This is a genomic window from Halanaerobacter jeridensis (assembly GCF_016908315.1).
In the GTDB taxonomy this organism is placed as follows: domain Bacteria; phylum Bacillota; class Halanaerobiia; order Halobacteroidales; family Halobacteroidaceae; genus Halanaerobacter; species Halanaerobacter jeridensis.
Genome location: NZ_JAFBDQ010000014.1, coordinates 1 through 57,671, shown reverse-complemented (window position 1 = coordinate 57,671; position 57,671 = coordinate 1). Strand labels below are relative to the sequence as shown.

The 57,671-nt window shown below is 32.8% G+C and carries 50 protein-coding genes and 2 pseudogenes; 34 read left to right on the top strand and 18 right to left on the bottom strand.

The annotated features are described in order from the left end of the window. Positions 1 to 263: 263 nt before the first annotated feature. The 5 genes from purC (at position 264) to purH (ending at position 5,925) form a co-directional block, all read left to right on the top strand. Positions 264 to 971 carry a phosphoribosylaminoimidazolesuccinocarboxamide synthase gene (gene purC, locus JOC47_RS12090; RefSeq protein WP_204702338.1) on the top strand — a complete coding sequence of 236 codons (708 nt, stop codon included), beginning with the start codon at positions 264 to 266 and terminating at the stop codon, positions 969 to 971. A 20-nt stretch (positions 972 to 991) separates the two neighbouring features. After that, positions 992 to 2,413, top strand: coding sequence for an amidophosphoribosyltransferase (gene purF / locus JOC47_RS12085; protein WP_204702337.1), 1,422 nt, complete (start codon positions 992 to 994; stop codon positions 2,411 to 2,413). Between the two features lie 248 nt (positions 2,414 to 2,661). After that, positions 2,662 to 3,693, top strand: coding sequence for a phosphoribosylformylglycinamidine cyclo-ligase (purM, locus tag JOC47_RS12080; RefSeq protein WP_204702336.1), 1,032 nt, complete (start codon positions 2,662 to 2,664; stop codon positions 3,691 to 3,693). Between the two features lie 18 nt (positions 3,694 to 3,711). Further along, positions 3,712 to 4,317, top strand: a complete 606-nt coding sequence (gene purN / locus JOC47_RS12075) for a phosphoribosylglycinamide formyltransferase (protein ID WP_204702335.1) — start codon at positions 3,712 to 3,714, stop codon at positions 4,315 to 4,317. A gap of 39 nt (positions 4,318 to 4,356) precedes the next feature. Then, the gene (gene purH, locus JOC47_RS12070) at positions 4,357 to 5,925 is read left to right on the top strand and encodes a bifunctional phosphoribosylaminoimidazolecarboxamide formyltransferase/IMP cyclohydrolase (protein ID WP_204702334.1); all 1,569 of its coding nucleotides are present in this window, start codon (positions 4,357 to 4,359) and stop codon (positions 5,923 to 5,925) included. Between the two features lie 47 nt (positions 5,926 to 5,972). Here purH and JOC47_RS12065 read toward each other — a convergent pair whose 3' ends face one another. Continuing rightward, on the bottom strand, positions 5,973 to 6,794 hold the full coding sequence (locus tag JOC47_RS12065; protein WP_204702333.1) for a helix-turn-helix transcriptional regulator: 822 nt from the start codon (positions 6,792 to 6,794) through the stop codon (positions 5,973 to 5,975). A 169-nt stretch (positions 6,795 to 6,963) separates the two neighbouring features. Between JOC47_RS12065 and JOC47_RS12060 the strand changes: the two genes are divergently transcribed. From JOC47_RS12060 to JOC47_RS12050, 3 genes are all read left to right on the top strand, one after another. Further along, complete coding sequence (locus JOC47_RS12060) at positions 6,964 to 12,486, top strand: tandem-95 repeat protein (protein ID WP_204702332.1); 5,523 nt, start codon at positions 6,964 to 6,966, stop codon at positions 12,484 to 12,486. Between the two features lie 154 nt (positions 12,487 to 12,640). Further along, positions 12,641 to 12,910 (top strand): stage V sporulation protein S, encoded by a 270-nt coding sequence (locus JOC47_RS12055; protein WP_204702331.1) that lies wholly within the window; start codon positions 12,641 to 12,643, stop codon positions 12,908 to 12,910. Positions 12,911 to 13,105: 195 nt separating this feature from the next. Then, positions 13,106 to 13,300, top strand: a complete 195-nt coding sequence (locus tag JOC47_RS12050) for a YgaP family membrane protein (protein WP_204702330.1) — start codon at positions 13,106 to 13,108, stop codon at positions 13,298 to 13,300. 55 nt (positions 13,301 to 13,355) lie between these two features. Here the strand turns inward: JOC47_RS12050 and JOC47_RS12045 are convergent, their stop codons facing one another. Further along, positions 13,356 to 14,237 (bottom strand): LysR family transcriptional regulator, encoded by an 882-nt coding sequence (locus JOC47_RS12045; RefSeq protein WP_204702329.1) that lies wholly within the window; start codon positions 14,235 to 14,237, stop codon positions 13,356 to 13,358. A 350-nt stretch (positions 14,238 to 14,587) separates the two neighbouring features. Here JOC47_RS12045 and JOC47_RS12040 point away from each other — a divergent pair, with 350 nt between their 5' ends. The 5 genes from JOC47_RS12040 (at position 14,588) to JOC47_RS12020 (ending at position 23,314) form a co-directional block, all read left to right on the top strand. Beyond that, a complete protein-coding gene (locus tag JOC47_RS12040; RefSeq protein ID WP_204702328.1) occupies positions 14,588 to 18,364 on the top strand; it encodes a phosphoribosylformylglycinamidine synthase in 3,777 nt (1,258 codons plus the stop codon). Between the two features lie 427 nt (positions 18,365 to 18,791). Further along, positions 18,792 to 20,024, top strand: coding sequence for an extracellular solute-binding protein (locus JOC47_RS12035; protein WP_204702327.1), 1,233 nt, complete (start codon positions 18,792 to 18,794; stop codon positions 20,022 to 20,024). A 76-nt stretch (positions 20,025 to 20,100) separates the two neighbouring features. After that, a complete protein-coding gene (locus JOC47_RS12030) occupies positions 20,101 to 21,483 on the top strand; it encodes an ABC transporter permease subunit (protein ID WP_204702326.1) in 1,383 nt (460 codons plus the stop codon). A 30-nt stretch (positions 21,484 to 21,513) separates the two neighbouring features. Further along, on the top strand, positions 21,514 to 22,356 hold the full coding sequence (locus JOC47_RS12025) for a sugar ABC transporter permease (RefSeq protein ID WP_204702377.1): 843 nt from the start codon (positions 21,514 to 21,516) through the stop codon (positions 22,354 to 22,356). 358 nt (positions 22,357 to 22,714) lie between these two features. Then, complete coding sequence (locus JOC47_RS12020) at positions 22,715 to 23,314, top strand: thymidine kinase (RefSeq protein ID WP_204702325.1); 600 nt, start codon at positions 22,715 to 22,717, stop codon at positions 23,312 to 23,314. Between the two features lie 9 nt (positions 23,315 to 23,323). Here the strand turns inward: JOC47_RS12020 and JOC47_RS12015 are convergent, their stop codons facing one another. Continuing rightward, the gene (locus tag JOC47_RS12015) at positions 23,324 to 24,232 is read right to left on the bottom strand and encodes a P1 family peptidase (RefSeq protein WP_204702324.1); all 909 of its coding nucleotides are present in this window, start codon (positions 24,230 to 24,232) and stop codon (positions 23,324 to 23,326) included. Continuing rightward, entirely contained in the window at positions 24,229 to 25,020 is a 792-nt protein-coding gene (gene lgt, locus JOC47_RS12010; RefSeq protein ID WP_204702323.1) for a prolipoprotein diacylglyceryl transferase, read from the bottom strand. Before lgt ends, JOC47_RS12015 begins: the two co-directional genes overlap by 4 nt. A gap of 253 nt (positions 25,021 to 25,273) precedes the next feature. Here lgt and JOC47_RS12005 point away from each other — a divergent pair, with 253 nt between their 5' ends. The 3 genes from JOC47_RS12005 to JOC47_RS11995 all read left to right on the top strand — a co-directional run bounded on the left by JOC47_RS12005 (position 25,274) and on the right by JOC47_RS11995 (position 29,678). Then, positions 25,274 to 25,903, top strand: a complete 630-nt coding sequence (locus tag JOC47_RS12005; protein WP_204702322.1) for a redox-sensing transcriptional repressor Rex — start codon at positions 25,274 to 25,276, stop codon at positions 25,901 to 25,903. Positions 25,904 to 26,070: 167 nt separating this feature from the next. Further along, positions 26,071 to 27,744, top strand: a complete 1,674-nt coding sequence (hflX, locus tag JOC47_RS12000) for a GTPase HflX (protein WP_239551187.1) — start codon at positions 26,071 to 26,073, stop codon at positions 27,742 to 27,744. 314 nt (positions 27,745 to 28,058) lie between these two features. After that, positions 28,059 to 29,678 (top strand): methyl-accepting chemotaxis protein, encoded by a 1,620-nt coding sequence (locus JOC47_RS11995; RefSeq protein WP_204702321.1) that lies wholly within the window; start codon positions 28,059 to 28,061, stop codon positions 29,676 to 29,678. Positions 29,679 to 29,786: 108 nt separating this feature from the next. Here JOC47_RS11995 and JOC47_RS11990 read toward each other — a convergent pair whose 3' ends face one another. Beyond that, complete coding sequence (locus tag JOC47_RS11990; protein WP_239551185.1) at positions 29,787 to 30,566, bottom strand: CheR family methyltransferase; 780 nt, start codon at positions 30,564 to 30,566, stop codon at positions 29,787 to 29,789. A gap of 339 nt (positions 30,567 to 30,905) precedes the next feature. Here JOC47_RS11990 and JOC47_RS11985 point away from each other — a divergent pair, with 339 nt between their 5' ends. From JOC47_RS11985 to JOC47_RS11960, 6 genes are all read left to right on the top strand, one after another. Further along, positions 30,906 to 31,733, top strand: a complete 828-nt coding sequence (locus tag JOC47_RS11985) for an MBL fold metallo-hydrolase (protein WP_338035351.1) — start codon at positions 30,906 to 30,908, stop codon at positions 31,731 to 31,733. Positions 31,734 to 31,749: 16 nt separating this feature from the next. Further along, positions 31,750 to 32,916 carry a S1C family serine protease gene (locus JOC47_RS11980; protein WP_204702320.1) on the top strand — a complete coding sequence of 389 codons (1,167 nt, stop codon included), beginning with the start codon at positions 31,750 to 31,752 and terminating at the stop codon, positions 32,914 to 32,916. Positions 32,917 to 32,947: 31 nt separating this feature from the next. After that, on the top strand, positions 32,948 to 33,427 hold the full coding sequence (gene rlmH / locus JOC47_RS11975; RefSeq protein WP_204702319.1) for a 23S rRNA (pseudouridine(1915)-N(3))-methyltransferase RlmH: 480 nt from the start codon (positions 32,948 to 32,950) through the stop codon (positions 33,425 to 33,427). 95 nt (positions 33,428 to 33,522) lie between these two features. Then, on the top strand, positions 33,523 to 34,041 hold the full coding sequence (locus tag JOC47_RS11970; RefSeq protein WP_204702318.1) for a ferritin: 519 nt from the start codon (positions 33,523 to 33,525) through the stop codon (positions 34,039 to 34,041). A 303-nt stretch (positions 34,042 to 34,344) separates the two neighbouring features. After that, positions 34,345 to 34,854, top strand: a complete 510-nt coding sequence (locus JOC47_RS11965) for a flavin reductase family protein (protein WP_204702317.1) — start codon at positions 34,345 to 34,347, stop codon at positions 34,852 to 34,854. Between the two features lie 302 nt (positions 34,855 to 35,156). Further along, the gene (locus JOC47_RS11960; RefSeq protein WP_204702316.1) at positions 35,157 to 36,095 is read left to right on the top strand and encodes a nitronate monooxygenase; all 939 of its coding nucleotides are present in this window, start codon (positions 35,157 to 35,159) and stop codon (positions 36,093 to 36,095) included. A 30-nt stretch (positions 36,096 to 36,125) separates the two neighbouring features. Here the strand turns inward: JOC47_RS11960 and JOC47_RS15985 are convergent. Both JOC47_RS15985 and JOC47_RS11950 read right to left on the bottom strand, forming a co-directional pair. Further along, positions 36,126 to 36,233 (bottom strand): annotated as a pseudogene (locus JOC47_RS15985) (aldehyde dehydrogenase family protein); the annotation flags it as partial. Further along, positions 36,220 to 36,546 (bottom strand): YbjQ family protein, encoded by a 327-nt coding sequence (locus JOC47_RS11950; RefSeq protein ID WP_204702315.1) that lies wholly within the window; start codon positions 36,544 to 36,546, stop codon positions 36,220 to 36,222. The pseudogene JOC47_RS15985 and the gene JOC47_RS11950, both read right to left, overlap by 14 nt. Positions 36,547 to 36,895: 349 nt before the next feature. Here JOC47_RS11950 and JOC47_RS15795 point away from each other — a divergent pair, with 349 nt between their 5' ends. From JOC47_RS15795 to JOC47_RS11930, 4 genes are all read left to right on the top strand, one after another. Next, complete coding sequence (locus tag JOC47_RS15795; RefSeq protein WP_204702314.1) at positions 36,896 to 37,819, top strand: ATP-binding cassette domain-containing protein; 924 nt, start codon at positions 36,896 to 36,898, stop codon at positions 37,817 to 37,819. Further along, the gene (locus JOC47_RS11940) at positions 37,812 to 38,576 is read left to right on the top strand and encodes an ABC transporter permease (protein ID WP_204702313.1); all 765 of its coding nucleotides are present in this window, start codon (positions 37,812 to 37,814) and stop codon (positions 38,574 to 38,576) included. The genes JOC47_RS15795 and JOC47_RS11940 overlap by 8 nt, the downstream gene beginning before the upstream one ends. Before the next feature lie 187 nt (positions 38,577 to 38,763). Then, entirely contained in the window at positions 38,764 to 39,003 is a 240-nt protein-coding gene (locus JOC47_RS15555) for a cold-shock protein (protein WP_338035352.1), read from the top strand. A 193-nt stretch (positions 39,004 to 39,196) separates the two neighbouring features. Continuing rightward, the gene (locus JOC47_RS11930; RefSeq protein ID WP_204702311.1) at positions 39,197 to 39,745 is read left to right on the top strand and encodes a Spy/CpxP family protein refolding chaperone; all 549 of its coding nucleotides are present in this window, start codon (positions 39,197 to 39,199) and stop codon (positions 39,743 to 39,745) included. Between the two features lie 59 nt (positions 39,746 to 39,804). Here JOC47_RS11930 and JOC47_RS11925 read toward each other — a convergent pair whose 3' ends face one another. Then, positions 39,805 to 40,290 carry a ferritin-like domain-containing protein gene (locus tag JOC47_RS11925; RefSeq protein ID WP_204702310.1) on the bottom strand — a complete coding sequence of 162 codons (486 nt, stop codon included), beginning with the start codon at positions 40,288 to 40,290 and terminating at the stop codon, positions 39,805 to 39,807. A gap of 178 nt (positions 40,291 to 40,468) precedes the next feature. Between JOC47_RS11925 and JOC47_RS11920 the strand changes: the two genes are divergently transcribed. The 4 genes and pseudogenes from JOC47_RS11920 (at position 40,469) to JOC47_RS15930 (ending at position 44,849) form a co-directional block, all read left to right on the top strand. Further along, entirely contained in the window at positions 40,469 to 40,876 is a 408-nt protein-coding gene (locus JOC47_RS11920) for an RrF2 family transcriptional regulator (RefSeq protein WP_204702309.1), read from the top strand. Positions 40,877 to 41,119: 243 nt separating this feature from the next. Continuing rightward, positions 41,120 to 43,021 (top strand): annotated as a pseudogene (cooS, locus tag JOC47_RS15980) (anaerobic carbon-monoxide dehydrogenase catalytic subunit). Between the two features lie 122 nt (positions 43,022 to 43,143). Further along, positions 43,144 to 43,602 (top strand): 4Fe-4S dicluster domain-containing protein, encoded by a 459-nt coding sequence (locus JOC47_RS11905; protein ID WP_204702306.1) that lies wholly within the window; start codon positions 43,144 to 43,146, stop codon positions 43,600 to 43,602. Further along, the gene (locus JOC47_RS15930; RefSeq protein ID WP_204702305.1) at positions 43,599 to 44,849 is read left to right on the top strand and encodes an FAD-dependent oxidoreductase; all 1,251 of its coding nucleotides are present in this window, start codon (positions 43,599 to 43,601) and stop codon (positions 44,847 to 44,849) included. The genes JOC47_RS11905 and JOC47_RS15930 overlap by 4 nt, the downstream gene beginning before the upstream one ends. A 55-nt stretch (positions 44,850 to 44,904) precedes the next feature. Here JOC47_RS15930 and JOC47_RS11895 read toward each other — a convergent pair whose 3' ends face one another. Next, positions 44,905 to 45,381, bottom strand: a complete 477-nt coding sequence (locus tag JOC47_RS11895; protein ID WP_204702304.1) for a hypothetical protein — start codon at positions 45,379 to 45,381, stop codon at positions 44,905 to 44,907. Between the two features lie 276 nt (positions 45,382 to 45,657). Between JOC47_RS11895 and JOC47_RS11890 the strand changes: the two genes are divergently transcribed. Together JOC47_RS11890 and spoIIR are read left to right on the top strand one after the other, a co-directional pair. Next, positions 45,658 to 46,467: a SigB/SigF/SigG family RNA polymerase sigma factor gene (locus JOC47_RS11890; RefSeq protein WP_204702372.1), complete on the top strand. Its 810-nt coding sequence runs from the start codon at positions 45,658 to 45,660 to the stop codon at positions 46,465 to 46,467. Then, positions 46,454 to 47,095, top strand: coding sequence for a stage II sporulation protein R (spoIIR, locus tag JOC47_RS11885; RefSeq protein ID WP_204702303.1), 642 nt, complete (start codon positions 46,454 to 46,456; stop codon positions 47,093 to 47,095). Before JOC47_RS11890 ends, spoIIR begins: the two co-directional genes overlap by 14 nt. A 98-nt stretch (positions 47,096 to 47,193) precedes the next feature. Here the strand turns inward: spoIIR and JOC47_RS11880 are convergent, their stop codons facing one another. The 3 genes from JOC47_RS11880 to JOC47_RS11870 all read right to left on the bottom strand — a co-directional run bounded on the left by JOC47_RS11880 (position 47,194) and on the right by JOC47_RS11870 (position 48,444). Beyond that, positions 47,194 to 47,754 carry a manganese catalase family protein gene (locus tag JOC47_RS11880; protein ID WP_204702302.1) on the bottom strand — a complete coding sequence of 187 codons (561 nt, stop codon included), beginning with the start codon at positions 47,752 to 47,754 and terminating at the stop codon, positions 47,194 to 47,196. 42 nt (positions 47,755 to 47,796) lie between these two features. Next, positions 47,797 to 48,051: a spore coat protein CotJB gene (locus JOC47_RS11875; RefSeq protein WP_204702301.1), complete on the bottom strand. Its 255-nt coding sequence runs from the start codon at positions 48,049 to 48,051 to the stop codon at positions 47,797 to 47,799. Between the two features lie 240 nt (positions 48,052 to 48,291). Next, on the bottom strand, positions 48,292 to 48,444 hold the full coding sequence (locus JOC47_RS11870) for a spore coat associated protein CotJA (protein WP_204702300.1): 153 nt from the start codon (positions 48,442 to 48,444) through the stop codon (positions 48,292 to 48,294). Positions 48,445 to 48,635: 191 nt separating this feature from the next. On the opposite strand from JOC47_RS11870, the gene JOC47_RS11865 reads away from it, so the two are divergent. Further along, positions 48,636 to 49,079 carry a PTS sugar transporter subunit IIA gene (locus tag JOC47_RS11865; protein ID WP_204702299.1) on the top strand — a complete coding sequence of 148 codons (444 nt, stop codon included), beginning with the start codon at positions 48,636 to 48,638 and terminating at the stop codon, positions 49,077 to 49,079. Here JOC47_RS11865 and JOC47_RS11860 read toward each other — a convergent pair. Genes JOC47_RS11860 through JOC47_RS11845 form a run of 4 tightly spaced genes read right to left on the bottom strand, consistent with a single transcriptional unit; the run spans position 49,076 to position 53,228 of the window. Then, positions 49,076 to 50,167, bottom strand: a complete 1,092-nt coding sequence (locus JOC47_RS11860; RefSeq protein ID WP_204702298.1) for a Ger(x)C family spore germination protein — start codon at positions 50,165 to 50,167, stop codon at positions 49,076 to 49,078. The two genes, JOC47_RS11865 and JOC47_RS11860, sit on opposite strands and share 4 nt — an antisense overlap. Next, a complete protein-coding gene (locus JOC47_RS11855; RefSeq protein ID WP_204702297.1) occupies positions 50,142 to 51,251 on the bottom strand; it encodes a GerAB/ArcD/ProY family transporter in 1,110 nt (369 codons plus the stop codon). Before JOC47_RS11855 ends, JOC47_RS11860 begins: the two co-directional genes overlap by 26 nt. Beyond that, entirely contained in the window at positions 51,241 to 52,824 is a 1,584-nt protein-coding gene (locus JOC47_RS11850) for a spore germination protein (protein WP_204702296.1), read from the bottom strand. Before JOC47_RS11850 ends, JOC47_RS11855 begins: the two co-directional genes overlap by 11 nt. A gap of 59 nt (positions 52,825 to 52,883) precedes the next feature. Then, positions 52,884 to 53,228 carry a hypothetical protein gene (locus tag JOC47_RS11845; protein WP_204702295.1) on the bottom strand — a complete coding sequence of 115 codons (345 nt, stop codon included), beginning with the start codon at positions 53,226 to 53,228 and terminating at the stop codon, positions 52,884 to 52,886. Positions 53,229 to 53,399: 171 nt separating this feature from the next. On the opposite strand from JOC47_RS11845, the gene JOC47_RS11840 reads away from it, so the two are divergent. Further along, entirely contained in the window at positions 53,400 to 54,134 is a 735-nt protein-coding gene (locus JOC47_RS11840; RefSeq protein ID WP_204702294.1) for an NAD+ synthase, read from the top strand. Positions 54,135 to 54,214: 80 nt separating this feature from the next. Here the strand turns inward: JOC47_RS11840 and JOC47_RS11835 are convergent, their stop codons facing one another. Both JOC47_RS11835 and JOC47_RS11830 read right to left on the bottom strand, forming a co-directional pair. Next, positions 54,215 to 55,540 carry a histone deacetylase family protein gene (locus JOC47_RS11835; protein ID WP_204702293.1) on the bottom strand — a complete coding sequence of 442 codons (1,326 nt, stop codon included), beginning with the start codon at positions 55,538 to 55,540 and terminating at the stop codon, positions 54,215 to 54,217. 181 nt (positions 55,541 to 55,721) lie between these two features. Further along, the gene (locus JOC47_RS11830) at positions 55,722 to 57,374 is read right to left on the bottom strand and encodes an ROK family protein (RefSeq protein ID WP_204702292.1); all 1,653 of its coding nucleotides are present in this window, start codon (positions 57,372 to 57,374) and stop codon (positions 55,722 to 55,724) included. Positions 57,375 to 57,671 lie beyond the last annotated feature (297 nt).

Genomic DNA, 57,671 nt, shown 5'->3' with positions numbered 1-57,671 from the left:
TAATTAAATAGGAAATTAAACTATCAAAATTAAAATTATTTGCTCTTCGTTAAGACTCATTAATAACCTAAATTTAATATCACTCAGAAAAACTTGCTGGGTAATCTTAATGATAGTCTTACTTTAAGAGTGGGGGCAAGAACTGTACCATTTTGGGATTGCTTATTTTTTGATTGTGAGTCTTGGGTTTGTTTTAAATTTTTATTTTTTAGTTTTTAATTTATAAAATCTATTTATGATATAATACATAGGAGGCGAAAAAAATGGAAAAGAAAGAAATGATTTATGAAGGTAAAGCTAAAAAGGTATATAGTACTGATGAAGATGATAAATTGGTGGTTGAATATAAAGATGATGCTACAGCTTTTGACGGGCAGAAGAAAGGTCAGATTACTGATAAAGGTGAAATGAATGCTCAAATATCAACTATTTTCTTTGAGTTATTAGAAGAAAAAGGGATTCCCACACATTTCATTGAAAAATTAAATGAGACGGATATTTTGGTTAAGAAATTGGATATTATTTTAGTAGAGGTAGTAATGAGAAATATCGCTGCTGGTAGTTTAGCGGAAAGAATAGGTTTAGAGGAAGGTACTGCATTGCCACAGCCTGTATTGGAATTTTATTATAAAGATGATGAATTAGGCGACCCAATGATTAATCGTTATCATATCTATGCAGAAGAATTAGCTACTGCAGAAGAATTAGATGAAATCAGCGAATTAGCTTTTGAGATTAATGATATTTTAGTTGAATTTTTAGCAGAGAAAAATATTGATTTAGTTGACTTTAAACTTGAATTTGGAGTAGGAACGGATGGAAAGATATATCTAGGAGATGAAATTTCCCCAGATACTTGCCGCTTTTGGGATAGTGAATCAGGTAAGAAGCTTGATAAAGACAGATTCAGAAGAGATTTAGGAGAAGTAGAAGGAGCTTATCAAGAAATCATTAAGCGCTTAACAGAGTAATTAAAGGAGATGACAAGAGTATGACATGTAAGTGTTCTCAACAAATTGAAGTTTCTCAAGATAAAATGGAAGAAGAGTGCGGTGTATTTGGTATTTATGCTCCTAATAATGGCACTGATGTGGCTAATTTAACTTATTTAGGCTTACATGCTTTACAGCACCGGGGCCAAGAAAGTGCCGGGATTTGTGTTAATAATCACGGTGAGTTTAATCTGCATAAAGATATGGGACTAGTGACTAATATTTTTGATGAAGATAAATTAGAAGCTCTTAAGGGTCATGCTGCAGTAGGTCATGTACGTTATTCTACTACTGGTTCGAGCATGATGGCTAATGCACAGCCGTTATTAACTAATTCTATTAAAGGGGATTTAGCAATCGCTCATAATGGTAATTTAGTTGATGGAGCAGAAATGAGAAAAAACCTTGAATCGCAGGGTTCTATTTTCCATTCTACTCTTGATACAGAAGTGATTGCTCATTTAGTAGCGCGTTCTTTTAAGGATGATATTACTGAAGGTTTAAAACACAGTTTTCAACAGATAACAGGAGCCTTTAGTATTGTAGCGATGACTGAAGATTGTTTAATGGCTGCTCGTGATCCGCAGGGATTTAGACCATTATCTATTGGTAAACTAGGAGATAGTTATATTGTAGCATCTGAAACTTGTGCTTTTGATATTATTGGAGCAGAGCATATTAGAGATGTTAAACCGGGAGAATTAGTTGTAATTGATGATGAGGGCATTACTAGTACTTTTTATACTGAAAGAAAAGCAAGTAAATTCTGTGTCTTTGAATATATTTATTTTTCTCGTCCTGATAGTGTAATTGCTAATCAAAATGTTCATTTAGCCCGTAAAGATATGGGACGTCAACTAGCAAGAGAAATGGATGTTGAAGCTGATATAGTAGTACCTGTACCTAGTTCGGGAATTACAGCTGCTTTAGGTTTAGCAGAAGAATCAGGCATCCCTTATCAAAAGGGGATTTTACGTAATCGTTATGTTGGTAGAACATTTATTCAGCCGACACAAGAAATTAGAGATTTAAAGGTACGTATAAAATTAAATCCAATTGAAGATATTATTGAAGGACAGCGAGTGATTTTAGTTGATGACTCAATTGTAAGAGGGACAACTAGTCAACAAGTTATTAGAATGGTTAGAGAAGCTGGAGCAGCAGAAGTTCATTTAGCTATTTCTTCTCCACCAGTGCAGTATTCTTGTTATTACGGCATGGATACATCTCGTCGCCAAGAATTAATTGCAGCTCAGCATGATCTTGATGGGATTCGAGACCATATTGGGGCTGACTCTTTAACTTATTTAAGTATCGAGGGATTATTAAATTCCTTAGATGCAGATTGTGGTTTTTGTACAGCTTGTTTTGATGGAGATTATCCAATTGGCAAAGGGACGGGTAAGTTAAGTTTTGAATAATTGAGAATGGATAATGTAGAATTGACAATTAAAAAAACAATAAAATAATAAAAAAACGGTAAAGATATACTGTGTAGAGACTTGGCACCGCCAAGTCTAGGGTGTTGGGTTATTGCAGTACCGTCAAATTTTATGCATTTTGCAGATTTGGCATTGCTAAATCAAGATTTTGGTTATATATTTTTGAATTTAATTATCCATTATCAATTCTAAATTATAAATTAATTAATGTTTAGGTGGTGAATAGATTGGGATTAACTTATAAAGATGCAGGGGTAGATATTGAAGCAGGAGAAGAAACTGTTGATAAGGTTAAAAAGGATGTGGAATCTACTTTTAGTGATGAAGTATTGACTGGTTTAGGAGGTTTTGGGGCTTTATTTGCGCCAGATTTAAGTGATTATCAAGAACCTGTTTTTGTCTCAGGAACTGATGGAGTAGGTACTAAGTTAAAGGTTGCTTTTAAAACAGATAAGCATGATAGTGTGGGCATTGATTTGGTAGCAATGTGCGCTAATGATATTTTGGCCCAAGGAGCAAAGCCTTTATTCTTTTTAGATTATTTAGCGACAGGAGAATTGGATCCTGATGCTGCTGCGGAAGTAGTTAAAGGAATTACGACAGGTTGTAAAGAAGCAGGTTGTGCTTTGATTGGCGGAGAAACAGCAGAAATGCCTGATTTTTATTCAGCTGGTGAATATGATATGGCTGGATTTGTAGTCGGCATTGTTGACCGCGAAGAGATTATTACTGGTGAAAATATAGAGGTTGGTAATAAAATTATTGGTTTAGCTTCTAATGGAATTCACAGCAATGGTTATTCCTTAGTTCGTAAAATATTTTTCGATGTGCATGATTATTCAGTTGAAGAAGAATTAGATGGTTTAGATGGTACTTTAGGAGAAGAGTTAATAAAGGCAACTAAAATTTATGTTCAGCCAGTGTTAAAATTATTAGAAAAATATCAAATTAATGGCTTAGCTCATATTACAGGCGGTGGACTAGTTGAGAATTTACCACGTGTGTTAGCAGATGAAACTAAAGCTGTAATTGATACTAGTTCTTGGCAGCGCCCAGAAATATTTAATTTAATTCAGGAGTATGGAGAAGTAGAGACTAAAGAAATGTATCGTACTTTTAATATGGGCGTAGGCATGGCTTTAGTAGTGCCTGAAGACCAAGCTAATCAAATTGTTGCTGCAGCTGAAGAATTGGGAGAAGAGGCACATATAATTGGAGAAGTTAAAGCAGGGGACAATGAAGTGGAATTAGAAAATTAAGATTGGTGGGTGTAATAAATGTTGAAGATTGGTGTATTAGCTTCAGGACGTGGAACTAATCTACAGTCCATTATAGATGGGATTGAAAGTGGTGAAATTACAGCTGAGATTGAGTTAGTGATCAGTGATAATGAAGATGCAGGAGCGTTAGAGAGGGCCAAGAAACATAATATTGATAGTTGCTATATTAATCCAGCTGATTATGAAACAGACCAGGACTTTGAACAGGAAATGGTTAATAATTTAAAAGAGAAGGATGTAGAATTAGTAGTAATGGCTGGTTTTATGAGATTACTAAGTCCATACTTTATTAGGCAGTATAGACATCAAATCATGAATATCCATCCCTCTTTATTGCCTGCGTTTAAAGGACTTCATGCTCAAAAGCAAGCTCTTGATTATGGAGTTAAAGTGGCAGGTTGTACAGTACATTTTGCTGATGAAGGAATGGATACTGGGCCAATTATTCTGCAGGCCGCAGTAGAAGTAAAGTGGGATGACACAGAAGAAAGATTAGCTGCTCGTATTTTGGAGCAAGAACATAAAATTTATCCTGAAGCAATCAGATTGTATGCGGAAGATAAGTTAGAAGTAATTGATGGGAAGGTTAAGATAAAAGAGTAATTGTAAATTATCAATTAATTTAAGGGGAGTGACATGAGAATGGATAAGGTTAGACAAGCGTTAATTAGTGTATCTGACAAAGAAGGAGTAGTTGATTTTGCACAAGGTTTAGCAGATTTAGGTGTGACTTTAATTTCTACAGGAGGAACTGCACAAAAGTTAAAAGATGCTGGATTGGATGTAGTAGAGATTAGTGAAGTAACTGATCATCCGGAAATGATGAATGGTCGAGTTAAGACTTTACATCCTGCTGTACATGGTGGTATTTTAGCAGTTAGGGATAATGAAGATCATATGCAAGAAATTAAAGAGCAGGGAATTAAGCCGATTGATTTGATTGTTTGTAACTTATATCCTTTTGCTGAAACTATTGCTCAAGATGATGTTACATTAGATGAAGCTACAGAAAATATTGATATTGGCGGTCCGACTATGATTCGTTCTGCTGCTAAGAACTTCAAAGATGTAGGTGTGGTAGTTGATCCAAGTGATTATGATTCTATTTTAGCTGAATTAGAAGAAAATGAATGTGCTTTATCAGCTGATAAAAAATTAGACTTAGCGCATAAAGCTTTTCAACATACAGCTAGTTATGACAGCTTAATTCAAAAGTACTTAGGAGAAGTTAAAGATGAAGATAATAACTTGCCAGATACTTTATTAGAAAAATATAGTAAAAAGTCTGATTTACGCTATGGTGAAAATCCTCATCAGGATGCAGCTTTTTATCAAGAGCGGGAAACTAATGAACCTTCAATTACAACTGCTAAGCAGCTGCACGGAAGAGACTTGTCCTTTAATAACATCAATGATACTAATGGGGCGTTAGAATTAATCAAAGACTTTCCAGATCAGCCTGCAGCAGCAGTGATTAAGCATGCTAACCCTTGTGGGATGGCTACAGGAGATACTCTGCTAGAGGCTTATAAGGAAGCTCATGCAGGAGACCCATTATCAGCTTTTGGTAGTATTGTTGCTCTTAACGGTAAGATTACTGCTGAGATAGCAGAAGAAATAGCGCAAGAAGACAAGTTTATCGAAGTTGTAATTGGCCCAGAATTTACAGAGGAAGCAGTAGAAATTTTAAAAGAACGTTGGGATAGTGTTCGTTTATTAGAAACAGGAGACTTATATATTAATCGTGAAGAGCCTGGTTATGCTATGAAAAAAGTAGTTGGTGGATTATTAGTCCAGGAACGAGATATTGTGGAATTAGATGAAAGCGAATTAGAGATTGTAACTGATGTTAAACCAACTGAAGAACAATTAAAAGATCTATTATTTAGTTGGAAAGTAGTAAAACATGTTAAATCTAACGCTATTGTGATGGCCAACAATGAAATGGTTGTTGGTGTTGGAGCAGGACAGATGAGTCGAGTTGATTCGATGATGATTGCTGGACGGAAGGCAGATGGCAGACAAGAAGGCGGAGTAGTTGCTTCTGATGCTTTCTTCCCATTCCCAGATGCAGTAGAAGAAGCTGCTGAAAAAGGAATTAAAGCTATTATTCAGCCTGGCGGTTCAATTCGTGATGACCAAGTAATTGAAGCTGCTAATGAACACGGTATTGCAATGGTCTTTACTGGAAGAAGACATTTTAGACATTAATAATATATTTAATATAAAAAGACAGCCCTTTAAGGGCTGTCTTTTTATTATGACAAAGTTAAAATCGCAGATTTGTCTTTAGATGAAATGTTTTCATTATCTGTTAAGTTAATTAATTTAGCTAATAGTTCTGTACGATTAATTACATTAGATTTTTTGAATATTTTAGACAGATGTTTTTTGACAGTTTGAGGAGAAATGAATAATTTATCAGCAATCTGTTGATTATTCAATCCCCGAATAACTAGTTGTACAACGTCCCTTTCTCGCTTAGAAAAAAGAAATTTCTCTTCATTATTTTCAATTACTTGCATTAAACTATCTTTCTGTATTTTATTTAATTTGTGAATAATGATTAGTTTATATAAATGATTAGCTAGATGAGGCACTATAATTTTGAGATAAAGTAATTCTCTTTCACTAAAATCTGATACATTTTTGCTGCGGATTAAGACTAATGAACTTAATAGTTTATCTTTATAATGAATGTCGCTAACTGCCATATAATGAAAATTATTTTGCTTATGAAAATCATTAAAGTATTCAGTTTTCTTCCATTTTTTATAATCCATAATATCTGTACTTCGTTTAGGAGTAGGGGTGTCTAATGCCTTATCCATAAAACCATCTAGTTGATAATAATGACTCATATAATCTTGATGTGTTTTTTCAGAAATATGATATCTATAAGATATAGGAGTTAGCCTGTTTTGTTTATTATAAAAAATGAAATGACCGTGTTCAAAAGGAATAATAGGGAGAAGAGATTTTAAAATGTTATTGCAAAACTCTGATAATTCTAGATAAATCCCCATCTCTTTGACAAATTCATTGATTAAGAACCATTCATCCAAATTTATTTTTTTCATAATATCTCCTCACAATCACATATAGGTATAATGTTTATATTTCGACAAAAGAATACATTTACCTGCAAAATACTACTTTTGGGTACTAACAAATAGTTGCTAAGAATAGTAAAATTAAATCATAATAGGGCTATAATATTCTGTGAAAATAAAAAAAGGGGGGATGAATATGAAAATAAAGCGGCTCATACTTATTATTTTATTAATAATGACTGTATTTTTAGCAGCTTGTTCTAGTGATTCGGATTTAAAAAAATATAAATTAGAAGTTACTATAGAGGGTGAAGGAACAGTTAAACCTGGAGCTGGTAATTATAATAAGAATAAAGAATTAAACCTAGAAGCTATCCCAGAAGAGGGCTGGGAATTTCTTAAATGGGAAAGTGATATCACCGGCTCTTCTAATAAAGCAACTTTAGTTATGGTTAGTGATAAATTTATTAAAGCGATTTTTAAAGGGAAAATTAGTTTCAATTCAATACCTGATCAAGTTGTAACAATCACTAATCCAATTTCTTTTAAGGTAGAGGCAGTTGACCCTGATGGAGATAGTTTAACTTATAGTGCCAGTGGTGATTTAGCACAATATTTTAATAAACAAACTCAAGAATTTGCTTGGACTCCTAGCAAAACTGATATTGGAGAATATGAGTTAATAGTTAGTGCTACAGATGGAACGGATACTGTAACCGAGACAATAACTATAATTGTAAAAGAGACAAATAAAGCCCCTCAATTAGTTACAATAGGAAATAAAAATGGGGAAGTGGGAGAAGAAATTTCATTTATAGTGAGTGCGAGTGATAGTGATGGAGATGATTTAAGCTATAGTGCAAGTGGTGATGTAGCTGATAAGTTTAATGCAGCTACACAGATTTTCACTTGGACTCCAGTAGTTGGTGAGGAAGGAAATTATAGTTTAACTATTGAGGTTAGTGACGGAAATTTAAGTGATAGTGAAACTATTATAATTAGTATAGGAGATGTTAATCAGCCTCCATTGGCTAATGAGGATACTGTGAATGTAGATGAAGATAAAAGTGTAACAATTGATTTATTAGCTAATGACAGTGATCCTGATGGTGATAGTTTAGTTATGACCGAAGTAACTAATGGGAGTAATGGTTTAGTAGTAGATAATGAAGATGGAACGGTAACTTATACTCCAGATGAAAATTATAATGGTATAGATACTTTTAATTATACAATTAGCGATGGAGAATTAAGTACTTCTACTGAAGTTGAAGTTACTATTAATCCCGTTAATGATAGTCCAACTGCAATTGATGATATGGCTACAGTTAATGAGGATGAGATAGTTATTATTAATGTTTTAGAAAATGATAGTGACCTCGATGATGACAGCTTAGTTATAACCCAAGTAACTAATGGGAGTAATGGTGCAGTAATAGATAATGGGGATGGTACAGTAACTTATACTCCAACTATTAACTTTAATGGTACAGATACTTTTAACTATATAGTTAGTGATGGAGAATTAACTGCTACAGCTGAAGTAGAAGTGACTATTAATCCGATTAATGATACTCCAGTGTTAACTGCAATAGGAAATAAGAGTGTTGATGAAGGTGAACTATTAGAATTTATCGTTAGTGCTAGCGATATAGATGGAGATGATTTATCTTATAGTGCTAAGGGAGATGTAGTTGATAAGTTTGATAGCAGCACCCAAACTTTTAGTTGGACTCCAAGTTCTGAAGACGCTGGTAACTATAGTTTAACTATTGATGTTAGTGATGGTAATTTAAGCGATAGTGAAACTATTACAATTAGTGTGGGTGATGTTAATCGTTATCCAATAGCGGTTACTGATATAATTAGTGTTGAGGAAGATAAAAGTGTAACAATAGATTTATTAGCTAATGATAGTGACCCAGATGGCGATGATATTAGTTTAACCCAAGTTAATAATGCAAGTAATGGAACCGTAATAGATAATGGAGATGGTACAGCAACTTATACACCTGATGCAGACTTTGCTGGAACAGATAGCTTTAGTTATACAATTAGTGATTCCCTAATTACAGCAACAGGAACTGTGGAGCTAACAATAACAGCAGTTAATGATGCTCCAGTATTAGCTCCAATAGAAAACAAGAGTCTTAAGGAAGGAGAACTATTAGAATTTATGGTTAGTGCTAATGATATAGATGGAGATGATTTATCTTATAGTGCTAAGGGAGATTTAGTTGATAAATTTGATAGTAATTCAGGAGTATTTCGTTGGAATCCAGATTATGATAGTGCTGGTCAGTATAGTTTAATAATTAAAGTAAGTGATGGAGTATTAGATGATAGTCAAAGTATAGAAATTAACGTAGCTAATGAAAATAGAAGTCCTACTGCAGTTAATGATGCGGGCACAACTGCTGAAGATAATAATTTAACTATAGATTTAATCAGTAATGATAGTGACCCTGATGGAGATAAGCTAACTGTTATTCAAGTTAGTGATGGTACAAATGGAACAACAACAAATAATGGAGATGGAACAGTAACTTATATTCCAGATCAAAATTATAATGGTACAGATAATTTTAGTTATGATATAAGTGATGGTAATGGTAGTACTGCAGCAGCAGTAGTAGATATTACAGTAACAGCAGTTAATGATGCTCCAGTATTAAATGCAATAGGAAATAAGAGTGTTAATGAAGGGGAGCTATTAGAATTTACAGTCAGTGCTAGTGATATAGATGAAGATAACTTAACTTATAATGCAAGTGGAGATGTGGCTGATAAGTTTGATAGCAGTACAAAGACTTTTACTTGGACTCCAAGTCCTGATGATGAAGGAAATTATAGTTTAACTATTGATGTTAGTGATGGTGATTTAAATGATAGTGAAACTATAACAATTAGTGTAGGAGATGTGAATCGGGCTCCAGTAGCAAGTGATGATACAGTTAACGTAGATGAAGATAATAGTGTAGTAATTGATATATTAGCGAATGATAGTGATCCTGATGGAGATAGTATAAATCTAATAGGAGTTACTGATGGAAATAATGGAACAGTAGTAGATAATGGAGATGGGACAGTAACTTACACACCAGATGAAAATTATAATGGTGCAGATATTTTTAATTATACAATCAGTGATGGAACTTTAACAGCAACAGGAGAAGTAAAGGTGACCATTAATTCTGTAAATGATATTCCAACAGCAACTAATGATACAGTTGAAGTAGCAGAAGACGACGTTATTGTGATCTATCCACTTATTAATGACAGTGATCTAGATGGTGATAATTTGCTTATTGATGCAGTTTCTACAGTAACTAATGGAACAGCAGTAGATAATGGAGATGGGACAATAACTTATACTCCAAATAGCAATTATAATGGAAGTGATAGTTTTAGTTATGATATAAGTGATAGTAATGGAGGAACAGCGACAGCAGCAGTAGATATTACAGTAACAGCAGTTAATGATGCTCCAGTGTTAAGCGCGATAGGAAATAAGAGTGTTAATGAAGGAGAACTATTAGAATTTACAGTCAGTGCTAGTGATATAGATGAAGATAACTTAACTTATAATGCAAGTGGAGATGTGGCTGATAAGTTTGATAGCAGCACTCAAACTTTTACTTGGACTCCAAGTTTTGATGATGAAGGAAATTATAGTTTAACTATTGATGTTAGTGACGGTGATTTAAATGATAGTGAAACTATAACAATTAGTGTAGGAGATGTGAATCGGGCTCCAGTAGCAAGTGATGATACAGTTAACGTAGATGAAGATAATAGTGTAGTAATTGATATATTAGCGAATGATAGTGATCCTGATGGAGATAGCATAAATCTAATAGGAGTTACTGATGGAAATAATGGAACAGCAGTAGATAATGGTAATGGAACAGTAACTTATACACCTAATGAGAATTATAACGGTACAGATAGTTTTAATTATGATATCAATGATGGCAGAGGCGGCACAGCTACTGGAGCAGTTAATATAACGATTAATGCAATCAATGATGATCCAATAGCAGTAGATGATAGTGCTACAGTAGATGAAGATGGGTCAGTCTTTATAGATGTATTTGCTAATGATACAGATGTAGATGGCGATCTAATTGGTTTTGATAATTTGTTTCCTCATGGTTCAGCAAATAATGGTTCAGTTAGTATAGAAGGTTTAGGAGAAGGTATAAGATATAAACCAGATGCAGATTATAATGGAAGTGATAGTTTCACTTATAATATAAGTGATGGTAATGGAGGAACAGCAACTGGAAGAGTGAATGTGACTATTAACGCAATAGATGATCCTCCTGTGATAGATTCAATTACTGATAAAAGTGTAGATGAAGGTCAAAGATTAAACTTTACAGTAACGGCCAGTGATATAGAAGGAGATACGATTACTCTAAGTGTTAATAATTTACCTGTAGGTGCTAATTTTGACCTTGATACAGGAGAGTTTGATTTTACTCCAGATTATAGTCAATCCGGAGAGCATTTAGTAACTTTTGTAGCAACAGCAAATGGAGAGTCCAGTAATGAATCTACAGTTATTACAGTAAATGATGTAAATAGAGCTCCAACAGCAGAAGATGACAGTTTTGCTACTGATGAGGATACGGCTAAAACTATAGATTTAACAGATTTATTATTAAATGATAGTGACCTAGATGGAGATAGCCTAAGTATAGTAGGAAGTACAGCCCCTGCTAATGGAACAGTAGTAAATAATGGTGATGGCACAGTAACTTATACTCCAGATGCTAATTATAACGGAACAGATAGTTTCACCTATGATATCAGTGATGGTAGTGGTGGAAGCGATACTGCAACAGTAGATCTAACAATTAATCCGATTAATGATTTACCAGTTGCAACTAATGATAGTGTAACAGTAGATGAAGACGGTTCAATCCTAATAGATATAGTAGCTAATGATACAGATATAGATGGAGATACAATAAGTATAACAGGATTTACTAGTGGAACAGATGGAACGGTAGCGCAAGAGGGAGATAGTTTAAGATATACGCCAGACGCAGACTTTAATGGTAGTGATAGTTTCACCTATGATATAGGCGATGGTATGGGAGGGATAGCAACAGGAACAGTGGATGTAACAATTAATGCGGTTAATGATGTGCCGGTTGCTGCTGATGATACAGCAGAAGTCGACCAAGATAGTACAGTACTAATAGATGTACTAACTAATGATAGTGATATAGATGGAGATACAATAAGTATAACAGGATTTACTAGTGGAACAGATGGAACGGTAGCGCAAGAAGGAGATAGTTTGAGATATACTCCAGATGCAGGATATACAGGCACAGATAGTTTCACTTATGATATGGAAGATGGCAATGGTGGAACAGCAACTGCTACAGTAAATTTAACAGTTAATGCTACTTCTATCTTGTCAATGGATATTGATGAACCATCTGGTGATACAGGATATATTGAAGTTACTATAGCTAATTCAGGAAGTTATCAGATTGTAACTAGTTTTTATGAACAAAGTTGTGATACTGCTGTAATGTTATATGATAGTTCCCAAAACCTAATTGCTTCTAATGATGATTATGATAGTATGTATGGCGAATTACACAATCAAAATCTAGCAGCTGGAACTTACTATGTAAGAGTGCAGGAATTTTCTTTAGCTCAGTTATATTGCCATTTAGAGATTAGTCTTGAAAATTAAAATATAAAATAAAAACCATTTGTTATCATAGCAAATGGTTTTTTTATAAAAATAATTTCAAAAAATTAACTATAGAGAAGGGATATTTTAAGTTTTAATTAATATAATATGTACAAGGGTATTTTATATTACATAAGGAGGTATTCACAACGACATGGAAATTTTAAAAGTAGCTACAGATTCTAATCCAAAAAGTGTAGCTGAAGCATTAGTGAACACTTTAGAAGAGGAAGAATACGCTGAATTGCAGGCAATTGGAGCTGGAGCAGTAAATCAAGGAGTCAAGGCAGTAGCTATTGCTAGAGACAAAATAGAAACAGAAGAGATTAACTTAACTTGTATTCCAGCTTTTATGGATGTAGAGATTGATGGTGATGAAAGAACTGCTATTAAATTGATTGTAGAAGTAACTGAAGAATGTTAAAAAATCATTTCTAATTATCCAGCCGCGAGGCTGGTATTATTTTTTGTATAGTAAATATTTAATTTGGTACTATAGTAAAAATTATGATATAATATTAATAACAATAATCATTATCAAAAATATAAAATCTTAAGAAAGTAGATAAGATTTCTGAATTGACTGCTAATTAAAACACTACACAAGGAGTGGTTAATAATGGAGAAAAACGTTGGTCAATTAGACAAAACAGCTCGAATTATTTTAGGGATTACATTAATAGTCGTCGGAATTGTAACTAAAAGTTGGTGGGGAGCAATTGGAATTGTGCCGTTAATTACTGCTTCGTTAGGTAATTGTCCTCTTTATTCAGTCTTAGGAGTTTCCACTTGTTCTAAAAAAGAACAAAAATAGCGGAGAAGGGTGCTAGTCAACTGACTAGCACTTTTGCTTTTATTCAAAGCTAAATTTAATCAAGCAACAGCTCAATGAATTTCTGACTAGCAGTAGAAAAAGGGATTTTTTCATTAGTCACTAAGCCTAGATTTCTTGTAGTTAATTTTTCTTGTAAATTAACAGTAAACAAACCTCTTTCTTCGCTATCAAGACAGTATTCAGGAACAAAAGAAATTCCCAGCCCTATTTTAGCCATTTCAATTAATAAATCTATACTGCCTAATTCTACTTCTGGATTCAGTTCAACTTCGAATTCATCCATTAACTGATTAAAGAATGTCCTGGTCGTAGTCTTTTCTTCTAACATTAAGATAGGATAATTAGCTAAGTGTTCTAATTTGATTGTCTCTTGATTGAGTTCATTATATTTTGGCCCAGCAATAAAGACATCTTTAAATGAGAATACTTTAGTAACTTCCATCTGTTCAGTGATTTGTTGATTAGGTAGATTAGTAATGATTAAATCAACAGCGCCTTCTTTTAATAATTCTACACATTTAGCAGAAGTACGATTAGTAATTTGAATGTGAATTTGAGGATATAGTTCATGAAACTGTTTCAGGTAGGGCAGCAGAAAATATTTGCAGATAGTATCGTTGGCCCCAATATGGATTTCTCCTTTTTTGAAGGAATTAATATCTTGAATGTTCTGTTCTCCGTTTTTAATTAAGTTAAAAGCTGGTTTAATATGCTCAAATAAAGTTTTACCTTCTTTAGTTAAAGTTACTTGCTTAGTGCTGCGGATAAATAATTTTGTATCTAGTTCTTCTTCTAATGTTTTGATTGATTGACTAACTGCTGATTGAGAAATATATAATTTTTCTGCTGCTTTGGAAAAGCTTAAGTGATTAGCGACATGGTAGAAGACTTTGTATAATTCGTAGTTTACGTTCATGTTTTTTCCTCCAATTAACAATTGATAATGAATAATTGAGAATTAAAAATTAAAATTCAAAACCAAAAAGCACAATCAAAAAATAAACAACTTCATAATAGTATAGTCGTGACCCCCATCATTAAAGTAAGACTGCCTTGGATTAAGATAAAATAATTTCTAAGCGAAGAAATTATTTTATCTTAATCCCGAAAGCTACACTTTATAAGCAATACTAATCAATCACATAAGAACTATTAATTTTACTACTTAATTATAGCATACTATAATAGAAGTGTAACTTGCAAGGGATAATAGAAATCAAAAGAAAGAACTAATAAATTTAATCTTAAAGCAATGGGGGCCAAAAAATGTCCAAAATTAGGCGCGTATATGTAGAGAAAAAAGATGGTTATGACGTAGAAGCGGAAAAATTACTAGCGGATTTTAAAGAGACTTTGCAGCTTGAAGAGTTAGAAGATTTAAGAGTTTTACATCGTTATGATATTCAAGGGTTATCTGATGAAGCTTATCAGCAGGCTTGTCACACTATTTTATCGGAACCACCAGTTGATGAGTTATACGAAGAAGAACTTCCAGTTGCTGAAGATGAATTAGCTTTTGGAGTAGAGTACTTGCCAGGCCAGTACGATCAACGGGCTGATTCAGCAGAACAGTGTATGCAGATTTTAAATGATAATGATGAAAAACCTACTGTGAGAAATGCTAGCATTATTGTTCTAGAAGGAGATTTAACTGAGTCTGAAGTAGAGAAAATAAAAGATTATCATATTAATCCCGTTGATTCCAGAGAGGCTAGTTTAAAGAAGCCGAATACTTTAGATTTAAATTATGAAGTGCCAGAAGAGGTAGCTACAATAGATGGTTTTATTGAATTAGACGAATCTGGGATTAAAAATTTACTAACTGAATTAGGTTTAGCAATGAGTAAAGCAGATTTGCTGCATACGCAAAAGTATTATCAAGAAGAAGAAAGAGATCCGACAATTACTGAAATTAAGGTTTTGGATACGTATTGGTCTGACCACTGCCGCCATACTACCTTCTTAACTGAAATTAAAGATGTTACAATTCCAGATACTAAATATACGCAGCCGATTGCTAAAGCATATAATGAGTATTTAGCAGGACGAGATAAAGTTTATCCTTCTGACAATAAAGATATTTGTTTAATGGATATTGCTTTAATGGGGATGAAAGAGTTAAGACAAGCAGGGCAATTAGAAGATTTGGAAGTGTCAGATGAAGTTAACGCCTCTAGTATTGTGGTGCCAGTTGATGTTGATGGTGCAACTGAAGAATGGTTAGTTATGTTTAAAAATGAAACGCACAATCATCCGACAGAAATTGAACCTTATGGTGGTGCAGCAACTTGTTTAGGTGGTTGTATTCGGGACCCATTAGCTGGGCGGTCTTATGTTTATCAAGCAATGAGAATTTCTGGTTGTGGTGACCCCCGACAAGCTATAGAAGATACGATTCCGGGCAAATTGCCGCAGAAGAAGATAGCGCAAGAGGCTTCTGATGGTTATAGTTCTTATGGAAATCAAATTGGAGTAGCTACAGGACATGTTAACGAGGAATATAATCAGCGTTTTTTAGCTAAACACATGGAAATCGGAGCAGTTGTAGCTGCTACTCCGCGTGAAGATGTGTACCGCGGTGATGCTGAGCCGGGGGACATTGTAATTTTAGTTGGTGGTAAAACTGGTCGTGATGGATGTGGTGGTGCAACTGGTTCTTCTAAGGAACATACAGAAGAATCAATAGAGACTTGTGGTGCAGAAGTACAGAAAGGTAATCCGCCGACAGAAAGAAAGATTCAGCGGCTATTTAGAGATTCTGAAGCGAGTCAAATGATCAAGAAGAGTAATGATTTTGGAGCAGGAGGAGTATCAGTTGCAATTGGTGAATTAGCTGATGCTTTAGAAGTTGATTTAAATGCAGTGCCGAAAAAATATGAAGGATTAGATGGTACAGAGTTAGCTATTTCTGAATCACAAGAGCGGATGGCAGTAGTGTTAGATAAAGAGAATGTAGAGCGTTTTAAAGAATTGGCCCAAACAGAAAATTTAGAGGCAACAGTAGTCGCAGAAGTAAAAGATCATGGGCGTTTAATTATGAATTGGAATGGCGATGATATTATCAATTTAAGTCGAGAATTTCTTGATACCAATGGTGCTACGCAAGAGACTACAGTAAAAGTTCAGGAGCCTAAGGCAGATAGCTATTTTGAAACAGCTGCTGAAGATAGATTAAATAGTGAGAATAATTTAGAAGAAAAATGGCTAGAAAATTTAAGTGATTTAAATATCTGTAGTCAAAAGGGTTTAGTTGAGAAATTTGATAGTACAGTTGGTGCTGGTTCAGTACTAATGCCTTATGGTGGGAAATATCAATTAACTCCAACGCAGAGTATGGCTGCTAAGATACCTACTCTTGGGGGAGAAACAAATACGGGAACGCTGATGAGTCATGGTTATGATTCAAACTTAGCTGAGTGGAGTCCTTTCCATGGTGCATTATATGCAGTGATTGAATCTGTATCTAAAGTAGTAGCTAGTGGAGGAAGTTATCAAAATATCCGCTTTACTTTCCAGGAGTATTTTGAAAGTTTAAGAGATAATCCAGAACGGTGGGGTAAACCTTTCAGTGCTTTATTAGGGGCTTATCATGCCCAGAAAAAATTTGGATTACCGGCAATTGGCGGTAAAGACAGTATGTCAGGTACATTCCATGAAATTGATGTGCCTCCGACTTTAGTTTCTTTTGCTGTTGACCCAGTAGATGTTAATCATGTGCTTTCCCCAGAATTTAAAGAGAGTGATAATCAAGTAGTTTATATTCCAGTCGAAAAAGATGAAGCTAATATGCCTGATTTTGCTAAATTGACAACAGCTTATGAGCGGGTTAAAAACTTAATTGCTGATAACAAGATTTTATCTGCTCGAGCAGTAACGCGCGGCGGAATAGCAGAAGCAGTATCTAAGATGGCTTTTGGAAATAAGATCGGCTTTGATTTTGCTAGTGATATGTCAGAAGCAGAATTATTTGGCCCTCAATATGGTGCTTTAGTTCTAGAAGTAAATGCTAATCAAAAATTGGATGAGATATTTAATGGTGTGGATTATGAATTATTAGGTACAACTTCTAAGGCAGAAAAGATTAAAGTAAATAATAGTGAAATCGATCTTAATAATGCAATTAAAAGTTGGGAACAGCCATTAGAAGAGATTTATCAGACTAAAGTAGACAATGAGGGAGAAACATTTGAATTTAAACCTTATCATGCGGAAGAAATTCATACTTGTGCCAATAAAGTAGATAAACCAAAAGTTTTAATTCCAGTTTTCCCTGGAACAAATTGTGAGTATGATACAGCTCAGCAATTTAAAAAAGCAGGAGCAGAAGTAGAGACCTTAATCTTTAAAAACTTAACTCCGCAACAAATAGAAGATGCAATTGATGAATTAGCTGAGGCGATTAAATCTTCTCAGATAGTAGCTTTAGTAGGAGGATTTAGTGCTGGTGATGAACCTGAAGGAGCTGGTAAATTTATTGCAACTGTCTTTAGAAACCCTAAAGTCAAAAAGGCAGTGATGAATCTTTTAAATGAACGTGATGGATTAATGATTGGTATTTGTAACGGTTTCCAGGCCCTAATTAAATTAGGATTAGTACCTTATGGAGAAATAAGAAAATTAACAGCAGATGCACCAACATTAACTTATAATCAAATAGGCCGTCATATTTCTTGTGCTGCTAAAACCAAAATAGTTTCTAATAAATCGCCATGGTTAGCTAATCTTGAAGTTGGCGAGGAGCATACAATTCCAGTTTCTCATGGTGAAGGCCGCTTTGTGGCAGATGAGAAAACTATTAATGATTTATTAGCTAATGGACAAGTTGCTACTCAATATGTTAATTTAGATGGAGAACCTACTTCTGAAATAGAATTTAATCCGAATGGTTCTGTGCGGGCTATAGAAGGAATAACTAGTCCTGATGGCAGAGTCTTAGGAAAAATGGGTCATTCTGAAAGAGTTGGAAGTAATGTTTGTAAAAATATTATTGGAGAAAAAGAACAGCAATTGTTCCAAGCAGGAGTAGAATATTTCACTAAGTAATGACTGTGAATAATTTAAAATAATTAAATAGTTTCTAAGAGCAAAAAGAGCAGATTAGTTTCTGCTCTTTTTTTACATTTTTGTAATAAATAATTTACAATCTCATTTTTATGTTGTATAATGGACACAACAGCAATAGTTAACTTCTAAGTAAAATTTAAACAGTAATTTTTTTATATTTTTTGGCAGGAATATAAACAAAAATCTAGAATAATAATCCTATCACCCCTTTAAAAGTAAAAAATAAGAAAAAATGAATAATAATGGATTTACAAGAATATAAGTGGAGTTGAGGGGGATTTGACTTTAATGGTAGGAAAGAGGAATTTCTTTTACATAATTTTATAATTTTATAGTCAAAAAGAATAGTTCAGTTTTGTTCCTGCCACTTAAATCTAGTTGCTATTAAAAACAGGAGGGGTAAATTATGAACAAAAGACTTATTGGTATAGTTGTAGCTATGGTTATGGTATTAGGAGTATTAGTTACATCAGCAGTTTATGCACAACCTGATAGCTTAGAAATTTGGGTACCGAGTGGTCCAGAGCATGATTGGATGCAGGATATGGCTGATAAATATCAAAATCAGACAGGAATCAAAATTGAAATTGGTGTAGTAGAGGAGTTAGACCAAGCACAAAGATTATCATTAGATGGTCCATCTGGTAAAGGGGCTGATGTAGTAGCTTGGCCTCATGATAAATTAGGTAAATCTATTAAGCAGGGGCTAATTGCTCCAATTAAAAGTTATTTACCAAGTGGATATGCTGAAGAAAATTTTGCTGATAATCCAATTAAATCTTTAACTTACAATGGTAAGTTATACGGACTTCCTTATGCTTTTCAGACTACAGCATTAGTTTATAACAAAGATAAATATAATAGTATTCCTGATACAATGATGGGGTTGATGAAGAAAGCTCAAAAAATGACAAATGAAAGTAAAAATGAGTATGGTTTATTATACAAAATTGGTGACTTCTATTTCTCTGGTGGTTTCTTCTTCGGATATGGAGCTTATGTATTTAAAGAAGAAGCAGGAGGCGGATATGATATTGATAATATAGGCATTGGAAGTCAAGAAGCAGTTGAAGCTGCTAACTTCCTTAAGAAATTTAGAAATATGGGACTAATCCCTAAAGGAACAACAGGTCAAACTGCTAACGGTTTATTTATGGAAGGTAAAAATGCTGCAATTATTATGGGACCGTGGATGTTAAAAGACTTTAAAGAAGCAGGAATTAATATGGGGGTAAAACCATTGCCTAAGTTACCAAATGGTAAATATCCAAAGCAATTCACAGGAACAAAAGGATATTATGTAAGTAAATTTAGTGATAATAAGCAAGCAGCAGCAGATTTTATTAAATTCCTAACAAATGCTGAAAATTCTATGAATCACTATCAAGAAAATAATATTATTGCTCCCCATGTCAAAGTAGTTAATAGTTCTGAGTTTAAAAACGATGAATTGTTATATCCTTTCTACAAGCAAGCTCAGCGCGGCAAAGTAATGCCTAGTGTTCCAGCTATGAGTACAGTTTGGAATCCAGTTAATAATGCTATCGATTTTGTGATCAATGGTAAGGCACCTGCTAAGCAGATTATGCCGATGACTGAACAACAAATTAAGCAAGGGATTCAATTGATGGGAAGATAATCATTTATATACACAGCCCTGTATGAAGATTGTGCAGGGCTGTATTAACTTTAAAACTTATTGAGGAGGTTATGTTGTGAAACCTGAAAGTAGTACTAATATAAGTACAAACAGTAATCAACGGTGGATGAGTTCTTTATTTTCGGCTTTATTTATGGGGTTAGGGCAGTTAAAAAATAAGCAGTATTTAAAAGGTATTTTATTTATTATTTATCAATCTATCATTTGGTTTATTAATATTGATATCACATCTTTGGTTCTTGGAAATATAAAGTTACCCGGAATTAGTTTAAGCTTTGAGCCTTTTTATTTATTGAATTATTTACAGCAAAAAATTTATGGAGTTTATACCTTAGGAACTATTCCAGGTGAAGATCACTCGTTATTCTTTTTAATTGAAGGATTAGTGGCTATTATATTCACCTTTATTTTAATAGGGATCCATATTTTTAATATAGTTGATGCCTATAAAAATGGAAAATTAGTTGACCAAGGTGAAGAAACGCCTGATTTTTCTAAATCTTGGGACAATTTTTTGGAAGCTGGATTTCCGTATATTGGAATGTCTCCTGGAATGGTAGTATTATTGGTAGCAACAGTCTTTCCAGTAATCTTTACAATCTGCTTAGCCTTTGTTAACTATGATGCTAATCACTTACCACCAGGTCAAATTTTAAGTTGGATTGGTTTACGTAATTTTAAAGATTTAGTTATGTTTACTCAATGGAAAGGTGCGTTTGTGTCAGTATTTACTTGGACTGTGATTTGGGCTATAGCTTCTACAATTTTAAGCTATGGTTTAGGATTATTTGTAGCAGTTGTATTAAACCACGAACATATTAAGTTCAGAAACGTATTTCGAACTATTTTATTAGTGCCGTGGGCAATTCCAGCCTTTGTTTCTATCTTAATTTGGCGTTATCTATTAAATTATAATTTTGGTCATATTAATAAGATGTTAATGTTAATTGGTTTTGATAAAATACAATGGCTAAGTGACCCACTGTATGCTAAACTAGCAATTTTAATGGTGAATTTATGGTTATCATTCCCATTTGCTATGGCTGTTTGTTCTGGTATTTTACAGAGTATTTCTGAAACTCTATACGAAGCAGCAATTGTGGATGGAGCTACTATTTTACAAAAGTTTTTCCATATTACTTTACCATTAGTGGTAAGACAGGTAACACCATTATTAATTATGCAATTTGCTTTTCAGTTTAACAACTTTGGGATAATCTTCTTATTGAATGATGGTGGACCCCCAGTCTTCAAGTTTTCTAGTACAGGTGCTGGTGGTACTGATATCTTAATCTCCTGGGTTTATAAATTGGTTATTCGTAAAGGATTATATAGTTATGGTGCTGCTATTTCAATTATTATATTCTTCATGATAGCAGGGTTTAGTGTTTATCAATTTAGACAGTCTGATGCTTTTAAAGAAGAGGAGTTGAGATAAATGGCACAGATTAAAGAAGATGATGGTTTTTTGACAGCAGAGCAAAAGTCAAATCTGGGTTTAATAGCTTCCTATGGTGTAGTAATAGTAATGATTATTATAGCACTATATCCTACCATTTGGATTCTTAGCGCTTCTATTAATCCTAATAACTCCTTAAGTAGTTCTAGTTTAATTCCAGCCGGTGCTACTTTAGATAATTTTAAAGAGTTAATTTTTAGTAATGATTATCCATTTTTCGTCTGGTATTGGAATAGTATTAAACTTGGTGTTTTATCTTCTATAATAGCAGTTATGCTAACAGCAATGTCTGGTTATATTTATGCTAAACTAGATTTCTGGGGTCGAGAATATGGTTTGATGTTATTCTTAGTTATTCAAATGTTTCCTCCAATGATGGCAATTGTTGCAATCTATGTATTGTTGAGTATGTTTGGTCTATTAGATACACATACTGGATTGTTAATCATCTATACCGGTGGGGCTGTTCCATTTGCAAGTTGGATGTTAAAAGGATACTTTGATAGTATTCCAACTAGTTTAATTCATGCTGCTAAGATTGATGGTGCAAGTCAGTTCAGGATATTCTGGCAGATTATGCTTCCTTTAGCTAAGCCCATGTTAGCAGTAGTAGCAATGTTTAACTTCATTCGTCCCTTTAGTGATTTTATTTTAGCGAGTTTATTGCTACAGTCACAAGAACAGTTAACTCTAGCTGTTGGTTTGTACCGTATGGTAGCTAGTCAGTTCTCGCAAGATTGGACTATGTTTGCAGCTGGAGCAGTAATCTCTGCTATTCCAGTTATGGTCTTATTCTTATCTATGCAGCAGTACTTTATTTCTGGTTTAAGTGCTGGGGCAACAAAAGAATAATTCATTACAAATCTAAGAACTCTGGGGTGTACCTCAGAGTTCTTTTCTTTTTTGAAATATTAGCTATATAAAGTTGCACTTTCAGTGCAATTTTATAGTGACGAGTAAAAAGTAATCAGTAATGAGTAAAAACCTTAAAGTCAAAACCTCAAAACCCATTTAAATTCCTTTGAAATGAAAGGTTTTGAACTTGATTTTGACTTTGTTTTTGATTTTCTACTCATCACTCTTTTCTCATTACTTATTACTATAAAGCTTCACTTTTTAAGTGAAGCTTTATATAGATTTGACTTTTAAAAATATAATTTATAAACTAGTAATTGAGATTTTAATTTGGACTAACGAAAGGAGTAATTTTATGCACGGTTATTATGGTAGTGTTGAAGCAGGATGGGTTGAATTAATTACTGGAGTAATGTTTTCAGGAAAAAGTAGTGAATTAATTAGACGCGTAGAGAGAGCAATGATTGCTCAACAAGAGGTTCTTGTTTTTAAACCGAGTATTGATAATCGTTATAGTGATACTGAAGTTGCTACTCATAATGGGATTACAGTTGAGGCACAGATTGTTGATGATGTAGCAGGAATTAGAAATAAAATCAAAGAGCATAATCAAGAAGAAACTTTAGATGTAGTAGCAATTGATGAGGGCCAATTTTTTTCTGAGGATTTAATTGAGTTAGTAGATGAGTTAGCTGAAGACGGGTATAGGATAATTGTAGCTGGATTAGATACTGATTTTGCTGGGCGAGGTTTTAAACCTATCCCAGAATTAATGGCACGAGCAGAATATGTAACTAAACTACATGCAGTTTGTGTTAAGTGTTCTAATCCAGCTACTAGAACCCAACGTTTAATTAATGGGGAACCAGCTAGTATAGATGATCCAGTAGTTGTTGTGGGAGCAGATGAGACATATGAGGCGCGTTGTCGACGTTGTCACGAGATTAAAAAATAATTGAGTTAATTATACATTCTCAATTGCATTGACAATAGCTTGACCCATTACTTCACTAGCGGCTGTAGCTAATAAATTAAGTTCTATTTCCTTTTGGCCAGTACTTAAAGCAAATATTGTATCACCATCGAGCATAGTATGGACAGGCTTGATATGATTGGCATAACCATTGTGAGCTACTTGGGCTACTTTGTTAGCTTCGGTTTTAGATAATTTAGCATTAGTAGCTACTACTCCAATGGTAGTGTTCTTGCCAAAACCTGATATTTCTTCTTTCTGTAAAGATTGATAAGTATTAATAAAGTTACCGTCATCATCTTTGCAGCCAGCAATAATATTCCCTTTGTCGTCTAGAATATCACCAAAGGCATTAACAGCTACTAAAGCACTGATGTAAGTATCTTTATTTAGTTTTAAACTAGCACTGCCTAGGCCTCCAGGACTGGCTTGCTGTGGACCTAATAATTTGCCTACACTACAGCCAATTCCAACGCCAACTTGGCCGGTGCGTTGTTCTGTAGTTGATGAGTTTTGAACTGCTTGGTAGCCCATTTTGTGATCAGGGCGGACTTCGGCTTGGCCCTGGTCTAAATCAAAAATAACTGCCGCAGGAACAATTGGAACCTTAGTAACCCCCACATCAAAACCAATTTCGTCTTCTTCTAAAGCAGCCATGACGCCGTCAGCAGCTGCTAAACCAAAAGCACTGCCGCCGGTAAGTAATACGGCATGGATTTGTTCAACAGTTTTTAGAGGGTCTAAGAGTGCTGTTTCACGAGTTCCTGGGGCATCTCCTCTAACATCTACGCCTGCAGTAGCACCATTTTCGGTGACTATAACAGTACAACCAGTCTTAGCTTCTTGATTACTAACATGACCCACTTTAATGCCAGGAACGTCTGTTAAGTAGTTTTTCATTTAAAAAACTCCTTTTTACGATTATAAATTGCTAAAGCAATTGATGCCAGTATAATAGCAATACTAATTGCTCGTGCTACTTGAAGTTGTCCTAACATTAAGCTATCTGTTCTCATATTTTCAATAAAAAAGCGTCCAATAGAATAGAGACTAATGTATGTTAAGAAGACTTCACCTGATTTAAGAAAATCTTGTTTTTTCCAATAAAAAGTTAGGAATAAAAAGACTAATATGTTCCAAATGGATTCATATAAAAATGTAGGGTGATAATAAGTTCCCTGAATATTCATTTGTTCAATAATCCAATTTGGCAGTTTAAGCCCTTCTAAAAAAGCTCTACTAACTGCTCCGCCGTGGGCTTCTTGATTCATAAAATTACCCCAGCGACCAATGGCTTGGCCCAGTATAAAACTAGGTGCTACTATATCAGCTAGTTTCCAAAAAGATAAATTTTTGACCTTAGCAAAGAGAATTCCACCAATTAAAGCACCGATTATTGCACCATGAATCGCTAGTCCGCCGTGCCAAATAGCTATTATTTCTTGGGGATGTTGAGCATAATAGCCCCATTCGAAAATCACATAATAAGTTCGAGCACCTAAAATAGCTAGGGGAAGCACTGAAATAACTAAGTCGACCATTAAATCGGGATTGAGATTTCTTCTTTCAGATTCTTTCATTGCTAATAATAACCCTAAGAAGACTGCTGTAGCCATAATAAGTCCGTACCAGTATACTTCAAAAGGACCAAATTTAATGGCTATAGGATCTAAATAACTTGAATTCATTTTGTGGTATTACCTCCTTTAAGTTGTTATTTATTATAATCTTAAATTTAAGGTTATAATAAAGCATATCAATAGTCAAGAATTGACTTTATAATTTTTCCAATTAATATTATATATTTAAAATATATATTTTAAAAAAGGAGATATAGTTGATTTAACAGAATAATAATAATGATTGAATGCTTTTGTGAATTTAATATTAAATTAATAATATTATTTGCTACTCAAGAATTAAATAGAAAGGATGATAAATATGCCAGAAATAAGAACACCTGCTACAACAATAGAAAGATTACCGCTTTATTATCGTTGTGTACAGAAATTAGCTTCTAAGGAAGTAGAAGTTATCTCTTCTCAGGAATTAGGAGAAATGATTGGGATTCCTTCCACTCAAGTAAGAAAAGATTTATCCTATTATGGTGAATTTGGAAGAAGAGGAGTAGGCTATGAAGTTGATAATTTAGTTAAAAATTTAGAAAGAATTTTAGGTTTAAATGAAAGCTGGGACTTGGTGCTAGTTGGTGCAGGGAATTTAGGGCAAGCATTAGTTAATTATGGTGGCTTTAAAAAATTAGGCTTAAATATCAATTATGCTTTAGATATTGACGAAAATAAGATTGGTAATAAATTAGGCAATGCTGAGATCCATGACATAGATGAATTAGAAGAATTAGTAACTGAGAATAATATTAATATTGCTGTTTTAGCTGTGCCTGATGAAGATGCTCAACAAATTGCTGATCGATTAATAGAAGCTGGTGTTAAAGCAATTTGGAATTTTGTCCCTGTTCGTTTAGATGTACCTGACGAGATAGAAGTTAGGAATGAAGACTTATCAATTGGATTAATTAGTCTTACTTATTATTTATCAAATCAAAACTAAGGTAAGTCCTAATAATTCATCTTATTGTTAATAAAATCATACTTCATAATAATTAAAGATTATTTGCTAACCACTGATTCTTATAACGGATATCTAAGTGGGCATTAGCCCACTTTTTTGATTTTGGGGGTGAAAAAATTATTGATCAAATCAATGACTTAAATGAATTGAAATTAGATAAAGAGAGGTTGTTAAGCAAAGAGTTAATTACTGCTATTAAATCTTTAGCTGAAGGTCAAATAAATTTGGTAGTTAACCGTAAAGGTGAAATAGTAGAGGTGACTGAAGGTCAATTAACGGCTGATATATTATCTGATTTACGAAGACGTGAAAGTAATAAACGATTAGCTGGTTTGCGGATTTTAAGTTTTAATAGTTATTTGCCAGGTATTGAAAAAATTGATTTATTACTTCATTATCGTTTAGATAATTTAACTTATTATGATTGGACAGCAGATAGAGCTCAAGTTATCTTTCCGGAAGTAGAGCAAGGTAGAATTATTGGTGTTGATAAAGAAAAAATGGATTTAGATACTTTATTAGATTATAATTATTTATATCAAGTAGAGCAATTAGAGGGTCAATTAGAAGAAGTAGAAACAGTAGTAGTTAGTGATGAAGAAGAAAAAGCAGTATTAGTCGGGAAGAATAAAGCAAGTTTAAAAGAACTAGCCCGATTAACTACGACTGCTGATGTTGAAGTTTTAGATAAGATTGAAGTGAGAAGAGGTAATATTGACCCTGGTTATTATATTGGGCGCGGTAAATTAGCTCAAGTGAACAAAACCATTTTTGCTGTAGGGGCTAATGTAGTTATTTTTGATGATGAATTAACTCCTGCTCAGCACAGTAATTTAGAAGAAATTTTAGAGGTGAAGGTTTTAGACCGAACTCAACTTATTTTAGATATTTTTGCTAGTCATGCTCATACTAAAGAAGGGAAATTGCAAGTTGAATTAGCCCAATTAGAGTACTTATTGCCGAGGTTAACTGGTAAAGGGGAAGAACTATCTCGCTTAGGAGGAGGTATTGGTACTCGAGGTCCTGGAGAGACAAAATTAGAGATTGATCGCCGTAGAATCAGAAAACGGATTCATCGTTTAAAAGAAAAATTAGTTAAAGTAAGACAGACTAGAGAAGTACAAAGACAAGATAGAAGTGATCCTGTAATTTCACTAGTGGGTTATACTAATGCAGGTAAATCTACACTACTTAATTTGTTAACCGGGGCAGAAGTAGAAGTTAAGGATAAACTATTTGCTACTCTTGATTCTACTTTAAGAAAAATTCAATTACCGGTAGGTCGTCAAGTAGTAGTGAGCGATACAGTAGGGTTTATTAATAAATTACCTCATGATTTAGTAGCAGCTTTTAAAGCTACCTTAGAAGAAATAAAAGATTCTGATTTGTTAATTCATGTAGTAGATAGTAATCATGATAATTTAGAACATAGGATGCAAGTTGTTTATGATGTTTTAGAAGACTTAAAAGTATTAGATAAAGAGATCATTACTGTTTTTAATAAGGCAGACTTAGTTGATGATAATCAATTGAAATTACTACAGCAGCAAACTCCTAATAGTTTAGCCATGTCAGCTTTAACAGGAGCAGGAAAGGATAAGCTATTAGAGAAGATGTCCGAATTTGTGGCTCATGACATGGTTAAAATTACAGCAGTTTTACCTTATGAAGAGGCTCAGTGGGTAGATAAGTTACATCAACAAGGTCAAGTAATAACTGAAGAATATAAGCAAGGTGAAATAGAGATAGAAGCTAAAATTTCTAAAAAACTTGCTAGTAAATTAGAAGATTATATTTTAAAGAGTGAACCTTTGTTTTAAATTTTAAGTAATTTCTAGTCACTTTAATTTATTAATAGCTAGAGGAGAGCATAGTTACTATGCTCTCCTCTTTTTATTTTTTGTATTGATGGTTATCATTTAAAAGAAATAAAGGAAAAAATAGTAATAAAAAGAAGGAAATTAAATTTAAGTGCAGAATTATGAATTATATAAACAATTTATAAGTATATAGCTAGTATGAAATTTTTTATAATAAGGGGCTGATTCCAATTAGTAAATTTAATCTTAGTAAAATTAAAAGAGGGGTTAAGAATTTTCGTTTAAATAGTATCTTTAATAAGCTATCGGTAATAATGATTTTAATGGTCATAGTTACAGTTTCAGTATTAGGTTTCTTTTCTTATAGTGAATTTAAAGATTCTTTATTAGAAATTTCAAAGAAACAACTGAGTATTTTAACACGGCAGACAGTGAATTCTATGACTACTATTATTTATAATAATATTTCAAATATGAATCTAGCAGATGCTAATCCATTAATGATTTTGATGAGTTCACAGACAGAATTAGAAAGGTATTTAAAAGATACTCGAAATGAAGTATTTGCTCCATTATTTAAAGGTAATATTTATTTAACTGATAGTAAAGGAAAGGTTTTATTATATGAACGGGTTACTAAGGGCAAAAAATTAGAAAAAGTATTTTCTAAAGAGATAGATAAAGATTATTCTCAAAAAGATTATTTTGATGATATTCTTGAGGATAGAGGTGAAAAATTAGGTTATATTAAATCTCAAGGTGGAGGATTAGTTTATGTATCGACAAGTGGCTATACTAGTTATATGAAAAATGGTCAGAAGTGGATAGTGGCTTATAGTAAAATGTCGGGATTAGATTGGATTTTAGTAGCAGAAGTAAAGAGGGCTGATATGATTTCTGAAGCTAAAAAAGTTGGAAATATAGTTATTTTGGTGATTGCTAGTGGTATATTATTAGCAGCAGTAATTTCTATTTTGTTTTCTAGATATTTATCTGCTCCAATTACAAAAGTCAGTAATGGTATGCAGAGGATAGCTAGTGGTGATTTTAGCTTTAATTTAGATATTGAGCGCGGAGATGAATTAGGAGATTTGGCCAAACACTTTAATGAAATGGTGGATAAGCAGTCGGAAATGGTTTATCAGATTAAAGATGTGATTTCTAGTTTGAATAAATCTGGTGATGTGCTAGAAAATACATTAGAAGAATTAACTGATGATATGGATTCTACCTTAGATGAAGTAAATAAGATATCTGCTTCAACAGAAGAATTATCGGCTAGTACAGAGCAAGTAGCTACTATGGCTGATGAAACAAGTGGAATTGTTGTTGATGGTAATGAATCTATTCAATCAGTGATTGAGCAAATGAAGAAAATTAAAACTACAGTTAAAAAATCTGTAGAAGTAATTAATAACTTAGACAAAAAGTCTGCGAAAATCGGAAATATAGTAGATTTGATTACGGATATTTCTGAGCAGACAAATTTATTGGCGCTGAATGCTGCTATCGAAGCAGCTAGAGCAGGCGAAGCAGGCAAAGGATTTGCAGTAGTAGCAGAAGAAATTAGAGATTTAGCTTCTCAATCTGCTGCAGCAGCTAAAGATATTAGAGGCTTGATTGAAGAAACTCAAGCTGGAACAAAATGTGCTGTAACAACGATTAAGGAAGGAACTGCAGAAGTACAAGCAGGAGAAAAAGTTATTAATAAAGCAGGTAAGGCTTTTAGAGGAATTAAAGAAGCTACTAATGAAACAGCTTTAGAGATAGAAGAGACTAGCCATGCTACTCAAGATTTAGCAGAGGGTTCGAATCAAGTAGCTAGTGTAGTGGATGATTTAGATGAAATTTCTAATTCGGTTAGAGATATTTATAAAGAAGTTGATGATAAAGCGAATAAATTAGAAAAGATTATCTCTCAATTTGAAGTATAAATAGCTAAAAGAGAAGGCTAATGCCTTCTCTTTTTTTATACTTTTAATGTTTTTCTCTTTACTTGTTACTCATCACTAATTACTAAATGGGCTTTAGCCCATTTTTATTTAAGTTTTACGATAAAAAGATGTGTGTATTTTTTCTAAATTAAATTTACGTGGTTGTAACAAATATTCAGTATTCCCTAAGAATAAAATACCATCTTCAGTTAAAGCATTGCTTAATTTATTAGTTAATCTATCCTTAACTGGTTTAGTAAAGTAAATAAATACATTACGACAGAGGATAAGATTGATATTTGAATCATAGCTATCTTCTAAAAGATTGATTCTATTAAAATCAACTTGTCTTTTTATTTTAGAATCTAAGTGATAAAATTTACCCTGCTTATTAAAATATTTGTTAATTAAACGGTCATCTACATTTTTAAGAGCATTTTTTTTATATTTTCCTTCCCTAGCTTCTTTGAGAATACCAGGATCTATATCAGTAGCCTTTAATTGATAACGATTTGCTTTAATATTTAATTCGTTTAAAATAATAGCCACTGTATATGCTTCACAACCATTAGATGAAGCAGCGCTCCAAATTTTAACTTTGTTATGCTTATCAAATAGTTCAGGTAGTATTTTATTTTGTAAAAATTCATAATTTTCTGGATTCCGAAAAAATTCTGAGGTATTGATCATCATGTGTTCAATAAATTCTTGTCTAAATTGCATATCATTTCTAATCTTACTGACATAATCACTATAATTGTCGATATTATACTTGCGCATTAAGTTCTTGCTACGCCTTTCAACTCTCTTTTCTTTATAACTGCTAAGGTCAATATTAATAATGCGTGATACCTTATTTTTAAATTCATCAAAATTTATATTAGACATTGCTGCTCCCCCTAGAATAATTCATTTTATTTAATAAAATTTATTTTTTTCTTTATAAACCGTCGGAAATCTAATAAAATGTAACTTGCAAATATATTTTATTACATTCTGATTTAGATTTAAAGTTTTTTTAATAATTAATCTATATAAAGTGGCACTATCGTGCTACTAGCTAGTAGATAAAAGCTAGTAGCTAGTAGTAAATTCAAAACCAAAAAAAACAGTTCATAGTTTTGAATTATTGAATACTAGGTTAATGTTTTAGGTTTTGAATGTGATTTTATGTTTTTAACTACTAGCTCCTAGCTACTTACTTCTAGCTATAAAGTTTCACTGAAAGTGAAACTTTATATAGAAAAAGGAGTGATTATAATTACTTTAAAAGTTAGTGCTTTAGCAAGTGGAAGTTCTGGTAATTCAATATATATTGAGTCTGAAGAAAAAAAGATTTTAATAGATGCTGGATTAAGTGGTAAAGCAATTAATCGTCGTTTAGAAAAAATTGATCGCCAAGTAGAAGATATAGATTTGATTCTTGTTACTCATGAGCATAATGATCATGTTCATGGAGTAGGAGTCTTAGCAAGAAAATGTGATATTCCAATTTATGCAACGGCTGGAACATGGGCCAAAGCAGAAGAGAAAATAGGCAATATCAAAGGTTCACAGCAAAAAGAAATCAAGCAGAAAGAATTCACCCTTGGGGATTGTAAAATTCGACCTTTTGCTATTTCTCATGATGCTCAAGAACCAGTAGGTTACAGAATTAAGTCATCTTCTGCCCAAATTGCTGTAGCCACTGATACTGGAGAGATAACTCCAGAAGTACAAGAGCATGTAAAGGGGTCTGACTTAGTAGTTTTAGAATCTAATCATGATCTAGAGATGTTAAAAATTGGTCCTTATCCTTGGCATTTAAAAAAACGAATTATGGGTGAAGAAGGACATCTATCTAATGATGATGCAGCTGCTTTTGCTGTGGAATTGGCTCAAAATTCAGTTCAACGTATATTATTAGCTCATTTAAGTCAAGATAATAATGTTCCTGAATTAGCTTTTTTAACAATTAAGAATATGTTAATTGAAGCTGATATTGAATTAGGAACAGATTTAGAATTGAGTTTTGCTCATCAAGATGAAGTGAGTCCCTTGTTTACTATCGAGTAAAATAGGAGTGAGATGAATGCTTGATGATTATCAGCAGCAAAGTGATATTAAAGGATATTTGATTATTCTAACTATAGTGGTGAGTGGAATATTATTTTTATATCTGTTATTTAGCTCACAAAATATGAATTTGTTTCGACCGGCTCCACAACAATCCCAACCACAGGAAGAAATGATTGATGATTCGAAACAGGAAGAAATTATATATTCTGCTAATCGTACTCCCCAAGAAGAAATAGTAACTTCCATAGTGCAAGAAGTTGGCCCAGGAATTGTAAAAATAACAACTAAAAAATCCAAGATAATTTATGATTTTTTTCATTATCAACAGCGGCAAGAAATGACTGCAGAAGGGTCAGGAGTGGTTTTTAATCAAGAAGGTTATATAATTACTAATGACCATGTAGTAAAGAATGTAGACCAAATTACAGTTGTTTTAGCTGATGAGCAGGGAGAATACCAAGGACAAGTAGTTGGTAGAGATCCTGTGACTGATTTAGCAGTAATTAAAATAGATGCTAAAAAAGAACTGCCCCAGCTTGAATTAGGAAATTCTCAACAATTACAAGTTGGTCAAATGGCGGTAGCAATTGGCAATCCCTATGGTTTTTCTAATACTGTGACTACAGGTGTGATTAGTGCTTTAAATAGAAATTTAGTGACTGGTTCAGGGGTTAGATTAGAAAATATGATTCAAACTGATGCAGCTATCAATCCTGGCAATAGTGGTGGTGCTTTATTAAATAGCCAAGGTGAAATTATTGGTATTAATACTGCAATCATAAGTGATGCGCAGGGTTTAGGGTTTGCTATTCCTATTAATCGAGCTCGTCAAATTGCTGGCGAGTTAATTGAAAAGGGGCAAATTGTTCGACCGTGGATTGGTATTTATGGTGGTACGGTGACCCCTGAATTAGCTGGGCAATATGGATTGAAAAAGTCATTCGGGGTCTTTATTTCTAAAGTTATTCACTCGGGACCAGCCTGGGAATCTGGGTTGCGAAAAGATGATATTATTATTAGTTTAGCAGGAACAAAGGTTAGTAGTATGAAGAAATTAAAAGAGCTGTTGAAAAACTACAATGTAGGAGATAAGATTATAATAAAGGTACAGCGTAAAGAACATATAAAAGAATTTAATTTAGTACTAGAAGAACGTCCGCAGGAGATTAAAAAGAAATAATTAGAATTAGCTTAAAGGAAAGGGATTGAATATGGATATTAGAATTGTTGCAGTAGGAAAGATAAAACAGAATTATGCTAAAGAAGGAATTAGTGAATTTTCTAAGCGTCTACAAAGATACTGTAATTTAGAAGTAATAGAAGTCGATGATGAACGAATAAATAATAATTTGAGTCAAAAAGAAATGGATAAGATTAAAAAGACTGAAGGAGAACGGATTATTTCTGCTTTAGATGGTCGAGCTTATACAATTGTTTTAGATCCTAATGGTAAGCCAATGAGTTCGGAAGGGTTGGCTAAATCAATTAATAATTTACAAGTGCAAGGTTATAGTAGTATCGAATTTGTTATTGGTGGGGCCTTAGGATTACATGAGAATGTAAAAAAAGCAGCAGACCGGTTACTTACTTTTTCTCATCTGACATTTACTCATCAAATGATTCGCTTGATTTTATTAGAGCAGATTTATCGAGCTTTTAAAATTAAAAATAATGAACCGTATCATCTGTAGTTAAAAATTGAAATTCTTTTGATTAATTTAGTGATTTAAGATAAAATATACTTGGATAGTAAAAAACAACTAAGAAGAGAGAAGGGGGAATTAATATGTTATCTGACAAATTAGAAGCTGCTTTAAATGAACAGATGAATTTTGAACTTTTATCAGCGCATTATTACTTAGCAATGGCTGGTTATTGTCAGGAAGAAGACTTAGATGGATTTTCTCATTTCTTTTGGGTACAGGCTGAAGAAGAAAGATTTCATGCGGAAAAGTTTTATAATTTCATTAATGAAAAAGGTGGCCGAGCTAAATTTGGTGAGATAAGCAAACCACAGAATGAATTTGAATCTTTAACTGAGGTTTTTGAAACTGCTTTAGAGCATGAGAAAGAAGTGACAAGAAGAATTTATGAACTAATGGACTTGGCGCAAGAAGAAAGTGAGTATGCTACAGTTAGCTTTTTAAATTGGTTTGTAGATGAACAAGTAGAAGAAGAAGACAGTATGGAAGCTATCTTAAATAAATTAAACCGCTTAAGTGATAATAGTAATGGTTTATTTATGTTAGATAGTGAATTAGGTCAACGAACATTTACTAAGCCTCAAGATGCTGAGGAAGTTTAAAAATATACTTTTGCTGTGTGGCGTTTTGTCACACAGTTTTTCTATATAAAGTGGCACTATCGTGCCACTAGCTAGTAGATAAAAGCTAGTAGCTAGTAGTAAATTCAAAACCAAAAAACAGTTCATAGCTTTGAATTATTGAATACTAGGTTAATGTTTTAGGGTTTGAATTTGATTTTATGTTTTTAACTACTGGCTCCTAGCTATTTACTTCTAGCTATAAAGTGAAGCTTTATATAGATATTTCATTACTTTGTTGCATATAATTTAACAGAAGCAAAACAATACATAGGGGGCTAAAATATGAAAAAAATTGAGTATAATCAATTTGCTGAAGAAGCTTTAGATGCTATTGCTGATAGTGGTGCTTTTTTAACAGTTAAAACTGAAGATGACCTTAATACAATGACTATTGGCTGGGGTAGTATTAGTTATATGTGGGGGAAGCCGGTATTTATAGCAATGGTTCGTGATTCTAGATATACTTATGAACTACTTGAAACTACTAATCAATTTACAGTTAGTATTCCTTTTGCAGATGCTATGAAAGAAGAATTAGCGTTTTGTGGTAGTAAATCTGGTCGAGAGCATGATAAATTTAGTGAATGTGATTTAAATACTACTAAGGCTAAAGAAATTGAAAGTCCTTTAATTAATGGTTGTGATGTACATTATGAATGTAAGTTAAGATTCAAACAAAAGATGGATCCTGATAACTTAGATCCAGCGCTTGATGAGGAGTGGTATTCCTCTGATGAAGGATATCATATGTTTTATTTTGGAGAAATAGTTTCTTGTCATAAAGAAGAATAATTAGATTCCACACCCGCTATAGAATTATAGTGGGTGTTTTATTTTGAGTGAAAGTATGAGAAAAATTGAAATTCATCTTATTAACTAAAAGATGATAAAAAATTTGTAACTTGTAGAAAATTAAATTATTTTAAACTCAATCCAGGAATTTAAAACTATTTTATGGTATATTATCAATAATGAGTGCTAATTCTGATAATCTTTTTGTTGGCGGAATATTTAATCCTGGCGGTGGAATGCCGATGGTTACTTTGTCAGGCTAACAAGTAAGAGATAAAATAATTAATGTGGAGGGATAAATAATGCAAACAAAATTAACTGAATTATTAGGAATTGAATATCCAATTGTACAAGGAGCAATGGCGTGGGTAGCTGATGGTGAATTAGCAGCTGCTGTATCTGAGGCAGGAGGAGCTGGTACAATAGCTGCAGCAGGAAGAGAAGCCCAGTGGGTTAAAAATGAAATTCAAACTGCAGAAGAGCTAACTGATCAACCTTTTGGGGTTAATATCATGTTGATGGCAGATAATAGTGAGCAAATAGTAGATGTAGTTTGTGAAGCGGGAGTTGAATATGCTACTTTAGGAGCTGGAAATCCTTTGCCTTATTTCGAAAAGTTGCATGATGCAGGAGTAAAGGTTATTCCTGTGGTACCAAATGTTAAATTAGCTAAAAGAGTTGCTGATAATGGTGCAGATGCTATAATCATAGAAGGAATGGAAGCTGGAGGGCATATTGGTAATCTAAGTACTATGTCCTTGATGACTCAGGTTATTCCTGAAGTAGATATACCAGTAATAGCTGCTGGAGGATTTGCAGATGGAAGAGGTTTAGCAGCTGCCCTAGTAATGGGAGTTTCGGGAGTGCAAATGGGAACAAGATTTTATGCTTCAGAAGAATGTAACGCTCATCCTAAAGCAAAACAAGAAATTATTGCAGCCGATGATACTGATACTGTTGTAACAGGTCTAATAACAGGTCATCCAGTGCGCGGAATCAATAATTCATTAGCAGAAAAATACTTAGAATTAGAGCAAAAATGTGAATCCCTATCTACTTTAGAAGAACTAGTAGAAGGAACTAGTCGAATTGCTCCTCAAGAAGGAGATGTAGATTGGGGATTTGTACAAGCAGGCCAAAGTCTTAAAACGATTAAAGAGATAAAATCTTGTTCAGAAATTATTAGAACAATTGTAAATGATGCTGGAGAAGCTTTATCAACTGCACAGAAATTTATTTAGTTTAATGTTTGAACGTCAGCATTGACCTTAATTGTTGAAAGCTCCATAAACTGCTGCTTCAACTGCTCTATCCAAATCAGCATCACTAAATACAATCATAGGACTTTTACCGCCTAATTCTAGTTCAACTGGAATTAGGCTTTAATTTAACTGCTGTACCATAAACTAATATTTCAGCTGCTCCACTCATAACCTGTGAAGTAGTAAAGCGAACATTAATTACAGCATCAGCATCTTTTCTACTAGCTTCTTTCTTCATTCTTTCAATTGCTTGATTGCGTGCTTCGCTAATCATTTTAGTATAGCCTTTCACCTCACCACCAATTAAATTTCTTAAAGCAGCTAAGATATCATTACCAAGATGCTTAGCCCGAATGGTATTTCCTTTGACTAAGCCTAGGTTTTGAGAAATTTCTTGTTCAGGAATTTGGTCATTATTAGTAATTAGCATTTGTATCACTCCTTGATTATTAAATAATTCTAGATTATGATTATAATTCCCTTCATTAAAGAAATTATTATCTATATAAAGTGGCACTATCGTGCCACTAGCTAGTAGATAAAAGCTAGTAGCTAGTAGTAAATTCAAAACCCAAAAAAATAGTTCATAGCTTGGAATTATTGAATACTAGGTTAATGTTTTAGGTTTCAAATTTGATTTTATGTTTTTAACTACTAGCTCCTAGCTACTTACTTCTAGCTATAAAGTTTCACTGAAAGTGAAGCTTTATATAGATACTTGATTATTTCTTACAAAGTAGTTATCATTATTATTAGTGCAAAATAAAGGAGTGATTGCGGTGAACAAAGCAATTGAAATAGAAAATGTAAATAAAAGTTATGGTGATGTTCGAGCTCTAGAAGATGTTAATCTAACTATAGAGCAAGGTGAATTTTTTGGTTTATTAGGTCCTAACGGGGCTGGAAAGAGTACTTTAATTGGTGTCTTAGGTGGATTAGTAAATAAAGATAGTGGACAAGTAACAGTGTTAGGGAATGATGTAGTGCAAAATTATAGGAAAACTAAAAAATCATTAGGGATTGTGCCTCAGGAGGTTGTCTTTGATCCTTATTTTAATGTACGAGAGACATTAGAGATTCAATCAGGCTACTTTGGAGTTAAGGATAATGGAGAACGAATTGATGAAGTCTTAGATGCTTTAGGATTAAAGTATAAAGAAGATACTAATATTAGGGGATTATCAGGAGGTATGAAGCGGAGATTATTGATTGCTAAGGCTTTAGTACATGATCCAGATATAATTGTGCTTGATGAACCTACAGCTGGAGTGGATGTAGAACTAAGGAAATCTTTATGGGATTATGTGATTAAGTTAAATGAGCAGGGTAAAACTATTATTTTAACTACTCATTATTTAGAAGAAGCCGAGCAGTTATGTGATAGGATTGCTATTTTAAATAAAGGTCGAGTGGTAGCTGTTGATCAAAAAGAAGAATTAATTAAAAGAATTGATAAGAAAGTGATTGAAGTTAAATTGCAGCATAAACCTAATAATATTGAAGAATTATTTCCTACTGCTGCTAATATTGAATGGACAGATACTAATAAACTAAAATTAGAAACTACGAGAGGGAATGTTATTTCTCTATTAGATAAAATTCAAAATTCTAGTTTGGAAATAGTAGATATTGATGTGAACAGTGCTAAATTAGAGGATGTATTTATGAAATTAACTAGTCTAGGTGGTGAAGAAAATGAGTGATTTAATAACTTTTTATAGTTTAGTAAAAAGAGAGATTTGGCGTTTTTCAAAGGTAGCAATTCAGACTGTATTTGCGCCTTTGATTTCTACTAGTCTATATTTGATTATATTTTCTTATTCTTTTCGCAGTCGTGAAGTCGCAGAATACGGCATTGATTATATTAAATTTATTGTGCCGGGGTTAATTATGATGAGTTTAATTCAGAATTCTTTTGCTAATACTTCATCCTCTTTGATTGTAGCTAAGTATCAAGGTTCAATTGTGGATTTGTTATTAGCGCCTTTTTCTTATATGCAGTTAACTTTAGGATTAATGATTGGTGGTATTGCAAGAGGGTTAGTAGTAGGATTAGCTATTTATTTAATAGCCACTTTCTTCTATAGTGGAGCAGTTTATTCAGTGGGATTATTTATTTTATTTTCTTTTTTAATTTCAGGTATTTTTTCTTTATTTGGGATTATTGCGGGATTATGGGCCGAAAAATTTGACCATATTTCTATTTTTTCTAACTTTTTTATTACTCCTTTAACTTTTTTAAGTGGAGTTTTTTATTCAGTTAAAAATTTACCTGGGATTTGGAGTAAAGTTTCTTTATTCAATCCAGTTTTTTATATGATAGATATGGCTCGTTATGCTTTTGTGGGTATTTCAGATGCTAAATTATCGTTATCTATCACTATAGTGGGGACGTTATTTATTGTCTTATTCTTTTTAACTACTTATCTCTTTAAAATAGGATATAAGATCAAGGATTAATTTTCCAGATAAAAATGGATTAATTTCTTTTCTTTATATTGTTTGACAAATTAGGTTTACAATGATAGTATTACAATTGGTTAAGATAGAAATCTTAAAATAAGTTTCATGGAGGTAGATATTGATGAATAATTTAGGCGATGCATTTGCAGATGCTGGTGTTGTTGAAGAAGAAGATGTTGAGGAAGTGAATCAAGAAGTAGCAGAAAATGATGTTGCAGGAGACAAAGCAACAGGTAATGTTAAATGGTTTGACAGTGAGAAAGGTTATGGTTTCATTGAACAAGAAGATGGCGACGACGTTTTTGTTCATTTCTCTGCAATTCAAGAAGACGGATTTAAAGACCTAGAAGAAGGTAAAGAAGTTCAATTTGAAATTGTTGAAACTGAAAAAGGTCTACAAGCAGAGAATGTAACTAAATTATAAATTAATTGCAGTTTGTTACTGTAACTTAATAGAGATCGTCAAAACACCCAGGCTAGTTTTCTAGCTAGGGTGTTTTTTTATTTTTTGTGATTTAATATTTTTTTGTTTCTTTCTTAATACTTTCTTAATATTTTAATATTATACTATAGATGTAGGATAAAAAAGAAAATTAAAATTTCAGGAGGAGATAAAGATGAAAAAGATTGTTAGTTTAGTATTAGTACTTTCATTGGTAATTGGTGTTTCGGCTTTAGCAGTTGCTTATTCAGGTCAAGGGCCAAAAGCTGGGGGACAGCAAGGCTATCGTACTCAAGGTAGAAATAATCAATTTCAGCAAAATAGAATGACTTGGCAGGAAAGATTGAATTTATCTGAAGAACAAGTAGAAAAAATGGAAGAGTTACGAGATGAATATTTTGATCAACAATATGATCTTAGAGACGATCGGGAAGATAAGAGAGAAGAGTTACGAGAAATGTATTTTGATAGTACAGCAAATAAAGATGAAATTATGAATTTACAGCAAGAAGTTAATCAATTACGAACTCAATTAGCAGATCTAAGAATGGAACATCGCTTAGAAATGAGAAATATTTTGACTACTGAACAGTTAGAAGAATGTGAAGATTTAGGAAGTTTTGGTCGTAGAGGTCGAAGAGGAGTTGGGAGAACTGGCAAAAGAGGACCTAGAGCTAATAGAGGGCATCATAGAGGTGGATTTGGCCCAGGTATGAGATATTAAATAAAATATATTAAATATAAACAGGCAACCTCTTGACCTAAGAGGTTGCCTGTTGGTCTTTAGATATAGCTTTTTAGATTTTTTAATTTTACTAGATGAGATTTTTCTTCTTCAATAAGTTTTTTTAATGCTGCAGTAGTTTGCTCATCTGCTTCATTTTTCATTAATTCTTGATAAAGTAAAATAGAATTTTTTTCTGCTTTAATACCAATATCAAGAGCTTCCCCCAAATGAGCAGCAATATCATCTGTTGCTTTTTCTTCTTTAGGGAAGATTTGCTCATCTACTATTGATTTTAGATAATCTCCAGTTAAATCCTCATATAAGTAATCTCTAGATATAGATTCATCTGCTTCATCAAATTCTTTTAATAATTCTTTGAAATAATTGCGGTGTTCCCGTTCTTGCTCAGCTAATTTACTGAAAATACGTTTAACCTCTGGCTCCGAATTAGCTTCTACACATTTTTCATAAAAATGCTCTCCATCTTCTTCTACATTAATGGCCATTTTTAAAATTTCTAAAGAATTAAATTTAGCGTTCATATTTTGCCTCCTTTTTTTAGCAAAACTAAGATTTGAAACAATTGTCAATATAATTATAATTTATTATGAGAGATTAATCAATCATATTTAAATTTAATTTGACATAAGTATACTAATCCAGTATAATTTAAACTGTAGATAATGTGTTAGTTTTCACAATCAATTAGGAGGAAAATTAATGAAACTGAGTCAAGCTAGTGACTATGCATTTAGGGCTGTGCTGTATTTAGCCAAGCAGGGAGTAGGTAATAGAGTTGATGCGCAGACTATTTCAGAAGTAGAGAATATTCCGAAAAGATTTTTACTAAAAACATTTCGCAAATTAGCACAAACTGATATTATTGAATCTTATCGTGGTAAATATGGTGGTTATGCTTTGGCTAAAGACCCAGCAGATGTTACTTTACTAGATGTAGTAGAGGCAGTAGAAGGGCCAATTGAAGTTAATCGCTGTTTAGTAGAGCCTGAAGCTTGTAACAAACAAGGAGCAGATACGTGCCGCATTCATCATGCTTTATATGATGTGCGTGAAACAATTACTGATAAATTAAAAGAGTATACTTTTGCTAAATTATTAGCAGAGTAACTCTTTTTTTAGATTAAAGTATACCAATTTAGTACACTTATAGTAACGAGTAAAGAGTAATTAGTAATGAGTCAAATTCATAAAGTCAAACCCTCAAAAGACAGTTTAATTTCTTTAAAATGAAAGTTTTTGACTTTGTTTTTGATTTTCTACTCATCACTATTACCTAAGAATTTGTTACTATAAAGCTTCACTTAAAAGTGAGGCTTTATATAGAAAAAATATATAAGGAGGAAAAATAAAATGGAAAGATGTACTTCAGCAGATTGTGGATTATGTGATTTTTTAGATTCTAAGCAAGATTTAAAGACTTCTTTTAACCGAGAGAGAGAACAGTCAGTTAAGTGTGGATTTGGGAAGAAAGGTGTATGTTGCCGTTTGTGTTCTAATGGTCCTTGTCGGATTACACCTGATTCACCGCAGGGAGTTTGTGGAGCAGATGCAGATACAATAGTAGCCAGAAACTTTTTAAGACATGTGGCTGCAGGGGCGGGTTGTTATTTACATGTAGTAGAGAATACAGCGCGTAACCTTAAAGAAGCTGGACAGGGAAATTATGCTACAGAGCTTAAAGGCTTAGATGCTTTAGAAGATTTAGCTGAGGAATTTGAGATTGAAGAAGATGATGTTAATCAAAAGGCAGTTAAGGTAGCTGATAAAGTAATAAAGGATTTATATAAGCCTCGTTTTGAAGAAATGGAATTAGTTGAAAAATTATCTTATCAACCCCGATTAGAGAAATGGCGTGAATTAGATATCATGCCTGGAGGCGCAAAGTCTGAGGTTTTTGATGGGGTGGTCAAAACTAGTACTAATTTATCTAGTGACCCTGTTGATATGATGATGCATGTACTTAATTTAGGTATTTCTACTGGACTGTATGGTTTGCACTTAACTAATTTATTAAATGATGTAATGTTAGGTGAACCAGAAATCAGACAAGACCAAGTTGGATTTAAAGTAGTTGATGAAGATTATATTAATATTGTTGTCACAGGTCATCAACAGACAATGATTGCTCATTTACAGGATGAGTTAATAACTGAAGAGGCTAAGCAAAAGGCTAAATAAGTAGGAGCTAAAGGCTTTAAAATAGTGGGCTGTACTTGTGTAGGTCAAGATTTACAGTCACGCGGAACACATTATGATGAAGTTTTCGCTGGTCATGCTGGCAATAATTATACAAGTGAGGCATTATTAGCTACTGGTGGTATTGATTTGGTAGTTTCTGAATTCAACTGTACTATTCCAGGTTTAGAAGAAGTCGCAGAAGAATATGAGGTAGAGATGATGGCGATTGATGATGTAGCTAAGAAAAAGACGGCGGATTTAATTGAGTTTAATCCTCATCAAGCCGAAGAACTGTCAGATGAAATTATGAAGCAAGCAATTAATAGTTATCAAAGTCGCCGTGGAGAAGTAGAAATAGATATTCCTAAAGACCACGGTCATGATGATGTAGTTACTGGTGTTAGTGAAAATTCATTGCGTGAGTTCTTAGGTGGTAGTTATCAGCCATTACTTGATTTAATTGCTGAAGGAAAAATCAAAGGAGTTGCTGGTGTAGTTGGCTGTTCTAATTTAACTGCGCAAGGACATGATGTATTTACAGTAGAGTTAACTAAAGAATTAATTGATCGCGATATTTTAGTCTTATCTGCTGGATGTACTACAGGTGGGTTAGAAAATTGTGGCTTAGTTTCGCCAGGAGCAGCAGAATTAGCTGGAGATAATTTGCAGGCGGTTTGTGAAGATTTAGGGATTCCACCAGTCTTAAACTTTGGCCCATGTTTATCAATTGGTCGAGTAGAGCAGGTGGCAGTAGAGTTAGCTAAAGAATTAGGAGTTGATATTCCAGATTTACCAGTTGCTTTATCTGCTCCACAGTGGTTAGAAGAACAAGCACTAGCCGATGGAGCATTTGGATTGGCCCTAGGTTTACCACTTCATCTTGCTTTACCTCCGTTTGTAACAGGTAGTGAAGTTGTTGTTGATACATTAACTAAAGACTTACCAGATATTACAGGTGGACAATTGATTATTGATGAAGAGGTTGAAAGTACTGCTGATAAATTAGAGGAGATTATCGTTGATCGCCGAGAAGGTTTAGGCTTAGAAGTTGAAGATGAAGAAAAGTCTGCTTAAATTTAAGGAAAATAGTTATGAGACAGATGCCTCATAACTATTTTCTTAGTGGGAATGAACTAATTACTATAAGTTATATTGAAAGGGGTGAGCTAAGCTGCTAATCTTTAGCAGCAGCAATTATGAAAAGAATTTATATTGACCAAGATCTATGTGAAGCCTGTAAGAATTGTGTTTTAGCTTGTATGGCTAACAAGTCCGATGCAGAGATTGCTAATTTAGATTTTAGTGATGTGAGTAATCAAAGTGCTAATGCTATTACACAGCCTGATAACTATGAAGATAATGCCCCCCTGTTTTGTCGGCATTGTGATGAACCAGATTGTGTAGAAGCTTGTATGTCAGGAGCTTTAACTAAAGATGAAGAGACAGGAATTGTATCTATTGATGAAGATAAATGTGCAGGTTGTTGGATGTGTGTGATGAGTTGCCCGTATGGTCTTGCCTTTAAAGATAAAAAGAGAAATGTAGCCTTTAAGTGTGATTTGTGTCAAGACCAAGAAAAACCTAGCTGTATTGAACAGTGTCCAACAGGTGCTATAAAATTAATTGAAGTCGAAGATAAGAAGGTGGTAGGGTGAAATATTTAATTATTGGTGCAAGTGCAGCAGGGATCAATGCAGCTAAAGAATTGAGAAAATTAGATAATAGTGCAGAAATAACTATTATTTCAAAAGATGAAAAAGTTTATTCTAGATGTATGTTGCATTATTTAATTGCTGGAGAACGTGATGTAGAAGAATTAAAATTTATTACTGATGATTTTTGGGAGCAGTATGATATTAATTGGATTAATGACCAAGAAGTTGTAGATGTTCAAGTAGAAGATAATCAGGTTAAATTGTCAGATGATTCTCAACATAATTATGATCAATTATTAATTGCTACTGGTTCAACTCCATTTTTACCTCCAATTGATAATTTAGATCAAGGTCAAGAGGTTTTTGGTTTGAGAAATTTAGAAGATGCTGAGGAGATTGAAGAATTAGGAACTGAAATTGATAAAGCAGTTGTTATAGGAGCAGGTTTAGTAGGAGTAGATGCAGCAATTGGACTAAATGAATTAGGTGTTGATGTCTCTATTGTAGAATTAGGGGATAGGATTTTACCTCAGCAGTTAGATGAAGAAGCTAGTGCTCGTTATCAATCTCGTTTTAATGAAGCAGGTATTCAAACAATAACTAATCGTAGTGCCCAAAAGTTAGTAATTGATGAACAAAATCATGTTCAAGGATTAAAATTAGATAATGGAAAAGAGCTTAAAACTCAATTAGTGATTGTTGCTACTGGGGTAAAGCCTAATACTAATCTAGTAGCGGATACTCCAATAAATATAGATCAGGGAATTATTGTAGATGAATACCAACAGACAGCTATAGATAACATTTATGCTGCTGGTGATGTATGTCAGTCTGAAGAAGTCTTTAGCGATGAGTTAACTCTAACTCCAATTTGGCCTCTAGCAGTTAAACAAGGCAAAATTGCTGCTCGAAATATGGTAGGTCAAAAAGAAGAAATAACAGAAAATTTTGCTTATCAAAATTCAATGCGTTTTCTCGATTTATCAGCAATAACTTATGGTTTGGTTAATGTTGATAACGATGATTATAGAGTTTATATTAGTCAAGATAAGGATAATTACAAAAAGTTAATTTTAAAAGACAATCAATTGCGTGGAGCAGTATTTGTAGGTGATATAGATAATTCAGGTGTTTATGGTAAATTAATTAAAGAAGAAATAAATTTATCAAATAAATTAGATAAATTATTTCAATTATCTTATGGTGACTTCTTTGAGGAAGAACCTAATGGACAATTTGTGTATTAAAAAGTTTTTAAGATTCCGGGATTCCCGGAATCTTTCTATTTTAGCATGATTATCTTCAAGTTTCATCATAAACTAAAGATTTCCTTCCATATTTAACAATCAAGAAAGCTATTAGTACACCTAGTAATAAATGTTCTGTTAAATTAACTACATTGGTACCTGGGTCAATGGGATCAATTCTGCCTACTTTCATTCTTAACATCATACCAAAAACTAATAACCAACTCAATAATCCGACTGATAGTCCTTTAACCCAAAAATAATCAGAACTTGTATAGTAGAGAACATACATTATAATAAGGCCCAAAATCATAGCTACTGCATAGTCAGTAAAGATACCAACTATTCCTGCTGCAATAGTTCTAGTGTCTTCAACTGAAAAATAAGCTGAGGCAGCAATATGATAAATTGCATGTTCAGTAATATTAAGCAAATAGAAGCCATAATCAACAATATTTTTAATTGTATTAGCAATGAGTGTGGCTACTATGGCGAGAGTGTATTTATCTAAAATAGCTTTCATAGTTATCATCCTTTCTTTAAAAGTTTATAGTTAAAATGATATAATTTCTTATTTTATTATGTGAAAAAATATATTATCTATTCTGATAATAAAAATTTCCTATTTAGATTTTTAAAATCTTAAAAGTAATTTTATTTTTTTGGATAAAAAATAGTCATTTGAATAAACTAAATTGTGTATAGCATCTTTACTTTAAAGCAACAATTTATAAAAAAATAAAATTTATATGTATAACTTCTATCACAGACACCGATGATATTAATAGAAAATAATGGAAAAGAGGTGTTGGTGATGAACCGAGTTGAGTTAAGTGGTTTAAATACAAATGATTTAAATGTTCTGTCACACCAAGAAATGAAGAAGTTATTTCATGAGATGAAGCAAGGTTCGATAGAGGCAAGAACTAAGTTGATTCAGGGAAATTTAAAGTTAGTACTTAGTGTATTAAAAAAATTTAGAAATAGAGATTATGCAGCTGATGATTTATTTCAAGTAGGGTGTATTGGTTTAATTAAAGCTATTGATAATTTTGATACCAATGTAGGAGTTAGATTTTCTACTTATGCGGTTCCAATGATTGTTGGTGAAATAAAACGTTATTTAAGAGATGACCAAGATATCAAAGTTAGTCGTTCTCTACGTAAAATTGCTTATGAGGCTCTGCAAATGAAAAAGGAATGGCAGAAAAGAAAATATAGTGAGCCTTCTTTGAAAGAGATAGCGGAGAAGTTAGATATTACAAAAGAAAGATTGGTTTATGCATTAGATGCTACTAAGACTCCAGTATCTTTGTTTAAATCTGTGTTTAAAGAAGAAGGCGATAGTTTATTTTTGTTAGAACAGTTAAGTGGTAGTGATAGTACAGAGGAATTAATTAATAGTTTAAGTTTGGAAGAGGCTTTAGAAAAGTTAAATTCTAGAGAAGAGATTATTATTAGAATGAGATTCTATGAAGGTTTAACTCAATCAGAAATAGCTGATAAGATTGGAATTTCTCAAGCTCAAGTTTCACGTTTACAAAGTAAAATTTTAAATAAGTTAAATGATTTTATTCAAGTTAAAAGAGAAAGGAGGATAAAAAATGAAAAGAATTAAAGTTATTTTAGGGGTGAGCATCATCTTAATTTCCTTAATTGTTTTTGCTAATAAATTTATTTTTGTGCAAGAATTAAGTAAGATTAAAGATGAAGATTTATTAAGATTGCATGTAGTTGCTAATAGTAATTCTCCGGCTGACCAATTATTAAAACGTAAAGTACGGAATGAAATTATTAATGCAGGAAATAAAATCTTTAGTGGTTTATCTAATCCAGAACGGGCTAAAGAAATAGTTAATAATAATTTAGATTATTTAAGCAAGGTTGTGAAACAAAAGATAAGTGAAGAAGGATACGATTATAAAATTCAATTAAAAGTAGGAAACTATAATTTCCCTACCCGCAGCTATAATAATTTAACTTTAGATGCTGGAGAATATCAAGCTTTAAGAGTTGAAATTGGATCAGGTCAAGGAGCTAATTGGTGGTGTGTATTATTTCCTCCTTTATGTTTTGTAGATTCGGTGGATAAAATGCCGCCGCAGATGATTAATAAAGGGCAAAATAAAAATAAAGAGCAAGTACAAGTTAAATTTAAATTAAAGTTTGCTGAATACTTAAAAGAAAATCCAGAAATAGTAAAGGCGAAATTAAATTTGGCTAAATTATTTGATTTTGAAGAGTGATTAAATAAAAAGATGGTTTTCGGGCTTGAAACATGAACTAAACCCGAAAACCTTAAAATTAAAAGCTAATAAATAAAAAAGTCCCAATTGGGACTTTTTTATTTATTTAGATGATCACGCACAATGTTTAAAGTTTCTCCAAAGCGTTGAAAATGAACAACTTCTCTTTCGCGTAAAAAACTAAGAGTTTCAATTATTCCTTGGTCATTACTTAGTTCAATCAAATTTTCATAAGTAGCGCGTGCTTTTTCTTCTGCTGCTAAATCTTCTTGTAGGTTAGCTATAGGATCTTCATGCGACTGTAGATAAGCAGCGGTAAAAGGAACTCCTGCTGCATCATGTGGATACAATGCTCTGCCATGTTGGGCATAATGAGCTCCTAAACCAGCTTGTTGTAATTTTTTGGGTGAAACTCCATTTACTAATTTATAGATTAGAGTAGCAATAATCTCCCAATGAGCTAATTCTTCGGTTCCTATATCGGTTAAAGTAGCTTTAGCTTCATCTGTAGGCATGGTGTATCTTTGTGTTAAATAACGAACTGCAGCACCAAGTTCACTATCTGGTCCTGCATACTGGGCATAAAGTAATTTAGCCATTTCTAAATCAGTCTTACTTACTTTCGCTGGATATTGTAAATATTTTTGATAACTCCACACTATTTTTTACCTCCTTTCCCTAATTCAATTAAATTACTTTGCTTAGTCATAATTAATCTGCCACGGCCAAGGCGTGCTATAGTACTCCCAAGGAAACTCACTGGGAAAAGTAGCAGTTAAAGGACCATATTTCTTCTGGTATTCAAAACATAAGTCTCTTAATTCTTTAACATATTTATTATATTTTTCTAAAGCTCCTCTGTCTCTAGGATGAGTATTCAAATATAAATTAAATTCAAGCACTGAAAAACGATAAGCCATAATTTCTTTTAATAATGATAATTGCTCGGCAGTCATTCATTCACCCCCTTCATAATGTAGTGTAGCATTTTTGGCTAAATTAGTTGTTTAATTCATAGTACTGAGCATAAATGTGAATTTACTGCCACCTGCTTATAATTGAAAACTGATAATGGAGAATTGACAATTAAATTCAAAATTATTAAAATAACTACTACTAACACAGATGATAAACACTTTAAATATGAAAACTATTTTAAATTTAGCCAAGAATAATCAATTAAAATGGATAAGCATTTAATAAGGTTCGTATAACTCAGGAAAGATAGTACCTTTAGATAATCCCTGTTGAGGAGAATAGTGTTCTTGATAAACCTGCTTAGGTACATAAGCATTTGCTAGTTTTATTGTCATTGGATAATTAAAGCTAAGGTTTTTTCGCTGAGACATGTTAGTAACCTCCCTTAAAGTTTTCTATTCTAATATATTCATTAGGAAGATAAACTGTTAATCATAAGCAGAAAAGCAAAAATATAATTAAAATCAGGATATAGATTGATTTTTTAGAAAAATTAATATAATATTTAAAATTGGAGATAGTGTATTTAATCTAATTTGATTAGCTATTTAGGGGGTAAATTATGGATAGATTGTTAGAAAAAGAACAGATAAAACTTAACTTAGAAGGAACAACTAAACGAGAAATAATGAAAGAATTAGTAGATTTAATTGCTAAGAGTGGAAATTTGACTTCTGTTAAAGAATTTCATAAAGATATTTTGTCACGAGAAAAAAAAGGTTCTACTGGGATGGGGAAAGGGATTGCTATTCCCCATGCTAGAAGTCATGCTGTAACAGAAACTACTTTAGCTTTTGCTAAGTCGAAAGAGGGAGTAGAATTTGATAGTCTAGATGATAATCTGGCTAAAATTTTCTTTATGATTGCTGTTCCTAAAAAAGGTTCACAAGAACATTTGAATATTTTAACACAATTATCTCAGCAGTTAATGCATCATGATTTTCGTAATAAATTATTAGCAGCAGAAACTAAAGAAGAAGTGATAAAAATTTTGAGTAATAATTAAATTGAAATTCCAAAACGGCGAATGGATACATTCACCTCAATATTTATGCTTGAGCGACTGAATTGTTGATTCCAGTAATTTTTGTGATAATATTGGGGGTATTTTGCCTTGGCCCTTTGACCGAGACCAATGACATCGCTTTGTTGAGTTTGTAATTGTCCTAATAATTTGTGCATTTCTTTTTTAAGAGCTCTAGCTAGGTGTCTTTCCATTTTATTTAAAGCAGCTTTGTTGCCAATTAATCTTTTTTCAGAAGTGTTTTCTGTGACGTCTACTTCTAATTTACTATCGATATTAAAATTAAAATGTTCTTTTGTATAATCAACATCAATCTTAGTTCTGACTTGCTGAACATAGTAATTAACGTGGTAGTCTTCGATTTTAAGATCTATAGGATCTTTAATAAATTTCTCTTGTAGTAATAAAAGAGCTCTTGTTTCAGGAATTTTAATTTTTCCGACCATTTTGTCTTTTCTAAATAGGGCTAGGCCGACTATTCTTATATCTCTAGTGCCGTATTTTAGTAAAGGGATTGTAGCCTTTCTACCTGAAGTTTTTAATGAAATAAAGAAGTCATTCAAACTTTTTTCTGGATAGAGAGAATTTTTAGAAGTAGTATCAAATAATTCGTCTAGATAAACTCCTATATCTTCTACAGGAGCAGGTTGGATATCTTTAATATCTACAGCTTGCTTATTAGTACAGATAGCCATAGTTATTGAACCTGGAACAATTGGTTCTCGCCATAAGGTATCTAAATGAGGTAATAATCCTTGGCGGGCTATTTGTTGATTGAAGATAATAGTACGCAGCATACCTAGAGAAATCCAGCCCATGGTTCTAGTTTGAAAGTTAGAAATACCACTTTTTAACGAAGGTGCAGTAGTAGCTAAAGTGTTTATCTTTTCTGGTGAACCTTCTCTTAAAATAGGAAATTGAATTGAAAATAAATAATTGTCAGGCTGTTCAGGTAAGGGGTCGACAGTAATATATTTAGCAAATTGAGTTTTTTTAATTTCATTCACATCCCAGCAACCACTAATCAGTAACAACAACATTAGATTAAGAATTATTAGCTTGGCTCTCATGTCCTAACCCCCTTAGTTTAGTAATTAACAATAATAGAGGTGGAATAACAAAAATTAATATAGTACCAAATTGAGCTACAATTTCTGTATATTCAAAGACTTCAATGATATTTTTAGGAATAAAAAACAAATAATAAATTATGGGCAGTAAAATAAAAGCGCTTAGTAATTTGTTTTTTAGAGAAAAAAATTGTGCTACACTATAACTGGCCATGTAATAAAAAGCTGCTATCGAAGTAAAGGCAATAGCTATCCATAGAAAAATTAAAAAGAATTCTAAACGTCCGAAAAAGGGAATTTTAATAGCTTTTAATAGATTAATTGTCGGCCATAGAATATATTGTAGGGTTTCTACTCCAAAGTACCCTATGGTGATAATAATTACATAAAGATAGGTTAAAGTTATAATCCCTAAACTAATTAAAGAAGATTTGAAGATATTCTTTTTTTCTTTGATATAAGGAAAGATCAATAATATTATTTCTGGTCCTAAAAAACTATAAGTAGTAATCAAGCTCCCATCAAAAATTTCTTTGATTCCTGTACCTAATATTGGTTTAAAATGCCACCAATTAGATTTTAAAATAGTAGGAATCATAACTAGATAGGCAGGTGCTAAAACAAAAAATAAAAATTCATCAAGTCGAGCCATAGTTTTTAAACCTTTACTGATTAAATAAAGACAAGTTATGATTATTATAGATAGATTAATTGATACTGGAGTTTTAGGTAAAATATAGGTAGTAATAACCATAATAAATATTCTAACGCTAAGGGCAGTAATAGTAATACTGTAAAGAACATAAGTTAAACTAAGTATTTTACCTAGTATAGAGCCTAAAATAATTTCACTATATTCAATGATTGTCTGCTGGGGAAATTGACTACCTAATTTATAAATAAAAAAGAGGCTGAAGACCCAATAACTACCTCCTAATAATACTGCTATCCAAGAATCTTGCCTGCTGACTAAAGAAATTTGGCGGGGCAGAGATAATATCCCCGTTCCAACAGTAATTTGGATTATAATAAATACTAATTGACGGTTAGCAATCATTTCTCGATCTGATTTTTTATTCTTCATCCTTACTCTCTCCTTTGCGAGTTTGTCTATCCTTTTGTTGATTAGCAGTAGAATGAGGACGCTGACCCATTAATCGCAAAGGAACTCTAATAATACTATCTTTGAGGTCTGTGACTTTAATAGGAGCAAATGGAGCAAAATAAGGTTGATTAAAGCTCTCTAAGCTACAAAGATGAATTAAAATAAATAACCAACCGACCATTATACCGTAAACACTAAAAAATGAAGCTAAAATCATCAGCGGAAAACGCAATAAGCGCAAAGGAATAGCAGCTTCATAATCAGGGATTACAAAAGAAGAAATAGCAGTTATAGCTACTACTATAACCATTGGTGGACTAACTAATCCAGCGTTAACTGCTGCTTCCCCAAGGACTAAACCACCAACGATACCAATTGTTTGTCCAATAGCTCCTGGTAATCTAATTCCAGATTCTCTTAGTAATTCCAAACTTACTTCCATAATCACTGCTTCTAAATAAGATGGAAAGGGAACTTCTTGTCTAGTAGTAGCAATTGTAAGTGCTAAATCAGTGGGCAATAGCTCATGATGAAAAGAAACTAATGATATATACAAACTGGGTAGACTAACAGTAATAAAGGTTGCAATTAATCTTAAGATTCTGATGGCGCTACCAACATAAAATATATCGTAGTAATCTTCTGGAGTTTGAAAAAACTGAATAAAAGTTGTTGGTATAATACTAACAAAGGGAGTACCATCCAGAACTAAAAGTATTTTACCTTCTAATAGATTATGAATTGCCTTATCTGGTCGTTCAGTATTTTGGAAAATAGGAAAAGGTGTTTTCCAATTGTCTTGAAAGTATTGATCAAGATAACCAGTATCGACAACCCCATCTAAATCAAGATTATTAATGCGATTATTTAATTGTTTTAAAATTTCTTGATCTGCTAAATCATTAATGTAGCAGACTCCTAAATCAGTTTTAGTTCGCGCTACAACTTTATGTACTTCAATCATTAGATTGTTATCCCGGATTCTTTTTCTAATTAATGAGATGTTGAGTTCTAAATTTTCAGTAAATGCTTCTTGCGGTCCTCTGGTTGCAGATTCTATTTGAGGAGTTTCTACACTACGACTAGCTAATTCTTTAATATCTAGGACAAAGGCTTGGTCAAAGTGATTAATAAATAATACTACTTTCCCTTCTAAAATTTCTCCGATAGCTTCATTTAGAGACCCTATAAAGGATGTTTGCCCAATCGGTAATGGTAACTGTTGGACTAATTGTTTAATATTCTTTTTTGTATCTTCCGGAGAAGTAAATTTAATATTTAACATTAAAGGTTTAAGTATTTCTTGCTGTAAATATTGTTGGTTAACAATAGAGACAATATAAGTAACAGTAGCTTTATAATTTTGATTGCCCCCTAGTAAAATATCTTTACTGTTAAAATCAACACTGTCGCTTAAATTAGCCTGAAGATTATTTAAATTAGTCTCTAAGTCTTCACTGATTACAATTTTTTCTTTAGCAATATTGATATGTTCTGTAGTTTCTTTTTTAGGTTGTGATATCCCAAAAAATTTATCTATTCTATTCCACATAATTGTAAGCTCCTTTGAGAAAAATAGCGTACCGGGTGTGGTACGCTAAAAAATAATGACTAAATATTATTTTTAAGTTGATTCAACTGCACTTGTAATTTACTAATTTGAGATTGTAATTTTTCTACACTAGGTGAGGAGCCAATAACTGCTACATCATCAGGAGATTGAAAGTTTTGTTCGTTTGTTGTGTCAATATCATCATAAGCAGTAGTTTCTAAATCCATTTGAGCCATTTTTTCTTTCATGTTTTGAGCTCTTTCTTTAATATCTTCGCTCATTTCTTCAATATCAAGTTCAGGCATATAGCGTAAAGTTAATAAAGTGGCACCTACGCCTAAGGCGAAACTACTGGTGTTGACAGATGGTAATAGGGCATCGGCTAGCATATTTCTCATTCTCATATTTTTCCCTCCTCAAAGCTTATTATGCTTAGTTTTATAAAATATATTCAGGATTTTTTTGTCAATACAAAGTATAACTTTATATAGATAATACTTAAATTCGGTTTTTCAAAAATGTTAATTGTGATATAATAAAAATATATCAGTAAGAAATCTTGGGGGGGAATATATATGTTAGATAAAGATTATAACCAGATAACTGAGAAATTAGTGGATTGGATTCAAGAAAAAGTTAAAGATGCTGGTTGTGAAGGTGCTGTTATAGGTTTAAGTGGAGGAATTGATTCTGCGGTCACAAGTGCATTAGCAAAAAAAGCGTTTCCAGACAATACTTTAGGTTTAATCATGCCTTGTTATAGTAATCCGCAAGATCAAGAAGATGCTAAAAAAATAGCTGAAAAATTTGATATACCTTATCAAGTTATAGATTTAGATTTTGTTTTTGACCAATTCTTAACTACTTTAGAAGGAAAAGAGAAGGTAGAAAAAGATAATTTAGCTGCTGCTAATTTAAAACCCCGTTTGAGAATGGCTGCTCTTTACTACTATGCTACTAAAAGAAATAGTTTAGTAGTAGGAACTGATAATCGCAGTGAATTGAAGATAGGATATTTTACTAAGTTTGGTGATGGTGGGATTGATATTGCGCCATTAGGAAATTTAGTTAAAAATGAAGTGCGAGAAGTAGCTAAAGTATTAGGAATTCCAGAAGAAATAATTAATAAAAAACCATCAGCAGGACTATGGGAAGGACAAACTGATGAAGATGAACTAGGTTTTAGTTATGAAGAATTAGATAAATATATTTTAACTGGAGAAGCAAGAGATGAAGTAAAGGAAAAAGTAGATGAACTTGCTGAGAAAAATCAACATAAATTAGAGATGCCGCCTATACCTAAGTTTTAATTAGCTGTCACTTATAAAGATTAAAGCTATGAGCTTTGATTCAAATCAAGCTCATAGCTTTTTTATTATTAAATAGGGTCTTATTGTGGCTGAATAGTTTTATCTGCAGTTTTATCCTGTAAATAGCAGTAGTCAAAGTCATCATTATCCTTTGTAGTTTCATATTCTTGATAAGCTTCTTTTTTACATTGTTTACAGGCGTTAAAAGGTATTTCTATAGTTTTAACTGTTCCATAGTTAACTGGACTAGCTTGTGATTGAGTGATTTTAATACCCGAACATTGAGAACATAAACGTTTTTTGATTTTTTGTTGATCACTGATTCTATCTGTATCATAAGTTATTCTTTTAGTTGTAGTTTTATACTCACCCTGGGCCAATTCTTTGCTAATTAGTTCTTCTCTCTGCTCCCATTTCTTAAGTAAAAACTCTACCTGTTGCTCTATCTCTTTAGTAATTTCAGGAGCTTGTTCTTTAATTTCTGGACTATAGTTTGGTTCTATGATATTGCTGTAATCTAAACCTGCCATTGCTAAAATAATTCCTAAGTTAGTATAGGGTAATGCTGTTTCAATAGCATATCCACCCTGCATAATAGCTAAATCTGGATCTAGTTTGTCATTGAGTTGGGCATAACCTTGAGCAGTAATTTGCATATTAGTTAATGGGTCACTAAAGTGGTTGTCTTGCCCCGCTGAATTAATGACTAAGTCAGGATTAAAATCATCTAAGACAGGTAAAATTAAATTATCTAGGGCATAGTGCAATCCTTGGTCTGTAGTATTAGGTGGTAGAGCTAAATTTAGTGTATAGCTCTTAGCAGTTGGCCCACCTAAGTCTTCTTTAAATCCAGTGCCGGGAAATAGTGTATGTCCATCTTGATGTAAACAAATATGAAGAACATTAGGGTCATCATAGAATATATCTTGGGTACCATCAGCATGATGAGCATCAGTATCTACAATTGCAATTTTAAGCTCCGAACCATATTCCTGCCTAATATAGTCAACCATAATTGCTTCATTGTTAATTGTACAAAAACCTCTAGTACCGTGAGTGATTTTAAAGGCATGATGTCCTGGTGGTCTAATAATCGCAAAAGCAGAATCAACTTCATCCTGCATCACTAAATCTGCTGCTTTAATTGCTCCTCCTGCAGAAATCAAATGTGGTTTCGTAACAATTTGATCAGTCTTTGGAATACAGAAATGCGTTCTGTTTACATCTTGTATACTAGCTATCTCTGGGTTATATTCTTCGATTCCTGCGATATCAAAGATACCTTCTTCCTCAATTTGATCTTTTGTATATAATAATCTTTCTTCCCGCTCTGGATGAGTAGGAGAAATAGACCAATCAAAGGCTGGGAAGAAGATTAAACCTAGTTTGTTTTTAGCTTCTTGCATATATAAATGCCTCCTTGCTAATTATTATCTATATAAAGTTGCACTTTCAGTGCAACTTTATAGCTAGAAGCTAGTAGCTAAGAGCTGGTAGTAAAAAACATAAAATCAAAGTCAAAACCTAAAACATTAAAACAATATTCCCTAGTTTTCTAACTACTAGCCACTAGCTTTTAGCTTCTAGCTAGTGGCACGATAGTGCCACTTTATATAAATCCGGTTTCACTTGCGCAGTAACTTCTAAAATTTTGCCCGTGGTGCGAAATCCTCGTACTAAATTAAAACTTTGGCTGTTAGTGATCTCAATATTGTCTTGCGGGTAGTTTTGTTCTGCTAACTGTTTAACTGCAGTTTTTTGAGCATCTTCTAAAGTAAAATTAGAATCTATTTCTTGTTGCTGACTGAATTGCAGAATATGATAATATCCTTGGTCAGTATCTGCATACAATGTACACTGTGTTGTTTTTCGGGCCAATGCTGCGCCAATAGCATTAGCAATTTTAGATTGTTCAGGAATAGTATAGCTAAGATTAAGTCTGTTAGCTAATTCAGGAATTAGAGCTTCAGCGGGACCACCAATGCCGACTAAATGATGTAAATCTAAAGTATAATCACTCAATAATTCATTGATAGTATAAACTGGTTGTGATTGTAATTCATTAATAATTTTTCTGACTTCAGTTTCTATGTTTTCACTAAACCGGCTGATTATTTTTTCTGCTATCTGTTGTGGAGATAAATCTAGTTTTTCGCTTAGTGTTTTGAGGCTATTATAAGCTTTGTTCCTATCTCCTAACTGAAGTTTATCTAAAACTACTAAGGCATCAGTAGGTGTAGGGGCTGGTCCTCCTAAAGCAGCAGCGGCACCTTTGCGCTGCGGGCCAATTGTCAATTTCCCGTCTTTTATCTGTACGACACTATCTCCTCCACAGCCAATGGATTTATTATAAAGTCCTCTGATAGAGGAATTATAATTATTAATTGTGATGCCGTCTGGTTTAAATAATGGTTCTTGATTAATGAATAGAGAAATATCAGTAGTTGTACCTCCAATATCAATGCCTAGAGTATTTTGCTGGGGCTTAGTTAATGCTAAGATCCCCATGATACTAGCGCTTGGTCCAGAATTAATCGTTTCAATTGGAATTTGTTTTGCTTCTTTTAAGTTCATTGTGCCGCCATCTGCTTTTAATAAATAGATCGGGCAATTTAGATTTAATTCTCTAAAACCGGATTTTATATTTGCTATAAAGTTTTGCTGTGATTCATATAGAGCTCGATTGAAGTAAGTAGTAACTTGGCGGCGGGGAAAATTTAATTTAGGAGTTAGTTGATGACTTAGTGAGATAGTTTCTAGCTCAGGAAAATTGTTTTTGATGATCTTTTTAATTTTTAATTCATGTTCTGGGTTTCTAGTGGCAAATTTACCACAGACTCCTATTTTTTTAACGCCGGAATCTAGTAGTTTATTAACTGCAGAAATAACTTCTGTTTTATCTATTGCTTGTACTTCTTGGCCCCGGTGATTAATATAACCGGAAATATTAGTTGTGCTAAAATCTGCCCAATTTTGGGTTAGTCCTGGTCCTGGAATCAATAATAAAGCAGTTTTTTGATAATCATTTTTTACTATAGTATTAGTAGCTAAAGTGGTACTGAGAGTAATTTGCTCAATTTCTTGTGGATCATAATTTTTAATTAACTGTTGACCAGTATTAAGTATAGTTTGGCTTAATTTGTTGTTGTTAGTGGTTAGTTTAACTGTATTAAGTACCTGTTCATTATTTACTAAGGCCCCATCTGTATGAGTTCCTCCAATGTCAATCCCTAATCGCATTTTAAAATCACCTCTATTTGAATTTTCTAGATAAACAGTTGAATTCCTGTAGTAGTAAAGAGTGGATTTTAAACTAGATGATAGATAGCTTTTTGAGGAAAGAAAAAATATTAATAAAAAACCTAACATGAACTTGACGTAACATAAAAACTCTGTTAATATAGAATTAAATTGAATCAAAACATAAATTCTTAAATAAATTTAAGACGTCTTATGTCAAGTAAAAGTTTTACAAGTTAAAAAATGGAAACTAATTTGACCTAGCAATCCCCAAAGCAATAATTATAGATTTTTTAA

Excerpts from the sequence above, each read along its gene's own strand:
- JOC47_RS12055 (WP_204702331.1), top strand. The coding sequence starts at position 12,641 with ATGGAAATTTTAAAAGTAGCTACAGATTCTAATCCAAAAAGTGTAGCT.
- JOC47_RS12005 (WP_204702322.1), top strand. The coding sequence starts at position 25,274 with ATGCCAGAAATAAGAACACCTGCTACAACAATAGAAAGATTACCGCTT.
- JOC47_RS11930 (WP_204702311.1), top strand. The coding sequence starts at position 39,197 with ATGAAAAAGATTGTTAGTTTAGTATTAGTACTTTCATTGGTAATTGGT.
- JOC47_RS12020 (WP_204702325.1), top strand. The coding sequence starts at position 22,715 with ATGCACGGTTATTATGGTAGTGTTGAAGCAGGATGGGTTGAATTAATT.
- purN (WP_204702335.1), top strand. The coding sequence starts at position 3,712 with ATGTTGAAGATTGGTGTATTAGCTTCAGGACGTGGAACTAATCTACAG.
- purF (WP_204702337.1), top strand. The coding sequence starts at position 992 with ATGACATGTAAGTGTTCTCAACAAATTGAAGTTTCTCAAGATAAAATG.
- JOC47_RS12060 (WP_204702332.1), top strand. The coding sequence starts at position 6,964 with ATGAAAATAAAGCGGCTCATACTTATTATTTTATTAATAATGACTGTA.
- JOC47_RS12040 (WP_204702328.1), top strand. The coding sequence starts at position 14,588 with ATGTCCAAAATTAGGCGCGTATATGTAGAGAAAAAAGATGGTTATGAC.
- JOC47_RS11990 (WP_239551185.1), bottom strand. The coding sequence starts at position 30,566 with ATGTCTAATATAAATTTTGATGAATTTAAAAATAAGGTATCACGCATT.
- spoIIR (WP_204702303.1), top strand. The coding sequence starts at position 46,454 with ATGAAAAGAATTAAAGTTATTTTAGGGGTGAGCATCATCTTAATTTCC.
- JOC47_RS12015 (WP_204702324.1), bottom strand. The coding sequence starts at position 24,232 with ATGAAAAACTACTTAACAGACGTTCCTGGCATTAAAGTGGGTCATGTT.
- JOC47_RS12065 (WP_204702333.1), bottom strand. The coding sequence starts at position 6,794 with ATGAAAAAAATAAATTTGGATGAATGGTTCTTAATCAATGAATTTGTC.
- JOC47_RS12045 (WP_204702329.1), bottom strand. The coding sequence starts at position 14,237 with ATGAACGTAAACTACGAATTATACAAAGTCTTCTACCATGTCGCTAAT.
- JOC47_RS11875 (WP_204702301.1), bottom strand. The coding sequence starts at position 48,051 with ATGACTGCCGAGCAATTATCATTATTAAAAGAAATTATGGCTTATCGT.
- JOC47_RS11980 (WP_204702320.1), top strand. The coding sequence starts at position 31,750 with ATGCTTGATGATTATCAGCAGCAAAGTGATATTAAAGGATATTTGATT.
- JOC47_RS11950 (WP_204702315.1), bottom strand. The coding sequence starts at position 36,546 with ATGCTAATTACTAATAATGACCAAATTCCTGAACAAGAAATTTCTCAA.
- JOC47_RS11840 (WP_204702294.1), top strand. The coding sequence starts at position 53,400 with ATGTTAGATAAAGATTATAACCAGATAACTGAGAAATTAGTGGATTGG.
- JOC47_RS11855 (WP_204702297.1), bottom strand. The coding sequence starts at position 51,251 with ATGAAGAATAAAAAATCAGATCGAGAAATGATTGCTAACCGTCAATTA.
- JOC47_RS11965 (WP_204702317.1), top strand. The coding sequence starts at position 34,345 with ATGAAAAAAATTGAGTATAATCAATTTGCTGAAGAAGCTTTAGATGCT.
- JOC47_RS11960 (WP_204702316.1), top strand. The coding sequence starts at position 35,157 with ATGCAAACAAAATTAACTGAATTATTAGGAATTGAATATCCAATTGTA.
- JOC47_RS11925 (WP_204702310.1), bottom strand. The coding sequence starts at position 40,290 with ATGAACGCTAAATTTAATTCTTTAGAAATTTTAAAAATGGCCATTAAT.
- JOC47_RS11830 (WP_204702292.1), bottom strand. The coding sequence starts at position 57,374 with ATGCGATTAGGGATTGACATTGGAGGAACTCATACAGATGGGGCCTTA.
- JOC47_RS11905 (WP_204702306.1), top strand. The coding sequence starts at position 43,144 with ATGAAAAGAATTTATATTGACCAAGATCTATGTGAAGCCTGTAAGAAT.
- purC (WP_204702338.1), top strand. The coding sequence starts at position 264 with ATGGAAAAGAAAGAAATGATTTATGAAGGTAAAGCTAAAAAGGTATAT.
- JOC47_RS11995 (WP_204702321.1), top strand. The coding sequence starts at position 28,059 with ATGATTTTAATGGTCATAGTTACAGTTTCAGTATTAGGTTTCTTTTCT.
- JOC47_RS12050 (WP_204702330.1), top strand. The coding sequence starts at position 13,106 with ATGGAGAAAAACGTTGGTCAATTAGACAAAACAGCTCGAATTATTTTA.
- JOC47_RS11970 (WP_204702318.1), top strand. The coding sequence starts at position 33,523 with ATGTTATCTGACAAATTAGAAGCTGCTTTAAATGAACAGATGAATTTT.
- JOC47_RS11835 (WP_204702293.1), bottom strand. The coding sequence starts at position 55,540 with ATGCAAGAAGCTAAAAACAAACTAGGTTTAATCTTCTTCCCAGCCTTT.
- lgt (WP_204702323.1), bottom strand. The coding sequence starts at position 25,020 with ATGAATTCAAGTTATTTAGATCCTATAGCCATTAAATTTGGTCCTTTT.
- JOC47_RS11920 (WP_204702309.1), top strand. The coding sequence starts at position 40,469 with ATGAAACTGAGTCAAGCTAGTGACTATGCATTTAGGGCTGTGCTGTAT.
- JOC47_RS11870 (WP_204702300.1), bottom strand. The coding sequence starts at position 48,444 with ATGTCTCAGCGAAAAAACCTTAGCTTTAATTATCCAATGACAATAAAA.
- JOC47_RS11845 (WP_204702295.1), bottom strand. The coding sequence starts at position 53,228 with ATGAGAATGAGAAATATGCTAGCCGATGCCCTATTACCATCTGTCAAC.
- rlmH (WP_204702319.1), top strand. The coding sequence starts at position 32,948 with ATGGATATTAGAATTGTTGCAGTAGGAAAGATAAAACAGAATTATGCT.
- JOC47_RS12035 (WP_204702327.1), top strand. The coding sequence starts at position 18,792 with ATGAACAAAAGACTTATTGGTATAGTTGTAGCTATGGTTATGGTATTA.
- purH (WP_204702334.1), top strand. The coding sequence starts at position 4,357 with ATGGATAAGGTTAGACAAGCGTTAATTAGTGTATCTGACAAAGAAGGA.
- JOC47_RS11860 (WP_204702298.1), bottom strand. The coding sequence starts at position 50,167 with ATGAGAGCCAAGCTAATAATTCTTAATCTAATGTTGTTGTTACTGATT.
- JOC47_RS11940 (WP_204702313.1), top strand. The coding sequence starts at position 37,812 with ATGAGTGATTTAATAACTTTTTATAGTTTAGTAAAAAGAGAGATTTGG.
- JOC47_RS11865 (WP_204702299.1), top strand. The coding sequence starts at position 48,636 with ATGGATAGATTGTTAGAAAAAGAACAGATAAAACTTAACTTAGAAGGA.
- JOC47_RS11895 (WP_204702304.1), bottom strand. The coding sequence starts at position 45,381 with ATGATAACTATGAAAGCTATTTTAGATAAATACACTCTCGCCATAGTA.
- JOC47_RS11850 (WP_204702296.1), bottom strand. The coding sequence starts at position 52,824 with ATGTGGAATAGAATAGATAAATTTTTTGGGATATCACAACCTAAAAAA.